This is a genomic window from Corynebacterium pilbarense, assembly GCF_026930265.1.
GTDB classification, from domain to species: domain Bacteria; phylum Actinomycetota; class Actinomycetes; order Mycobacteriales; family Mycobacteriaceae; genus Corynebacterium; species Corynebacterium pilbarense.
The window spans coordinates 1-55,058 of sequence record NZ_JANRML010000013.1 but is presented as its reverse complement, the minus strand read 5'-3'; the positions used below and the strand labels follow the sequence as shown (position 1 = coordinate 55,058).

The window sequence follows — 55,058 nt, the reverse complement described above, 5'->3', positions numbered from 1 at the left end:
GAGGGCACTGCGTACCTGGTGCGCAGTGTGGCACCGAACTTTGCGGCTCGCTTCTCGACGTCCACGCTTCGATGGGCGGTCAACGTCTTCGTCTTTGTCACCGCGATGATCGTCGCCGTGTTGAACCCGTCGATTCTGGACATGATCTCCGTGGTCGGCGGCGTGTTCGTGGCGTTCTTGGTCTACATCATGCCGGTGCTGCTGTTTCACAAGGCCACGGCGTTCAAGCACTACGCTCGCCGCCCGGACACCATCTTCGTGCTGGTGGTGGGCCTGGTGATCATGGGCGTGGCGGTGCGCAACATCGTTGCGGGGTAAGGGTTTTCGCGCCCAAAAAGATATAGAAAGATATCGGAACAATTTGCTGAACAGGTGAAATGGCGAACTCCGGCCCGCATTCGCCCCGCTATATCTTTCCTATATCTTTCGGAGACGAAAAATGGGTCCTAAAATAATTCCCTGGGGAAACGTGGGTAAGGGCGACGCGTGGGCGTCGACAGGCATAAGTTTCACCTGAATTTCACCTCAGCGAAACCTGAGGGCGCTACGTTTCCAACTGCCTACCAACCCTGCGAAACGAAGGACTGCCATGCGCAAGCACATCGCCGCGATTACTGCCCTCGCCCTGCTCACCCCAGTTCCCGTCGCCAACGCGGAGGATCTCGCCTCCCGCTTCACCCTCGGCGTCATGCCGGACACCCAGTTCTACGCTCGTTACGGCACCGAGGCCGCCGGCGACATCTTCGGCGACCGCTACGGCACCAACCCATTTGATGTGCAGACCGAGTTCCTGGCTGAAAACCACAAGAAGCTGGGCACGCAGTTTGTCACCCACCTGGGCGACGTGGTGGACCAGCCGGAAGACCGCGCCAGCTGGGACATCGCGGACCGCGCGATGAAAACGCTCGAGGACGCCGGGGTGAACTACTCCGTGCTGCCGGGCAACCACGACCTGACCATGTTCGACGGGAAATCCGCCTTCACCGAGTACTTCCCGGAGGAGCGCGCGAAGAAGAACTCCACCTACATGGGCCGCACCGCCTCCACGGAGATCCACGCGGGCGGCGACGGCTACGCCTTCCCGGGCCAGAGCGTCGACTCGGAGTACCACATCTTCGAAGCCGAGGGGCAGAAGTACCTGGTGCTCGCGCTCGGTTTCCGCGCCAACGACGAAACGCTGGAGTGGGCGCAGCAGGTCATCGATAAGCACCCGGAGCTGCCCGTGATCCTCACCGCGCACGAGATCTCCGGCATCAACGGCGACGGGTCCACCTACTTCACCAAGGAGTACGGCGAGCACCTCTGGGACAAGCTGATCCGTAAAAACGACCAGATCTTCCTCACCATCGCCGGCCACCACCACGGTGCGGGCTACCACGTGGAGAAGAACGACGCTGGTCACGACGTGATCAACATCCTGCAGGATTACCAGATGGCCTACCTGGGCGGCAACGGCCTGATGGGCCAGCTGCAGTTCGACCTGACCAACAACCAGCTCGAGATGCTCGCGTACTCGCCGTGGGTGAAGTCCAAGAAGTACGAGCAGCTCAACTCCTTCGACCACCTGATCATGGAAGGCGAGGGCGACTCCTACACCATCGATTTCGACTTCGCGGAGCGCTTCAAGGCGTTCGCCCCTTCGTTTACGGCCGGCGACGCGAACGACCCGGACTACAACGAGGCGCTGAAGCAGACCATCACCGACGGCTACAAGGCCTACGAGGTCACCGAGAAGGACAAGCCGAAGAACGAGCAAGACTACGCCTACGTGGACGGCACCGTGGTGCACTGGCGCCCCGGCCAGACGAAGGTCGAGGGCACATTGCTTAACGACGGCGAAGCCGCCCCCGCCGGCGCCGTCATCCCCGATGTCGCCGGCGGGGACGACATGACCCGCGCACGCCACCGCATCGCGGCAGGCGCCGACGCGGTGTCCTTCTCCGACGACAAGCACCCGCTGTCTTCGGACCGCGGCTCCCTGCGCTGGAAGGACCCGAAGTTCAAGCACTCCACCGCTTGGTTCGAAACCGCCACCGGCGCCGACATCAACTCCGAGGAATTCAAGGACGGCTACACCGTGGAGGCCTTCCTCAAACTCGACGAGGACTGGAACGCCGACAACAACAAGTGGTCCAACGCCCTGGTCCGCGACGCCTCCGGCACCATCACCCACCCGGAAAACGAGGACGGCGACCCGATCCAGATGCTCGGCGTGTCCAGCCTGCGTGAGCTGCGCTGGTACTCCTACGGTGAAAATGGCGAGGGCTTTTCCAACTGGACCCACGAGGTGCCGAAGGGCAAGTGGATGCACATCGCCGTGGTCAACGACCCGGCAGACAAGTCCGTGACCATGTACGTGGACGGCTCCCCGATCCTGCGCGACGGCTACGGCCCGCTGGGCATGGGCGGCAACGGCGACAAGTGGCTTCTGGGCACCTCCGCCTGGGACAACGACAAGGTCGACGGCTGGTTCGGCAACATCGGCGAGATCCGCATGGTGGACCACCCGATCGGCCCGGACCAGTGGCTGACCGCCCGCGGCAAGGCCCCTGCGCCGACGACCGCGCCGACCACTGCGCCGACCACCACGGCCGCTCCCGCTGCTCCGGTGACGACGACCGTTTCGGTGCCGACCACCGTCACCGCCGAGCCGAAGCCGGCGGAGGACCAGGACGGCTCCTCCAACGGCTCCTCCAACGTGGGCAGCAGCATCGGCGCCTTCGCCGGTGGTGTGCTGGTGGGCGTGCTTGGCCTGCTCGCGGCAGTGCTCGCCGGCGCGGGCGGCGCGCTCCAGTGGGTGCTGGATCAGCTGCGCCCGTTCCTGCCTCAGATGTAGGTTCGCGGAAACGCGCAGGTCTATCTGCCGTAGAATAAGGCTATGACCAGTGTCTTCTACGCCACGTTCTACGGCTCCACACGCCAGTACGCCGAGGCACTGGTCGGCCGTCTCGGCACCGTCGCGCGCGAGCTGCCCGCCACCCTCGACGCCGCCGGCGGCCCCGTCGTCGTCCTCTCTCCAGTCCACGGCCCCTCGCATCCGGGCGTGCGCTTCATCAAATCACTGCCGGCGATTGACCGTCCGTTGGCTTTAGTCACTGTGGGCATGACGCCTGTCGACGCCGCAAGGCACGACGACGCTTCCGGCCCCCTCCTCGGTGACCGCGCCGGGCAAGTGACCCGCTTTTACCTGCCTGGCAGGCTGAACTACTCGGAGCTGACCACCGCCCACCGTTGGATGATGAAAGCGCTGGTGGGCGCGCTGCGGCTCAAGGGCCAGCGCACCGAAAACGAACAGGCGATGGTGGACAGCTACGGCCGGGACACGGACCGTGTGGACCTGACACTCCTCGACCCGGTTGTGGAGTGGGCGCAACGCGCCTAGCTCCCCGGTTATCGCTGCGCGTCGTGTTGCCTTATCATTCGTGTGGCGTATACCACTCATGTGTTAAGGAGTACCTTTGACCACTGCGGGCAAAGAGTTCAATTTGGAACACCTCACCGTCGCCGACAAGCGGCAGGTAGAGGAAAACCGGTCTGGCGCCGTCCCCGATGGCGGGACCCTGTCCTGGGCTATCACCCTGTTTGGCACCGCCGTCGGCGCCGGTATCCTGTTCCTTCCCATCGACGCCGGCAGCTTCGGCTTCGTCCCACTGCTGCTGATCACCCTCTTTATCGGCCCGATGGTGTTTTTCTCCCACCGCACCTACGCCCGCATCGTGGCCGCCTCCCCGGTCAAGGGCCTGGACGTGCTGCAGGTGGTCACCGCCCTTGCCGGCCGCAACCGCGGCCTGATGACGGGCCTGATGTACTGGCTGTCCATCTACCCCATCGTGCTCATCTACGGCGTGAGTATCACCAACACGATGGACAGCTTCGTGGTCAACCAGCTCCACGGCCCCGAAGTGCCGCGCTGGCTCATGGCCCTCCTGTGCGTCGGCGTGCTCACCGGCGCCTACGCCCTGGGCAAGAAGGCCACACTGGCCTTTGCCAACCTGCTGGTCTACCCCCTGATCATCGCGCTGGCCGCAGTGTCGTTCTACCTCATCCCTCAGTGGGACCTGGCCAGCTTCCGCTCCTACGAGTCCGACGTGTCGTTCTGGAAGGCGATGCTGCTGATCCTGCCGGTGTTCGTGTTCTCCTTCAACCACATGCCGGCGATGTCCCAGTTCGCCCTGGACGTGCAGAAGAAGTACCCGAATGACCTGGAGTCCACCAAGAAGGCCGTGGCGAAGACCGAGCTCATCACCACCGCGCTGCTGGTGGTGTTCACCATGTTCTTCGTGTGGTCCTGCACCCTGGCACTCGGCGCCGACGGCATGGACGCCGCCCGCGAGCAGAACATCCCCGTGCTGTCCTACCTGGCAAACGAGACCGACACGCCGTTTTTGGCCGTCCTCTCCCCGATCGTCGCGCTGTGCGCGATCGCCTCGTCCTACTTCGGCCACGTCATGGGCGCCGAGGAAGGCACCACCTACCTGGTGCGCGCCGTCGCGCCGGGTGCTGCAGAGCGACTGGACCCGAAGAAGCTGCGCTGGGGCATCTACGTGTTCATCTTCGTCACCACGGTGATCGCGGGCATTGTTAACCCGTCGATCCTGGACCTTATCTCCGTGGTCGGCGGAGTGTTCATCACATTCTTGGTGTACATCGTGCCGATGCTGTTGTTCCGCTACGCCAAGGACTACCAGCGCTACGCCAACAAGCCCGAAACCTGGTTCGTGTTCGTGCTGGGCACCGTGATCATGTGCGTGGCCATCTGGCAGATGTTCGCGGGCTAGAACCTAGAGGTGCACGACCTCAACGTCGTCCTTCTCCGCGAGGTACTCCGCCGCCACGGAGCGGTGGCAGGTGTCGGGGTCGGGGTCTGAGCAGAGGAGAGCGGAGCCGTCGATAAGCTTGGGCATCTCTCGCTCGGCGAACTCGGCGCGCAACTGCTTCGCAAACTCGTCGAACGGCAGGCCCTCCTTGCGGTAGGCGCGCATGAGGTCCTCGCTGGGCGCCAGCGCGAGCTCGTGGGAGTAGCCGATGCCCGCGATGGTGTCGAGGAACCACGGCAGGTCCGACTGCTTGGTAAATCCGGCGAGCTGGTTCGTGTTGTGCCGCCGGATATCCACGACCTGGGTTACGCCGTTGTCCCGCAGGATGTCGAAGAACTCCTCCGCGGTCTTCTTGCTGTAGCCGATGGTGTAGAGCCGCATGTTTGCGACTGTAGCGGTTGCGGCCGCCTTGCGGCGTTGCTTTCGCCCGGCTCGCAACAGTTAATATGCGAAACCGCGCATAAGTCTGTGGCCTGCAGGTTTAAAGCTGGACGTTTGTCCGGGATGTCAGATCTTACGAAACCGGTGCCCAAAAGATCTGCTAGTTCGGCGCCGAAGCCTATCGACGCCCAAGGGGTGGGCGCGGGGAGGGCCGGAGGTGCGTCGATAGGCAAGGGCCCTTAACTACACTGTCTAACCATGACTGAGGCGACCCCGCACCGCTATACGGCCGAACTGGCCAACACCATCGAGCAGAAGTGGCAAGCGCACTGGCGCGAGCACGGCACGTTTAACGCGCCCAACCCGGTCGGCGACCTTGCCACCGGCGAGGAGCTGCCGAAGGACAAGCTCAACGTCCAGGACATGTTCCCGTACCCGTCGGGCGCTGGCCTGCACGTGGGCCACCCGCTTGGCTACATCGCCACGGACGTCTACGCCCGCTACAACCGCATGCTGGGCAAGAATGTGCTGCACACTCTGGGCTACGACGCGTTCGGGCTGCCGGCGGAGCAGTACGCGATTCAGACGGGCACGCACCCGCGCACGACTACTGAGGCGAACATCAAGAACATGACCCGCCAGCTGGACCAGCTGGGCCTGGGGCATGACCGTCGCCGCGCCGTCGCCACGACGGATCCGGAGTTTTACAAGTGGACGCAGTGGATCTTCCTGCAGATTTACAACGCGTGGTTCGACGAGGAGCAGCAGAAGGCCCGCCCGATCGAGGACCTGGTGCGCGATCTCATGTCCGGCGCGCGCACCACGAAGGACGGCCGCAACTTCCGCGACCTGACCACGGAGGAGAAGCACAAGGCTATCGACGAGTTCCGCCTCGTCTACCTCTCCGACTCCATGGTCAACTGGTGTCCGGGGCTCGGCACCGTGCTGGCCAACGAGGAGGTCACCGCCGAGGGCCGCTCCGAGCGCGGCAACTACCCGGTCTTCCGCAAGCGTCTGCGCCAGTGGATGATGCGCATCACCGATTACTCGGACCGCCTGCTCGACGACCTTGACCTGCTGGATTGGCCGGAGAAGGTCAAGAGCATGCAGCGCAACTGGATCGGCCGTTCCCGCGGCGCGGACGTCGTCTTTGAGTCCCCCGCCGGCGACATCACCGTCTTCACCACCCGCCCGGACACCCTGTTCGGCGCGTCCTACGTGGTGCTTGCGCCGGAGCATGAGCTTGTCGACGAGCTGGTCACCGCCTCCTACCCCGCCGACGTAGACAGCCGCTGGACCGGCGGGGCAGATACCCCGCGCGAAGCGGTGGATAACTACCTGCGCTCCATCGCCGCGAAGTCCGACGTGGAACGCCAGGAGAACAAGGAAAAGACCGGCGTGTTCCTCGGCTCCTACGCTGTGAACCCGGTCAGCGGCGAAGAGGTGCCGATCTTCATCGCGGACTACGTGCTCACCGGCTACGGCACCGGCGCGATTATGGCGGTGCCGGCCCACGACGAGCGCGACTACGAGTTCGCCTCCGTCTTCGGCCTGCCGATTACCCCGGTGCTCGACGGCGACGTCTCCGAGGAGGCGTTCACCGGCGACGCCGCCCACATCAACTCCGCCAATGAAGACGGCCTGGATTTGAATGGTCTGGGCAAGGGCGAGGCGATTGAGAAGGCGGTCCTTTGGCTCGTCGATAGGCAAAAGGGCTCCGAGAAGATCCAGTACAAGCTGCGCGACTGGCTGTTCGCCCGCCAGCGCTACTGGGGCGAGCCGTTCCCGATCGTCTACGACGAAAACGGCCAGGCGCACGGGCTGCCCGAGGACATGCTGCCGGTCGAATTGCCGCAGGTAGAGGACTACAACCCGGTCGCCTTCGACCCGGAGGACGCCGACTCCGAGCCCGCCCCGCCGCTGGCGAAGGCCACCGACTGGGTCGAGGTGGAGCTGGACCTGGGCCACGGGACGCAGAAGTACTGGCGCGACACGAACGTCATGCCGCAGTGGGCAGGTTCCTCCTGGTACCAGCTGCGCTACATCGACCCGACCAATGCCGACGCCTTTGTGGACATTGAGAACGAGCGCTACTGGACCGGCCCGCACCCCGACGAGCACGGCGCGAACGACCCGGGCGGCGTGGACCTCTACGTCGGCGGCGTCGAGCACGCCGTGCTGCACCTGCTGTACGCGCGGTTCTGGCACAAGGTGCTGTTTGACCTCGGCTTTGTCACCTCCCAGGAGCCCTACCGCCGCCTGTACAACCAGGGCTACATCCAGGCGTACGCCTACACGGACTCCCGCGGCGTGTACGTCCCGGCCGCGGAGGTGGAGGAAAAGGACGGCAAGTTCTTCTACAACGGCGCCGAAGTCAACCGCGAGTACGGCAAGATGGGCAAGTCGCTGAAGAACGCCGTCGCGCCGGATGATGTGGTGCGTGACTTCGGCGCCGACACCCTGCGCGTCTACGAGATGTCCATGGGGCCGCTCGACACCTCCCGCCCGTGGGCGACGAAGGACGTCGTCGGCGCGCACCGCTTCCTGCAGCGCCTGTGGCGTTTGGTGGTCTCTGAGGCGTCCGGCGAGGTCTCCGTGGTGGACGCTTCGCTGACGGAAGACGACCTCAAGGCGCTGCACCGCACCATCGTCGGCGTGCGCGACGACTACGAGCACCTGCGCGATAACACCGTCGCCGCCAAGCTCATCGAGTACGTCAACTACCTGACCAAGACCTACCCGAACGGCGCACCGCGCGATGCCGTTGAGCCGCTGGTGCAAATGGTCTCCCCGCTCGCCCCGCACATCGCCGAGGAACTCTGGTCGGTGCTGGGCCACTCGGAGACCATCACCTTCGAGCCCTTCCCGGAGTTCGACGAGCAGTGGCTGGTTGACGACACCGTCGAGGTCCCCGTCCAAATCAACGGCAAGGTCAAGGCGCGCATCGACGTCGCCGCCGACGCCACCAAGGACGACCTCGAAGCCGCCGCACTTGCCGACGAGCGCGTGGCCGACCTGGTCGCCGGCAAGAACGTGGTCAAGGTGATCGCCATCCCGGGCCGCATGGTCAACCTGGTGGTGAAGTAGGGGTCTCGGGCCCCGTCGCCGGCGGGGTTGGGCCCCTCCCCTGCAAAATTGTTCACCCGCCGGGGCCTCCCCGGTGAACAAATCCCCCTTGAGCGGTAGATTTGTTCACTTTCCCCAGGTCGCTGAACTTCCGCTGCGGAATTGTTCACGGCGGGGTGAACAATTTCGCATTGAGAGCCGTGCCGACGGCCCGCCCGCCACCGAGGTCTGTGACTGGTGTGACTGATAAAATCCCAAGTGAACGCGACCAACGATCACGAAGGATGAGTGCATGTCCACCCCATACAATGGCGGCGGGTACGAGCCGTACCCGGAGCACCCGGAAGGCAGCCACCCCGAAAACGGGCCCGGCTACTCCGCCTACAACTCCCCCAGCTCCCCCAGCTCCGCCAACTCCTACGACGCCTTCGAGGTGAACACCGCGGCGTCGATGGCCGGCGCCTCGGCGCTGCGTTTCCACGGCCAGCAGCTCACGGACAACGTCCCCGGCGACGGCACCTCGCCGCACCCGATCAACGACCCGGCGTCGAATGGCTGGTTCCACGTGAAGGGCACCGGCAAGCTCGAGGTCATCGAGGCGCTGACCTGGGGCGTGAAGGCCGTGTTCTCCAACGCGAAGCTGTGGATCCCGCTGGGCGTGGTGTACACGGTGCTAGTGTTGCTGGGCCAGTTTTTGCCGGGCGCGGGCTCGCTGATCAGCCCGATCGGCATGTTGGCGTTTACCCCGTGGATGTATGGCGTGGCCTTGCAGCAGACGCTGGTGAAGCAGCTGACTTACAGCGACGCGAAGGCGCCGGCGTACGGCAAGACGCTGGGTGTGACGGCGCTGATCGGCGTCGTGGCCGGGATTGTTTCCATGATTCTCCTCATGGTGCTCGCGTTCGGCGCGCTGGCTTCCATCGATCCGGCAACGCTGCCGGATAACCCGGAAAATGTCTCCGCGGAGGAGATGTGGAACCTGGCGCGTCCGATTCTGGGCGCGCTGGCTGTCACGGGCCTGATTGGCCTTTTGGTCACGCCGTTTTTCATGTTCCAGATGTGGTACGCGGCGGATAATAACGGCTCGTTCGGTAACGCTTTTTCCGGCGGGTTCAAGGCTGGAGCGTCGAACTACCTGAAGATTTTGGGCTTCGTGGTGCTGGCCTTCTTGGTGAACATCGTTGGTGCGGCGCTGTTGTTCATCGGCCTTATTGTCACCGCGCCGGCAACGACGCTGGCTGCGGCGCACGCGTACCGCCAGATCTCCGGCGGTCCGGTGCCGAAAGAAGCTACAGCTTAACGACGGCGCGTCCGCTCCACCCACCATCGAGCAGCGAACGCCCAACTTCCGCTACGCCATCCAAACCGACTTCTTCGGTGCGGATGGCGTTGGTGTCTACGGACTCGTCGAGAAGCGCCCAGGCTTCGTCGCGGATGTCGTTTGGAGCGTCGACGGAGTTGATGCCCACCAGCTGCACCCCGCGCAGGATGAACGGCAGGACGCTGGCGGGCAGGTCGTTGCCGGCGGCCATGCCGCAGGCGGTGGCCACCCCGCCCCAGCGAAGCTGCGTCAGCGCGTTGGCCAGCACGGTCGAGCCGACGGTGTCCACCACACCCGCCAGGCGCGCCTTCTGCAGCGGCTTGCCCGGCTCGGAGAATTCGGCGCGGTCGAGCACCTCGGCGGCACCGAGTTCCTTCAGCCAGGCGCTATGCTTATCGACGCGCCCGGTCAACGCCCACACCTCATATCCGCGCGCGGCGAGAAGCTGCACGGCAATGGAGCCGACGCCGCCGGTGGCACCGGTGACGAGCACGGGGCCGTCGATAGGCGCAAGTGCGGCCCGCTCCAGACCTGCGACCGAAAGGGCGGCGGTGTAACCGGCGGTGCCGATCGCGGCGGCATCCTCCGCGGTGAAGCGGGAGGGCACGCGGGTGATGTCTTTAGCGTCGATACGCATCTGCGGGGTGTAGCCGCCGTGGCGGCGCTCGCCGATGCCGCGGCCGTTGACGGTGACAAGCGTGCCGTCCTCGAGGGTGCCCACCGCGTCGATGCCCGGCACCGTCGGCAGCTCGCGCAGGATGCCGCGGTTGCCGGATAGCGCCATCGCGTCCTTGTAGTTCACCGAGGAGTGGCTCACGTTGATCAGGGTGTCGCCCTCGCCCGCGAATGCCGCCTGCGTTTCTACGATCTCCGGTCCATTCTCAGTGACAATCAAGCTGCGGTTCATGGTCGCCAGCATAGGCGCACAGTACGGTGGGCCGGGTGAAATCAGCGAGCAGAACCAACAACGCCGCCGCCCACGTCGCGGCGGTGGTCGTGACTGCCTTGGTCGTGCTCGCGTTCACGGTGGGCAAGGCGTTCGTGTCCATTCCGGGGCTGTGGTCGGCGGAGGCGCACCAGCTCAGCCAGGTCCGCCTGAACCCGCTGGAGACCTTCGAGCACGCGCGCGTGTGGTGGGGGCCGTGGCTAAACCTGTTCGGCAACATCGCGCTGTTCGCCCCGGTCGGCTTCATCGCCCACCGCGGCTCGGTAGCACGCGCGGTGCTGGTGGGGCTTGTGTGCAGCCTCGGCATCGAGGTCACGCAGTACCTGTTCGCGTGGGGCTACAGCGATACTGACGACGTGCTCTGCAACACCGCCGGGGCGGCGCTGGGGGCCGGGGTGGCCGGAGGGACGTCGAAAAGCAATCGCGCAACGGTGCTGTGGAGCATCGCCGCGGCCGGCGCGGTAGTGCTCACCGTGTGGGCGGCGCTAGGGTTGAGCGCATGAGCGAGCGCGGATGGTTTACCAGGCGGGTCTTCCCCGACGGCGGGGAGCCCGACCCGCGCTTCACGCTGGCCAACGAACGCACCTTCCTCGCCTGGACCCGCACCGCGCTGGCGTTTCTCGCGGGCGGGATCGCGCTGGAGGCGTTCGAGCTGCCTGGCATCGAACCCGGCGTGCGCCGCGTTGCAGCCGCCGCAGTCATCATGATCGCCATGGCCATTTCCGCAGGTGCCGCGGTGCGCTGGGTGCGCATCGAGCGGGCCTTGCGTCACGACGAGCCCCTGCCCGCCCCCGCCATCATCCCCGTTTTGTGCGTGGTGGTGTTTGTCGCGGCGGTGGTTGTGGCGGTGAGCCTGCTCGCATGATCGCCGTCGCCGATCCCGGCCTGCAGGCCGAACGCACCGCCATGAGCTGGACGCGCACCGCGCTGGCCATGCTCGTCTGCGCGGCGACGCTTTTGCGGTGGGCCGGTGCTTACCCCGCGCTGATCGTGGTGGCGTCGGTGGCGTTGGCGGCAGGTGCGCTGGTGATCGTGGCGCTGAACCGGCGGGCGTACCGCTTCGAGGCATCCGCGCTTGCCGACGAGCGCAGCGAACCCAACGCCGCAGCCGTGTTCCTGTTGAGCGCGATGACGCTCGGGACCGGCGGGCTGGGTCTGTACCTGGTGGTGTCAGCGGGCGGGCTCTCGTAACGGTTGACAATCCGGCGATTGTGGCGCTCTATTTCCCCAGGTCGCGAAAACGAGCCGTTAACTTTTACGAGCGCCGACCGCTGGTGTAGTGGTCGTAGTGCATCTCCAGCAGCTGCAGGCCCTGCTCGGTGCAGAAAATCTGGGCAGGGGCGGTTTCGCGAAGGATGCCGAAAGCCTCCAGCCAGAACAGCCAACTCTCCGCCTCTGGGTTAAGCGGTTCGTCGTCGACGACCCACTCCACGATGGAACGCCAAATTTCCTCGCCCATCAGTTTTTCAAAGCCGAGGCGGATGTTGTCGGCGGCCTTGGGAATAGGGTTGTCGTGGTTGAGAAAAGCCAGGCCTGCTTTGGTGGGGGTCAGCTCGCCGCCGCGCTTTTTCAGCAGGCGGGCGTCGAGGAGCAGGTCAGCGACAGTGTTGGGAAACGGCAGCTCCGTCAGGTCGCGCACTTCCACGGCGAACGAGGCAGGCATCCCCCCGTGCTCGTACGGCACCCCGGGGGAGAAAATGCGCATGAGCTCGGCGAAAACATCGGTGAGATCGGGTAGATCGTCGAAGGAGTCTGGCCCGAAGCCGGGGAAGCCAGGCACGCCCGGCACGCTCTGTACCGCCGGCGGACCAGGCATGCTCGGCACGTCGGGAACCTCCACCCCGTCCGGCCCGCCGAGCATTTCGCCGAAGAACTCGGTCACGGCATTGATCATGGTGGGGTTGCGCTCCGGGTGCGGGTCCATGTCGATGATCTGGAGCAGGTCCGGGCGGGACTGGAGGAAGTCGTCGAAGTGCTGGGCCAGGCCGGGGCCATCGGTGCCTTCATCGGCGGCGGCGACTTCGTCGAAGAACATCTCCTCGGCGACGTTGCCGATGCGGGTGGCCACGGAGACCGGGTCGGCCTGTGTCATGCGGTCGAGCATGCGCTCCGGCGGCATGACGGGCAGGTAGGAAAACATCAGGGTGATGGTCTCCAAGTCCGGCTCGATGCCGGCGGCCAAAAGGCGGGCCTGGTGGCGGAAGGTGGTCATCAGCTCTGGCCCCGAGCAGGCTTCGACGACGTCGGGCCCGGCTGCGTCGATAAGCATGGGCGTAGGGCCCTCGATGTTGGAGGGACCCAGAACCTCGACATGGATGTTCCAATTGGCCGCCGGGTCGTAGACGTAGGTCATGGGCCGCATCTCGGCGACGGTGAGCTCGTCTTCCTGGTGCTCGCCGGGGCCGGGCGCGGCGGTGTAGACGGAACGCTGCGCGCCTTCTTGGCTGACGTAGAGGTGGGTGGCGGCGCCGGTGAAACCGAGGGAGGCGTCGATGATCTGGGAGAGTTCGCCCAGCGTCATGGTCTCTTCGACGTTGACGCAGCGGGAAATTTCGGGCGAGGTGCCCTCCACGAACATGAGCACTGAAACGGTCATACCGGCAACCTTACGGCCTAAACTACGAATAGGAAGGCGCACACCACGGCGGTCACCGCGCCCGCGGTCAGCGGCACGGCGGTGCGGCGGACCACGTCAATCGGGTTGACCTGGAGCGCACCCGCGACGATGAGCACCGCGGCGTTGACCGGGGAGGCCTGGCGCATGGTGTTGGAGGCGGCCCAGATGGAGGTGAGCATCTGCGGGGCGGACACGGCGGAGTCCGCCGCGATGCCCGGCACCATCTCGGAGAAGGCGAAGTAGGGCGCCACGCCGGAGCCGGTGAGCAGCGCCATGGTGGCGGTGGCCAGCACAAACACCAGCACCATCAGCACGGCGGCGCCGGAGGATGCCTGCGCCAGGTTGGTCAGACCCTCGATCACGCCCATCTGGGTGATGCCCTCCACCAGGATGGCGGCGGCGACGATCAAGGAAACCACACCGGCTGCACCCTCGCCGAGGCCCTTGAAGAACTCCTGCAACGAGTCGGCGGCGTAGTTGACGTCGCGCAGCCGGATCGCCTCGATGATCATGGTGATCATCAGCGACACCACGGTCACTGGCAGGATGCCGGCCTCAAACGAGATGACGCCGAGGCGGTTGAGCGCCGCGGAGACGATGATCAGCAGCAGCGGCAGCAGCGGCAGGATGGCGTAGAAGCCGGGCAGGCCCTCGGCGCGTTCCACGGCTTCGCGGATGCGGCGGTCGGACTCGTCGTCCCTGGCTGCCTCAAGCTCGGTGTCCGACGCGCCAGCGCCGGACTTGACCAGGTCTTTCTTATCGCAGTGGTGCTGCCACCACATGTGGGTAAACGCGATGACGATCAGCGCGGGGATGGTGGCTTTGGCCACGTTGCCGAAGGTGAACTCGGTCACCGACATGCCGGTCAGGTCCGCGGCCTGGATCAGGCCGGCCTCCAGCGGCGACGGGGCGATGGTGGAGGCGGTGGCCACGATCGCGCCGACGGTCAGCGGCGTCAGCCCCGCGGCGATCAACGCGGGCATCAGCGTGGCCACGAGCAGCAGCGACAACGCACTGGCGGAAGGCACGACGAAGGACAGAAGCGTCGCGACGGCAAACCCGATGGGCACGAGCCAGTAGGAGCCGTGGAAGCGGCGCAGCGGGCTGGACAGCGCCACCACGGTCTTGGCATCGGCGCCGATGTGGCGCATGTAGCCGACGAAGCCGAACAGCACCATGATCGCCATGCCGGTGCCGGCGAAGCGCGACTTGAACAGGGACTCGATGATCAGCAGCTCGTCGTAAAACGCGTTGCCGGAGGATTCGATGTCCGCGGTGGAGTGGTCGATACGCCCGGTAGCTGCGGCGATCATGAGCAGCAGCACGCCGACGGCGAAGATGGAGGAGGCCGCGTGGACCTTCCTGGCAATGAAATAGCCGACGGCGATGACGGCGAGAATGGCGAAGAAAATATAAAGCACGCTGCGATTATGCAGCGTGAAACCGCACCCCGCAGGGTGAATGCGCAGGGTGTGGCAAATGTCTCCGCAAAGCCGGGTAAATTACGCCGGCTGGCCGCCCAGGATGAGCACGTGGGCGATGTTCTCGGAGCGGTTCTTCAGCCCCAGGGTGCGGTGGCCGGCGTCCAGCATGCCGGCGGAGTGCGGCGGCACCGGGGTGTTGTTGACGGTGATGTCGCCGTCGGGGGCGACTACGGCGTACTGGAACTCCTCGTACACGGTGACCGCCAGTTCGGTTTCAGGCGCGATGGTCAGCTGGGCTGCCACGCAGGGCTCGCTGGTTTCCACGGTGCCGGCGCGGCCGAACATGCGTCCGGCGAAGACAAAGGCCTCACCCGCGGATTCGGTGGTCACGCTACGCAGGCCAAACGCGTCCGGTTGGGCGCGCTGGATTTTGTCGGGGACCGCTTCATCGCTGATCAGCACTTGCACCTGTGCGCGCTCGAGCACACCGCCGAGGCGTGCGGAGCCGTCGTGCCGCCAGGCAAAGGATTTGCAGCCCGCGGGAGTGTCGTCGGGTCCGCCGAGGCCCCTGAGGAATGCGACCCCGCGCCAGGGGCCAGCGTTCAGCTCAATGAATGACATGGCGGCCAGCTTATATGATCCGGCGCTGCCGGGCTTCCTCCACGGCCGCGGTGCGGTTGTCCACCCCGAGTTTGGAGTAGATGTGGATCAGGTGCGTCTTCACTGTCGCCTGCGAGATGAACAGCTGCTGGGCGATTTCCTTGTTGGAGGCGCCGGTTTGCAGCGCGCGCAGCAGCTCAATCTCGCGCGCGGACAGCGTCTCGGCCGGGTTGACCAGCCGGTCCGCCAGCACGTTGGCCACCTGCGGCGAGAGCACTCTTTTGCCTTGCGACGCGCTCCGCACCGCCTCATACAGCTCTTCCTCCGGCGCGTCCTTGAGCAGGTAGCCCATCGCCCCGGCCTCCACCGCGGCGACCACGTCGGCCTGGGTGTCGTAGGTGGTCAGGATCAACACCGGCGGCCCGCCGGCGGCGACCAGGCGGCGCGTCAGCGCGATGCCGTCCGCGCCGGGCATCTGGATGTCGGAGACCACCACGTCCACCCCCTCGGGCACCTCGGCGCCGCCGTCGGCGGCCTCGGCGATGACTTCCACGCCGTCGAAGGAATTCAGCACGGCGCGCAGGCCAGCGCGGACGACCGGATGGTCGTCAATAAGCATGACGTTCAGTGTCATCCGTTCTCCTCCACAGGCAGGGTTGCGGCGAGGACGTTGCCTTCCACCGTGAGCTCGCCACCGACCTCCTCCACGCGGGCGCGCAGGCCCTTCAGGCCGTAGCCCTCGGGCCCGGTGATGCCGCGGCCGTTGTCGAAGACGTCGATGGTTGCGGTCGCACCAAGCCTATCCACGGTCACCACCGCCGACGAGGCACCGGCGTGGCGCACGATGTTGCTCAAGCCCTCGCGCACGACGCGCTCCGCCACCGATGCGCAGGGTTCTGGCAGGTCAACGGCCTGGACGCGGACCTCGAGCTGCTCGCCGAGCGCTCGCTGGCGGTCCTGCGCGTGGCGGGCCAGGCGCTCCAGGCGCACCGGCAGCGTCTCGCGTGCAGGGGTTTGCGCTTGCGTGCCGGCGGAGTTCTCGGCGACGAAGCGGCGCGCCTCCGCCAGGTTGTCGGAGGCGGTGGAGCGGATCACGTCCAGCGTCTCCCGCGCCGGGTCGCCCTGCGTGAGCTGTTTGTCCATCGCGCGGCCCAGCAACACGATGGAGCTCAAACCCTGCGCCATGGTGTCGTGCACCTCGCGCGCCAGGCGGGCCCGCTCCTCCGCCACGCCCGCGGCGTGCTCGGCCTTTGCCGCCTCGCGCTGGGCGGCCTTGAGGTCCTCTGCCATCTGCCGGTAGTGGTCCGCCTCAGCGCGCAGCGCCTGGTAGGCGTGCACGATGATCACCGCCAGCACGGTGCCGATGGTGGGGCCGATGACCGCGCCGGGCCCGCCGCCCGGCGCGGTGGCGGATAGCGCGACGGCCAAAAACGCCGCGGTGGCCGCGAGCTCCCACCACGTGGTCAAAGGCACGCACGCCAGCATGACCAGCGGGAACTCCAGCCACACGAACTCCTCGGACATCTGCACCAGCCCCACCCACAGCGCCGCGACCACCGCGAGCCAGGCGTACGGCGCCCATGCCGGGTAGTCCTTGCCGTGGAAGTGCCAGACGGTGCCGGCCATGTACACGCAGGCGAAGGTCAACGGCAGGGCTAGAGCTGCCAGCGGGGCGTCGCCACGCAGCTGCCCCACAAGCCCCACCGCAAGCAGCACGGCGACGAGCACGTGCAGGCTCACGCGCAGAAAATCGAGCAGACGGGTGGTGGACAACATGCGTCTGAGCGTAGATCAACCGATCGGTTGACCGGGATTTCAACCGCCCGCGCGATGTGGAGCAGTGCAGGTCAACGGCAGGATTGAAGCCATGTTCGTAGGAATCAGAGAAATCACGTCAGCCAAGGGGCGCTTCGGGCTGATCGCAGGCACCGTGGCGCTGATTACGCTGCTGGTGGTCGTGCTCACGGGCCTGACCGCCGGCCTGGGCAAGCAAAACACGTCCGCGCTTGAGGCGTTGGACCCGAAGTCCGTGGTCTTCCAGGACCCGGACGACATCTCGTTCACCACCTCCCGCGTCGAGGCGCGCGACGGGCTCACCCCGCTCGGCGCCAGCCAGATGCTCATGACCAAGGACAACGGCGAGGACGCGGCCGTGGCCATCCTGTCGCTGCCGAAGGGCACCGAGCTTCCCGGAGGGCAGCAGCTTTCCGACGAAGCCGTGGCCGCACCCTCCCTCGAAGTGGGCGAGGGCGAGACCGTGACCGTCGCGGGCAACGACATCACCGTCGGCGCCATCGGCGAGGACCTCGCGTTCTCCCACTCCCCCGTCCTGTGGGTGCCCACCGGTTTCTGGCAGGCCGCAATGCACACCGGCGCCGACGGCTCTGTGCTGTTGGCAGACCACGAGGTCGACGGCGGAGTGGGCCTGAAGGAGGCCTTCGCCGGCCTGCCGGCGTACTCCTCGGAGCAGGGCTCGTTGAAGCTCATCCAGGGCTTCCTCTACGCCATCGCCGCGCTGGTGATCATCGCCTTCCTCACCGTGTGGACGATGCAGCGCACCCGCGACCTGGCCATCCTGAAGGCCATCGGCGCATCCAATAAGTACCTGCTCAAGGACGCTCTCGGCCAGGCAGCGGTAATCCTGGGCATCGGCGCGCTCATCGGTGGCGTTGCGGCCTTCGGCCTGGGCCTGCTCATGCAGGGCGGCGCACCGTTCTCCCTCAGCGCGCTCACCGCGATCGCTCCCCCGGTTGCCATCTGGGCGCTGGGCATGGTCGGCGCCCTGATCGCTACCCGTTCCATCTCGAAAGTTAACCCTCAAGCGGCTCTTGGAGGTGTCGCATAATGCTCGAACTCAACGATGTCACCGTCGCATTCAAGGACGGCCAGGAAATGCGCACCGTCCTGGACCACCTGGAGTTCACCGCCAAGCCCGGCGAGATGACCTTCATCGTCGGCGAGTCCGGCTCCGGCAAGTCCACCCTGCTGTCCGTGGCAGCCGGCCTGATCACGCCGGACTCCGGCACCGCGAAGCTCAACGGCGAGGTGGTGGACAACGATGTGCGCCGCGACAAGATCGGCATGATTTTCCAGCAGGCCAACCTCATCGCCGCGCTGAACGTGCGCGACCAGCTTCTGGTCACCGACCACATTCGAGGACTGCGTCCTCGAAGGGAGAGGGCGGAGGAACTGCTGGCCACCGTCGGCCTGGAGGGTCTGGGCGACCGCCGCATCGGCGAGATGTCCGGCGGCCAGCGCCAGCGCGTCGGCATTGCACGTGCGCTCATGGGCGAGCCGGCACTTTTGCTTGCGGACGAACCCACCGCCGCCCTCGACGCCGACCGCTCCCAGGAGATCGTGCAGCTGCTGCGCCAGCTCACCACGGAGCGTGGCATCGCCTGCGGCTTTGTCACCCACGACCGCTCCCTGATCGAGAGCACCGACGAAGTCTTCGAACTCGGTGTCAACGCCCCGGCCTACGCCTAAACTGGCGCGAGTGTTCTACTGCGCCCCCGGCCCCGCCCCGCTGGATCCCACCCTGCTTGCCAGGGAGATCGAGCGCAGGGCGGGGCTTTCGTCGTGCGAGCCCCAGGTGCGCACCCTTCCGCAACTGCCTGACGACGCCCTGACGGCCGGCGACGGATACTGGCTGGCGGGGCGCAGTGTCGTGGATAATCTGCGTGCTTTGGATAGCAACGTCGTGGCGTACGCAGTCGGCGAGGCGTTCATCGTGACCTCGCTGCAGGAGATGGGCTCGACGATGCTGCGCGGCCGCGACCTTGTGCGCGTGCCGCACGGCATCTTCCGTGTGCCAGAGTGGGGCCAGCGCACGTATGTTGCCGGCGAGACCGCCGAGTTCCTGCGCCGCTACCTCGAATTGGAGGCGGCCGGGCGGTTCATAGAACCCGCGCGCTACCGCAGAAGGGACCGGGAGCGCGTGGCCATGACGGTAAACGCCAACGCGCCGAGCACCGCCGTGGACAGCAACGTGCCGCCCAAGTAGCCCAGGTCCACCGTGGCGGCGCCCAGCGCCGAGCCGGACGCGATGCCCACCTGGAAGGTCACCACGTACACCGAACTGACCAAATCCTGGTTGCGCTGGCCCGCGAACAGGAAGATCGTGGTGGCCACCGTGGGCAGCGCGCCCGCGGCGATGCCGAAGACGACGATCACCGCGAACATGCCGATCCCCGTGCCATAGTGCAGCGCGAGCAGCCCCGCGATGCCGGAGGCCACCAGCGTGGCCGTGGCAATGCCGTTGAGGCGGATCATGCGCGCATCCACCAGGCGACCCGACAAGGTCACACCGACCAGCCCCGCGATGCCGTAGACAGCCACACCGTAGGGCACGAACCGGTGGCCGGCGGTGGCCTCGATGAGCAGGGCCAGGTAGGTGAAGGTGACAAAGATGGCCATCACTGCCAGCACCAGGTAGATGACCAGGGACGGGATGGCCGACTGCGTCGCCTTCGCGCCGGTCTGCTGCGCCGGTGGCCTAGCGGGCAGGCTGGGCAGGGAGATCACCAGCATGACCAATGCGCCGACCACCGCGGCGCCGAGCACCCAGGTGGAGGCGCGCCAGCCAATCGCGGAACCCATTGCCGTGGTCAGTGGCGAGCCAACCACCATCGACAGCGTCGAACCGAACGACACCGCAGCGACCGCCTTGCCCATCTGCCCCGGCGGCGCAATGCGGGCAGCGACCGGGTTGACCAGCGACCAGAACAGACCGTGGGTCAACGCCGCGGTCACACGGCCCGCCACCAGCGTGGCGTAGCTTGTTGCCGTGGCCTGCAGGACAATGCCGCCGAGGAGAAAGACCAGTGTCGCAATGAGCAGGTAGCGCCTGTCCACCTTCCGCGTGACGTGCATCAGCGGAATAGTCACCACCGCCACCAGCCCGGCGTACACGCTCATGAGCAGGCCGATCTGGCCTTCGGAAACGTTTAGGTCCCGCGCCATCGGCGAGATCAGGCCGATGGCGAACATTTCGAACGTGACGTACACGAACGCGGCGAAACTCATCGCCGCCAGCGGGACAACAGGAAACTTGGCGGTCTGGTCGGTGTTGGGCACCCGGTTAAGTTACGACTGCTGGTCAGCCAGCGCAAACGCTGCGCCCGCAGCGCCAAGGGCCACCAAGATCGCCACGATCACACCGATGATCGCACCCGTGCTCGCGGAGGAGCCGCCGGACGTGGTGTCCGCGGTCTGCTCCGTCCTGTGGGTGGTCTGAGACACCGTCAGGCTGGTCATCTTGTCGGTGGTCACCGTCGTGGTGACGTTACCGTTGACGAGAGTGTGGGTCACAGTGTCCTTGCTCTTGCCGGCCTGTCCACTCGGCACCTCGTAGGTGCTCGTCGTCGGCGTGGTGGTCGGGGCATCCGGGTTCGTGCCGTCGGTAGGCAGCAGTGCGTTGCCGCCACCTTCGGCGCAAGTCTTACGGGCCTCTTCGAACGCCACCATCAACCGAGCCACACGACGCGCCTGTTTCACATCCGGCAGCTGCTCGTAGGCATCAACCCATGCCTCAACCTGGTCCTTGGGCATCGCCGGGTAGTCACGCGACTGCTGCTCAATCAACTCATCGCGGTCTGGAATCAGCGCGAACTCTGCGAAGCCGTCCCGGGCTGGCACCGTGATCTCGCCGCTTTGCACAGCGTTATCGACGATGTCCCAGTACTTGGTCATGTCGAACGCCTGGTGGTCACTGACCGCAGCCGAATTCCACACCTGCGTGAAGTACGCGCGGGAAGAATCGATGTCTGCGCCGGTGCTTTCGGCGACACGCTGCGCCCACATCTCGATGTTGGCTTCGAGGTTGCTGTTGAAGTAGGTCACGTAGGATCCGGTGTACAGCTCCAAAAACGGCGCGACGGAATCCGAAGCGGCCGGGTACAACTGCTCGAACGCGGAAGCCCAGCGGGCCCGCTCATCTACCGCACCGATGCCGACATTGCGGTCGAGCGAGTCAATGAACTTACGTTCAGGGTCATTTACCTTCAACGAGCACACGCCTTCGCTGGGCTCGCCCACGGTAGCGGCACCGGCGGAAGGCACGACAAGCGCCGCCGCCGCCGTTGCGGCTGCGCAGGTGAGCGCTACTATCCTCCGATTTTTTAACACACCGTTAGCGTAGCGCAGGGGGATGACTGCTCAGCATTCGGAAGATGGGTGACATGGCTCTCTTGTACGGCCTGAGCCGTTTAAATTCGGGGAAAGTGCAGGTTGCCGGAACGTTAACTCAACCTTCTAAGCAAAATAAAAGGTTAATTTTCACCATTCGTACGCCCTTTAAGGGGCATTTTCGCTTGTCGAGTGGTAAATTACGCGCTTGTAATTCAAAGGTATTTACGTTTTTTATGCGAGTGGGTCGTGGGGCGTTCTCTTTTGCGGTTTCTGCTGTTTTCTGGGGGTTCTTGCGGGGTTTCGGCGGTTTGCGGTATTCGGCATTAAGCGGCGATTATCGAGATCCTGAAAGCTGGATCCGCGGTTATGGGGCGGTCGGTACAGCATCCAGGCGGTATCTTCCCTGAGCTTGCGGACTCCGCAACTCCGCATTGCGGACAATCAAGCGGGGACCAACTATTGGTCTGCACCCGCCAAATTCGCGCCGGGATGTCTGGGTCGGTGGGCTGTTTCCAGCTACAAGGGCCCAGCTATTCGACGTAAAACGGCGATTGTTGAGGACCTGATAGCTGGATCCGCGGTTATGTGCTAGCCCTTGCCCGCGATGCGCGAGGCGATGTCGCGGGCGAAGGGGCTCACACCGCCGATGGTGCCTGCGCCCGGGCCGTTCAACGAGTCGAACCCAAGGACGAACAGGCCCGGCGTGTCCAGGCCGTGCTCCAGACCGCGGACGGGCGACAGTGCGGGGCGAAAGCCGGTGGCCCAGATCAGCACGTCGAAATCCGACAGCTCGTCCAACGACCCGACCATGGGCTCGGCGTCCAGCAGGTCGAGTGATCGGGCGCGGCGGACTTCGGGGACGAGGACGATGTCGCCGCCGAAGTCGGCGCCTCCGGGATCGTCCTCGCCGCGTGAGATGGCGACGAAGCGCTCGCGGTTGCGGCGGAAAAGCTGCTCGCCGTCGACATCCTCGGGCATGAACGCGGGCGGTCGACGGGTAAACCACTGCACGTCGACCCCGGCTAGGCCAAGGTCGGCGACGATCTGTGCGCCGGAGTTTCCGCCCCCGACGACAGCGACGCGCTGCCCGGCGAAATCCTCCGGCCGCCGGTAGTGAGCCGAGTGCACCTGCTGCCCCGCGAACGAGCCGGGGATGAAGGGCACAAACGGTGCGGACCAAATGCCGGTGGCCATCACCACGTTGCGGGCGGAGTGGCCGTTGAGGTGGAAGGCGGAGCCGTCGTGACGCACGTGTTTGACGCGCTCACCTCGGCGGATGGGCAGGTCGTAGCGCTTTTCGTAGGCGGTCAAATACTCAACGACGTGATCGCGCGGCGGGTACCCGTCGTAGTGGGGCATGGGCCAGCCGGGAAGGTTGGAAAACTCCGCGCGGGAGAACAGGGTCAGTGCGTCCCAGTAGTGCGGCCACGCCCCGCCGGGGGTGTCGGAGGCGTCCAGCACCACAAAATCCGCGCCGTATTTGCGCAGGTAATACGACACGGCCAGCCCGGATTGGCCGGCGCCGACAACGACAGCGTCAAGCATTGGTCATCACCGCCGTGGCGCTACGGATGTGCTCGGCGATGCGGCTGGCGGGGGCGGTGGCCTCGCCGAACGGGGTGTCGGCCGCGAGCGCGGCTGCCAGGGCGTGGATATTGGCGGAGTGGTTCAGGGACTCGTCGACCTCCGTGGCCAAAAAGCCCGGATCGCCCAGTTGCGCGGCCGCGTGCGCCATCCGCGCCCCTGCGAGGCCGGAGAGCACGTCTCCGGAGCCCGGGGTGGCCGCCCAGGAGTGGCCGGCATCGATGGCGTAGGCGGTGTCGTGCCCCGGGGTGGCGACCAGGGTGGCCCGGCCCTTTCGCACAACGGTGCAGCCCAACTCCCTGGCCAGGTGCAGGGACTCCACGAAGCGGTTCGAGGCGGGCAGCCGTGTCGCCGCGAGCAGGCGCGCGAACTCGCCGTCGTGGGGTGTAAGCACCGTCGGATGCTCGCGGGCGGTGGCCTGGGCGAGAAGGTCGGGGTGCTCGGCGAGGAGGGTGAGGCCGTCGGCGTCGATAAGCACGGGCACTTCCTGGCGCAGAATCCAGGCGAGCTCGTCCGCCGCGACCTTGTCGGTGCCGGCACCGGGGCCGAACACCCACGCCTGCACCCTTCCCGCTTCTTCGAGCTTTTGCGTGACCACGACCTCCGGGTGTGCCCGCACCACCTCAGCGGCCTGCGGCCCCACGTAGCGCACCATGGACGGCGTGGCGTACAGCGCCCCGGCCACCGCCAGCAGCGCCGCTCCCGGATACTGCTCGCTGCCAGCGCGGACGCCCACTACTCCCCCGCTGTACTTGTCGTCCGCGGGCTGGGGCGCCACGGTGTAGACACGCGCTGGCTGCATGGGTTCGAGCGGCGCGCTGAACTTCATGCGTGGCGGCACGGCGCGGCTGGCGTAAAGGAGCAGGGTATCGCCCAGTTCACCTTCGTCGCTGAGCTGCTCCAGCGTTTCGGAGAGCGTCTCCTCGCCGATGCCGATGTCCGCGAGCAGCTGCGTGCCGCACGCGGGATTCAGCACGTGGGCGCGGCGCCACCCGCCGAAGGTGACGGTAGCGTCCGCGTGAACGTGCAGGTCCGCCCCGTCGCCGGTGTCCGCGTCGATGCCGGAGGGCACGTCCACGGACAACACCTTGGTCAGCGGGAAGTCGATGAACTCCACCACCTCAGCGAGATCCCCGCGCAGGCCGGCGGTGCCGCCGATGCCGGTGATGGCGTCGATGGCCAGTACGTAGTCCCACGGGCTCTCCGGCATCGCGTCTAACACGGTGCCGCCAGCGCGCCGGAACGCCTCAAGCGCAGGCTCGTGCGCGCTACCGGTGGTGAGGTAGGCGTCCACGTCCTCCCCCTGCTCGGCAAGTTCCGCGCCGGCGTAGAGTCCGTCGCCGCCGTTGCCGCCCGGGCCCGCCAGCACCAGGATTGCACCGTCGCGGTCTGCCGTGTCCAGCATGTCTCGCGCCGCCTGCGCCACAGCCGCGGCGGCACAGCGCATCAGCTGGTCGGGCTCCGTCTGGCTCTCCAGCAGCGGTTGTTCTGCCTGGCGGATGTGCTCCGCGGTCCAGGTGAAGTCGTGCATGCGTAACAGGGTACGCGCGGTTCACAGTGCCTGGCAGGACGGGCAAAAGAACAGGTTGCGGCCCTCAAACTGCTGCTTTTCCACCGGGTGCCCGCACACGTAGCAGGGCTCGCCGGCGCGGCGGTACACGTAAACCTCTCCCCCGTGGTCATCCTCGCGCGGGGCGCGCTCCATCGCCTCCGGCGCGTGCTCGGGCCGCACTGTGTCTATGCGCCCGGTAGCCACGCCCGCGGCCATCAGCGAAACCAGGTCGGACCAGATGGCGTCGAAACGCTCGCGCCCAAGCTCCCGGCCCGGAGTAAACGGGGAAATGCCCTGGCGAAACAGCGGTTCGGCGCGGTAGATGTTGCCCACGCCGGCGAAGTAAGCCTGGTCCATCATGAGCGAGCCGATGGGGCGCCGGGAGCGCCGCACCCGCTCGAACAGCGCGTCCGGGTCCGCCGCAGGAGAGAGCGGGTCCTCGCCCGCGGCGTCGAGGATCGCTTGCTGCTCCGCCGGGGTGACGTAGGCGCATTTCTGCGGGCCGCGCAGGTGCGCTGCGGTATCGCCCGCTCCCCCGTCCGGCACCAGCCGCAGCCGGATCTGGCCGCGCAGCGTGTCCGCCGGTTCGAAGGAAAACTTCCCTATCAGGCCCAGATGCACGTGCACTGTCGCGTCCGTGAACTGCAAAAACAGGTGTTTGCCGTGGGCTGACGCGTGGGTGAGCGGAGTGCCGTCGATAAGCGAAGGCTCGAAGCGCCCCTGCGGCGAGCTCGCGGAAATTGGCGCGGGGCGGAAGTCCGCGTTGAACCGGCGCGCAAGCCGGTGAATCACATGACCCTCAGGCACGGGGGCTGACTGTACTATTGCTCCCATGCCGTATGAGATCGGGTTCGACCGCGAAAAATACATTCAGATGCAATCCGAGCACATTCAGAAACGGCGCGCCGAGGTGGGCGGCAAGCTCTACCTGGAAATGGGCGGAAAGCTTTTCGACGACAACCACGCCTCCCGCGTCCTGCCCGGGTTCACCCCCGACAACAAGATCGCCATGCTGGACCGGATCAAGGACGAAGTGGAGATTGTCATCTGCTTCAACGCCGGCGACGTCGTGCGCCAGAAAATGCGCGCTGATCTGGGCATCACCTACGAAGACGACGTGCTGCGACTTGTGGACGTGTTCCGCGACCGCGGCTTCTTGGTGGAAAACGTGGTGGTCACGCAGCTGGAGGGCCACAACCAGAACGTCGAAGCGTTTGTGGAGCGCCTGGCGCGCCTGGGCCTGAAGGTCTCGCGCCACTACATGATTGCGGGCTACCCCAACGACACCGAGAAGGTGGTCAGCGAGGAAGGCTTTGGCCGAAACGACTACGTGGAAACCTCCCGCGACCTGGTGGTGATGACGGCGCCGGGGCCGGGCTCCGGCAAGCTGGCCACCTGCCTGTCGCAGGTGTATCACGAGCACAAGCGCGGCATCGACGCAGGTTACGCCAAGTTTGAGACGTTCCCGATCTGGAACCTGCCGCTTTCGCACCCGGTGAACCTGGCGTACGAGGCGGCGACGGCGGACCTGGACGACATCAACGTCATCGACCAGTACCACCTCGAGGCCTACGGCGAAAAGGTGTCCTCTTACAACCGCGACATCGACGTCTTTCCGCTGCTGAAGACGCTGCTGCGGGAGGTCACCGGCTCAGATCCCTACCAGTCGCCTACAGACATGGGCGTGAACATGGCGGGCTACTGCATCTCCGACGACGCCGCGTGCCGCCACGCCGCCGAGCAGGAGATCATCCGCCGCTACTACGCCGCGCTTGTGGACGAGCGCCGCGCCGACGCCGACTCCACCGTCTCCGACCGCAACTTCAACGTGATGCGCAAGGCGGACCTTTCCGTGGAAGACCGCGTCGTGGTCTCTCCTGCGTTGGAGGTGGCGGAGCGCACCGGCAAGCCGGGTGCGGCGCTGGAGCTGCCGGACGGACGCATTGTCACCGGCAAGACCTCCGACCTGCTCGGCCCGTCAGCTGCGGTGCTGCTCAACGCGCTTAAGCTGCTGGCCGGAATCGACGACGACGTGCACCTGCTCTCCCCCGATTCCATCGAGCCGATCCAGACGCTGAAGACCCGCCACCTGGGCTCGGTGAACCCGCGTCTGCACACGGACGAGGTGCTCATCGCCCTGTCCGTGTCTGCATCCAGCAACCCGGACGCGGCGTTGGCGTTGGAGCATTTGCGCAGCTTGCGTGGATGCGACGCGCACATCACCACCATCCTGGGGTCCGTGGACGAGGGTATTTTCCGCAACCTGGGCGTGTTGGCGACCTCGGAGCCGAAGTACTGGAAGAAGGCGCTGTATCACAAGCGCTAAGTTTTTCCACACAACCATTGCGCTGGTTTCGGTTGTGGTTTATCGTCGGGGCCATGCGGGTACAGCAATCTCCGGTGGAAGACGCGCTAGCCGAGCTCAACAATAACCTGGCTGTCGCACGCACGCAGGAAAAAGACCACGTCACGCTGCCGAAACAGACCGCGGTATGGGTCCGCGACCTGCTCGAGGACCTCGCCGAGGGCCGCCTGGTGCGCCCACCAGAGCCGGACGAGGAGATGACCACCCAGCAGGTGGCCAACCTGCTGGGCGTCTCGCGCCCGTTCGTGGTCAAGCTCATCGATGACGGCAAGCTGCCCGGCCACAAGGTGGGCACCCACCGCCGCGTGTACACGCGTGACGCCCACGCGTTCAAGGAAAAGCGGGGGTAATAGACTGCCAGGCATGACCAGCAAGATCCTGCTCTACTACAAGTTCCAGCCCATCGCCGACCCGCAAGCGGTGCGCCTGTGGCAGCGGGACCTGTGCGAAGGTCTGGGGCTGACAGGCCGCATCATCGTGTCCAAAGACGGAATCAACGGCACTGTCGGCGGCGACATCCGCGCCTGCAAGACCTACGCCAAGAAAACCCGCGAGTACTTCAAGGGCATCGAATTCAAGTGGTCCGAGGGCGGGGCGGAAGACTTTCCCAAGCTCAGCGTCAAAGCCCGCGAGGAAATCGTTTCCTTCGGCGCGCCGGAGGAGCTCAAGGTGGACGAAAACGGCGTGGTCGGCGGAGGAGTGCACCTCAGCCCGGAGCAGGTCAACCAACTTGTGTCCGACAACCCCGACGCTGTGTTCTTCGACGGCCGCAACGCCCGCGAAGCCGAAATCGGCAGGTTCAAAGACGCGGTGGTGCCGGATGTGGAAACCACCCACGACTTCATCAAAGAGCTGGACTCCGGCAAGTACGACTGGATGAAGGACAAACCCGTCATCTCGTACTGCACCGGCGGGATCCGCTGCGAGGTGCTCTCCAGCCTCATGATCAACCGGGGGTTCAAAGAGGTCTACCAGATCGACGGCGGCATCGTCCGCTACGGCGAAAAGTTCGGCAACTCCGGATTATGGGAAGGCTCGCTCTACGTCTTCGACGACCGCATGCACACCGAGTTCGGCGCCCCGGGCGACCCGGACTACGTCCAGCTCGGCCACTGCGTGCACTGCGGGGAAGCCACGAACCAGTTCTACAACTGCGCCAACGAGCCGGAATGCCGCCGCCAGTACCTGAGCTGTAAGGACTGCCGGGAGAAAAACCCCTACTGCGCGGAGTGCACCCAGCGCGCTACTGCGTCGCCAAAATCCCCAGCGTGACAATCAGCCACGCCATGGTGAACGGCACCAGCGGGATCCAGAACACGCCGATCCAGGGGACCCAGCGCTCGTAGCGGTTCAGCTTGCGCACGGTGATCACCGCGCAGCCGAGCAGCCCCACCACCGGCGGGATCGAGGTGGTCACGGCCCACCACGTGCGCCAGGACTCGGTGCAGAGCCAGGCGGAGCTGCCGTCGCAAAGCGGGCCGCCCTGGGCCCTCGAGATCACCGCAAGAATCAGCGCCAGCAGTAGGGTAGTGGCCACCGTGCCCAGCGCAAACGCGATTGCTTGGCGGGTGGAGCGGCGGTTGTTGCGGTCCACCTCGAGCGGATCCGGCTGGTCCGCGAGCTCGTCGAAGGAGCGCGGCTCCGGCCGCACGCGCGAAAAACGGTCGGCGGGGGAGTGAAGGTCGTTCTCCGGGTGCTCCATAGCGCCCAACCTACTGCGCCTTCGCGGCGTGCGGGCACACCACCACCGGCACTGAGGCGTAGCGGATGAACTCGCCTTCAAGCGTGCCCACAAACACGCTGGTGAACTGCGGCGACGGCTGGGTGCCCAAGAACATGATGTCGCCCTTTTTCCACTTCACCGAGTCGATGGAGCGCTTCCAGCTCTTTGCCGCAGAGACGGAACTGGTCACGTCGAAGGTGTCGCACGCCTCCGGCGCGAACTCGGCCGCGAGCTCCCACGCGCGGTCGCGGGCGTGGTCCAGCATGCCCAGCGTCTGCTCGTTCCAGGCGGAGGTGTGCTTCTCGTAGGCGGTGGGGGAAAACGCGATGATGCGCAGCGGCAGGCCCAGCTTGCAGGCTGTCGCGGTGGCGTAGTCCAGGCCGGAAAAATCCGGCTCCATCGGATCGTCGCCAAGCACAATCGCATAGGTGACGCGGGTGAGCCCCTTCTTGGACAGCTTCACCCCGCGCGGCGCCAAGCCCAGCGGGACGGGGCAGGAGCGCATCATCTCGTCCGCCACGCTGGAGGGGCGGAACCGGCCCTTCGGCGTCTTCGCGCGCGAGCCCATCAGGATCAGGTCCGCGCCGAAGTCGTTGGCGGTCTCATGCAGGGAACGCACGATGTCCTTGCTGTCCACCAGGCGGGACACGTCCTCCGACCACTGCGAGCGCGGAATGTGCTCCTTCAGCGCCTTTTCCACGCGGGTGTCGAAGGTGGCTTGCGCTTCCTTCATGCGCTTCTTGCGGCCCTTGGAGGCCTTGGGCAGGGACTTCGACCACTTGGACTGGGTGCTGGACATGACCTGCACAGTCACCGGCAGCGAGCGGCCGAGCCAGGCGGCGAACTCCACCGCTTCGGTGTTTGACACGTCCCAACCCACGAGCACACGCACGGGCAACGCGACGTTGGGGAAATTGGCGCCGTCAGCGCCGGGGGAGCTGCTCAGGGCCTTCCTCCTTGGCACGTGTCCGCGTATGCGAGTTTTCGGGTAGTAAACACATCATAAACATGTGCCCCTGCCACGGGAAAAGGGGCTAGTCCGCGGACCCCGTGGCGTATGCGCGGGCTAGGTCGTTGAGGACCCCGGTCAGCGAGTCCAGCTTCTCCAGTGCCTCCGCATCGAGCGCGTTGAGCATCTGCGCGAGCGAACGGGTGCGCTCGGCGCCGACCCGCTCCAGCTCCTCGCGGCCGAAATCGGTGAGCTCAACAGACACCCCGCGGCGGTCGTCCACTGAGCGCACGCGGCGCACCAGGTCGCGCTTTTCCAGCTGGTTGACGGTGTTGGAGGCGGTGGGCAGGCGCACGCCCTCTTCCGCGGCCAGCTTGCTTATGCGGGTGGGGCCGCGAAAACCAAGCCGGTGCAGCACGGACAGCTGCGGGCCGGTGAGATCGGAGTTTTCCGCGTTGCGGAAGTACGCCACGTACAGGCTGGTCAGTGCGGGGCGGATGTCCGCCGCGATCCGCATGGCCTCCGCGGAGGGTTCGTCGTGCGCCACCTCTATGCACCTCTTTCTTCCAAGTCTTTACCAAAATCTAGCAGCTAGGACAGGGGTTATGATTGCCAGGATGTTCACGTACGAGCACGAGGTGTCCCACGAGTGGCAGCGCCGCCAGAGGCTGCGCGAGTTCAAACGGGGGCATTTGCCTATCGACGACGTATGCGACGCCGATTTCCTCCTCCGCGCCGCAGCGCAGCACCACGGCGAGGATTCCGCCCGGCCCTGCCCCGTGTGCGGGGAAGGGATGCGCGACGTGCGCTGGGTCTACTCCGAAAAGTTGGGCAGGCGCACAGGCACCGCGCGCAACGAGGAGGAGATAGACAGGCTTGTGGCTGAGGTGGGGCCGCTGACCGTGCACGTGGTGGAGGTCTGCCCGGCGTGCAAGTGGAACCATCTGTTACAAGAAGTCACAGCAGTACCAGTAGTGTGAATCCGAACTGGGCAGGTAGGGTGTCCGGTAGGAATTTGGTAGGTAGCTCGCCCGTTTGCCCTCCCCGCGGGCGCGGCGGGTGCAATTGTGCAGGAAAAGCGTGTGACTGAAAAGAGCGTTGACAAGAGCGCTGACAAGAGTGCAGCCAAGGCGAAGGCGTCCGGCGGCACTACAGCAGTGAAGAAAAAGAAGAAGTCCCGCGCGTGGCAGTGGGTGCTTGCTTTCTTGCTGTTCCTTCTCCTCCTCGCGTTGATCCCGGTCGGCTGGTTCATGTGGAAGTACTCCAAGGCTGAAATCCCGGGCCCCGGTGAGATTGAGACGGCGCAGATCTCCTCGATCTACTTCAACGACGGCGAAAACGAACTCGCCCGCCTCGTGCCGCCGGAGGGCAACCGCGAGCAGGTCGCCCTCGAGTCCGTGCCGGTGGAAGTCCAGGACGCCGTCTTGGCCGCGGAAGACCGCGACTTCTGGACGAACTCCGGCTTCTCGCCCACTGGTTTCGCTCGCGCGGCACTAGGCCAGATCACCGGCAACACGTCGGCAGGCGGCGGCTCCACCATCACCCAGCAGTACGTGAAGAACGCGCTGGTGGGCAACGAGCACTCCTACGAGCGCAAAGCTAACGAGCTGGTCTATTCGGTGAAGATGACCAACCAGTGGTCCAAGGAGGACATCCTCCGCGCCTACCTGAACACCGTGTACTTCGGCCGCAACGCTTACGGCGTTGAGGCCGCAGCGCACGCCTTCTTCGACAAGCCGGCGTCCCAGCTCACCGTCGAGGAGGGCGGCGTGCTGGCCGCCTCGATCCAGCTGCCTAGCGAGCTTGACCCGTGGACGAACCGCCAGGCCGCTGAACAGCGTTGGAACTACGTCATGGACGGCCTCGTCGAGATGGGCAAGGTCACCCCGGAGCAGCGTGCCGGGATGGTGTACCCGGAGACCCGCGACCCGGCCTCCTACTCCGCATACACCGAAGCCACCGGCCCGAACGGCCTGATCAAGAACCAGGTGATCAAGGAGCTTGAGGCCCTCGGCATCACCGAGAGCGATCTGACCAACCGCGGTCTGCAGATCACCACGACTATCGACGCCGGTTCCCAGGCCAACATGGAGCGCATCGCTCGCGACCGCCTGGCCAACCTGCAAGAGGATGCGCGCACTGGTGCGGTGGCCGTGGATCCGTCGACAGGCGCAGTGCGCGCGTACTACGGCGGCGACGACGCGTCTGGCTGGGATTACGCCAACGCGGGCCTGCAAACGGGTTCGACGTTCAAAATCTTCGCGCTCGCGGCCGCCCTGCAGCAGGGCATCCCGCTGACGTCCATGTTCGATTCTTCCCCGGTGACCCTGCCGGGCAACCACGTCGTGACCAACTGGGACGGCGGCGGAGGCGGAATGCTGTCCATGACTGAGGCCACCCGCGTATCCTCCAACACCGCCTACATGCGCATTCAAGACGAACTGGACAACACCACGCAGGACACCGCCGACATGGCGCACGCCCTGGGCGTGGCCAAGTCCATCCCCGGCATCCCGCTGACCTTGCGCGAAAACGGCGGCCAGCCGTACGAGGGCATCGTGCTGGGCCAGTACCAGTCGCGCGTGCTGGACATGGCCACCGCCATGGCAACCCTGACCAACCGCGGCCTGATGCACCCGACCCACTTCGTGGAAAAGATTGAGGACGCCACCGGCGAGGTCCTCTACCAGGTGGACAAGGACTACACCGAGCGCCGCGTGGCCGAGCAGGTCGCCGACAACACACTGCAGGCCATGCAGGGTGTGGCCGGCTACTCCAACGCCGTCCTCGCAGGCGGCCGCCAGTCCGCGTCCAAGACCGGCACCGCCCAAATGGGCGACACCGGCAACAACAAGGACGCCTGGATGGTCGGCTCCACCCCGCAGCTCGCCGTGGCCGTGTGGGTGGGCACCGCCGACAACACCTCGCCAATCTTTAACGAGTGGGGCGGCATCATGTACGGCTCCAACACCCCGTCCCAAATCTGGAAGCAGTTCCTGGACACCGAGTTGGAGGGCCAGGAGTTCATGAGCTTCCCCAACGCCAACCCCGTCTACTGGGGCGTGAACCCGTACTCCGGCGGTGTCGGCCTGGGCGGCTACTACTCCAACCCGGCGCCGAGCTACACCGGCGGCACCGGTCAGGCGCCGTCCGCGGCGAGCTCCGAGTCCCCGGCGGACCCGGCCTCGCCTGAGGCACCTGGGCCCGAGCCCGCCCCGGCCCCCGAGCAGGCACCCGCACCGGCACCGGCCCCCGCGCCCGCACCGGCACCCGCACCGGCCCCGGCGCCGAACCTCAACGACACAATCAACGACGTCCTCGACCAATTCCAGGGGGCGTTCCAGTAAATGTCCGAGTCGACGCAAACCCAGCAGATCACCTGGCCGGACCCGGCGGACCGCGTCCAGCCGGGCCGCACTGAGCCGCTCGCTCGCGGCTGGGTGGACTTCCTCGGCGGGCCGATGGGCCGCTTCGCCCAGATCGGCCGCGCCCGCTTCTGGACGCCGCTGCGCTCCATCCTCGCCGTCGCCTACGTCTTTTTGTCCTTCGGCCTGCTGCAGAAGTCGCACTGCGCCGGCGGCAAAGCCGACGACAACGGCATCATCCAGCTCAACTGGGACGGCAACCGCCAGTACACCGCCGCCTGCTACAACGACATCATCCCGCTCTACGGCGCCCGTGGCCTGGACAAGGGCGGCTTCGTCTACGACTACTCGTGGGTGGAAGACGGTCTGACCCGCTACATGGAGTACCCGGTGCTCGCCGGCCTGTTCCAGCAGCTGTCCGCCTGGCTGTCGCGCAGCACCTACTTCCTGGTGGACAACTTCGTGCCGGACTCCGGCTGGTACTTCTACGTCACCGCGCTGTTGATGTCCATCATCTGGGTGATCACCATCCGCATGGTCGCCGAGCTCGCGGGCAACCGCATCTGGGACACCCTGCTCGTCGCAGGTTCGCCGCTACTGATCGTCCACGCCTTCACCAACTGGGACATCCCGTCGATCTTCTTCGCTGTGGCCGCGATGCTGGCGGCGCGCAACCGGAAGTTCTGGCTCGCCGGCATGCTCATCGGCCTGGGCACCGCGTTCAAGCTGTGGCCGATCTTCCTGCTCGGTGCGTACCTGACGGTGGCGCTGCGCAAGCGCGACCTCGCCCCATTCGGCAAGATGCTCGCCGCCATGGTGGTGTCCTGGCTCGTGGTCAACGTGCCGGTTTACCTGCGCAACCCGGACGCCTGGAGCGAGTTCAACCGCCTCAACACGGACCGCGGCTGGGAGTGGACCACCATCTACGCGGTGTTCTCGCGCATGACCGGCTGGACCGGTTTCGACTCCGGCGAGGGCGCCCCGGTGATCCTCAACGCCGTGACCCTGATCCTGTTCCTGCTGGGCTGCCTGGGTGTGCTCATCCTGGGCCTGAAGGCGCCGCAGACCCCGCGCATCGCGGAGCTGGTCGCGCTGATCGTCGGCCTGTTCCTGATCTTCAACAAGGTGTGGAGCCCGCAGTACTCCCTGTGGTTCGTCGTCCCAGCCGTGCTGGCGCTGCCGTACTGGCGCCTCCTTTTGACCTGGATGGTCGTGGACATGGCCGTGTGGCCGGTGCTGATGTGGCACATGATGGGCGCGGACAACCTGGGCGTGCCGGGCTGGTTCCTCAACATCGTGATCATCTCCCGCGACGCCTTCATCATCGCCATCATGGTGCTGGTGGTGCAGCAGATCCTGGGCAAGCGCCGCGACAAGGTCCGCGACGCCCACAACGGCCACGACCCCCTCATGTCCCTGCCGTACCAGTGGAAGGAGCCCTTGCCTATCGACGCCCCTCCGGCCCCCGCCGCAGCCGACCCTGCCGACGCCGAGCCGGCCGAGTCCGCTGGCTCCACGGCAGTGAAGGCCTAGCCGATGAACGTCACCACAATCCTGGGGATCGCCTCCATCGTGGTGGCGTTTTTCCTGTTCAGTGCCTCGTTCTACTTTGCGGTGAAGGGGCGGAAGCGAACGTCGATAAGCTTTGGCCTGATCGCCTTCCTCTTCATGACCGTCATCCCCGTCTCCCTCGCCCTCTTCTCGGCGGTCCCCAACCCGCACTAGGCGGATGTTGTAGAACTCGGCATCTCTGGCTGTCCAGGCCCACAAATCCCCAGGTCGGATTTTGGCGCCGCCGACTTTTGCACAACGTGGGTCCGCACCAATAGTTGGTGGTGGCGGGATTGTCCGCAATGCGGAGTCCGCGCACTGTCCGCGCGAGCGCACCGGAAACCCGGGGTTTTGAGCTGGTCAAACCGTGGGGTAGTCTGTTCGGGTTGCTTGACGCAACGACCCTCCTGCCATGACCACAAGGGTGATGGCCGAAACAACCAAGACCATAGGAGGTGATGAGGTCCGTGCGTCACTACGAAGTAATGATCATCCTCGATCCGCAGCAGGATGAGCGCACCGTTGCCCCGTCCCTGGATAAGTTCCTGGAGACCGTCCGCAAGGACAACGGCAAGGTGGAGAACGTTGATGTGTGGGGCAAGAAGCGTCTTGCTTACCCGATCAACAAGAAGGAAGAGGGCATCTACGCCGTTATCACCCTCGAGTGCGAGGCTGACACGGTCAAGGAGCTCGACCGCGTGCTGAACCTGAACGAAAACGTTGTTCGTACCAAGGTTCTGCGTACCGATAAGTAAGAACCGGTAGGCTCAGAAACCACACGATCAGCAGGTAGGAAGGTTTAGGATATGGCTCAAGGCGACACCCCCATTACCGTTGTCGGCAACTTGGTTGCGGACCCGGAGCTGCGCTTCATCCCGAGCGGCGCCGCAGTTGCGAATTTCCGCATCGCGTCAACGCCCCGCACTTTCAACCGGGAGACGAACCAGTGGGAAGACGGCGAAGCCCTGTTCCTGACCTGCAACTGCTGGCGCCAGATGGCGGAAAACGTCGCAGAGTCCCTGACGAAGGGCATGCGCGTTGTTGTCACCGGCAAGCTGCGTCAGCGCTCCTACCAGACCAAAGAGGGCGAGAACCGCACCGTGTTCGAGATCGAGGTCGACGAGGTCGGCCCGTCCCTGAAGTACGCCAGCGCGTCTGTCACCCGCAACCCGCGTGAGGGCGGTGCGGGCGGCTACGGCGGCGGCAACCAGGGAGGCCAGCGCGGCGGTTTCGGTGGAAACCAGGGCGGTTTCAACCAGGGCGGCCAGGGCCAGAACCAGGGCCAGGGTGGCTACAACCCGGCAAACGGCGGCTTCGGCGGCCAGAGCCAGGGCCAGGGCAACCCGAACCAGTCCCAGCCTCAGAATGATCCGTGGGGTTCCGCCCCTGAGGCCGGCGGTTTTTCCGGCGGCGCGGGCGATGAGCCACCGTTCTAAACGACAACCACACATCAAGCATTTTTCACCATAAGGAAGGTTAGGATTATGAAGCTGATCCTCACCGCTGCCGTCGAGAAGCTTGGCGAGCCTGGAGAGGTCGTCGAGGTCAAGGACGGTTACGGACGCAACTTCCTGCTCCCGCGCGGCCTGGCTATCCCGGCTACCCGCGGCGCAGAGAAGCAGATTGAAGACATTAAGCGTGCCCAGGCTGAGCGCGAGGTCCGCGACCTGGATCACGCGAAGGAGCTGCGTGACCAGCTCGACCAGCTCAAGGGCGTCAAGGTTGCTGTGCGCACCGCTAACAACGGCAAGCTGTTCGGCTCTGTGAAGCCGGCTGACATTGCTGAGGCCGTGAAGGCTGCTGGCGGCCCGAACTTGGATAAGCGCCGCATCAACGTGCCGAAGGGCCTTGTTACCAAGACCGGTGGCTACCAGGTCAAGGTCAATCTCCACGATTCCGTGGAGGGCAAGGTGAACTTCGAGGTCGTAAGCGCATAAAGCATTCGCTTATCGACGACTGCTCCGCCTGAGAACGGATAACGCAGTCCAACGACAACAGCATTTGAGGCGCGGGTCCCACTTGTGAGGAGTGGGGCCCGCGCCTTTTTGTGTGCCGATACAATACCGCCCATGACGTTTTCCGTGGCGCGCCGTGCGCGCACTTTGGCCGTGTCCCTCCTGCTCGCGGCGGCTACCGCGGTTGGGCTTGCAGCCCCGGCGCAAGCGGTGGCGGTGTTCGCCGGCGATAGCATCCGCGTCGCCTATAGCGACGGTTCCCGCTACGGCTGTTCCCTCAACACGGTGGCGCACCGCGACGGGCGAGCTTATGGCGTGACGGCGGGCCACTGTTTAGCGCCGATCGGTGGTGCGGTGCCGGTGGGGGTGTACGCGGCGGATAACCGCACGAAGATCTCAGGCGACCTGCGCGATTCGGGTTATGAGATGCGCGGCGATAACACGCTGGGAAGCCCGCTTCGCGACGTCGCCTGGTTCCCGCTGGACGGCGGCGTCACCAACGCTGCGGCTGCCCGTGGCGGGGCGGTGGATATCCCGGTCATCGGCGCGGTAAACCCGCTGTCGGATGCTGTTCAGCGGATCAACCCCACCCGCCGCGTGGCGGGCTACCACCCGGTGACTGCGGTGAAGCCGGGCCAGATTGTGTGCAAGGACGGCGCGCGCACCTCGCGCACCTGCGGTCCGGTGCTGAAGGTGAACCCGGACACCGGTGAGCTGGCGGTACTGATCCTGGCGCTGCACGGCGATTCCGGCGGGCCGGTCTATACCGTGAACCCAGATGGCAGCGCCAACATCATCGGCGTGGTCTCCGGCACGGCGTTCGGTGTTCTGCTCGCGGTAGACGGTCTTCTGCCGCTGCCGGCCGGCTTGAGGTAGTTGTGTTTCTTACCGCGATCCGCATCGACGCGCCGGTGGGCGGCTATGCCCGTGATCTGCCGGTGGTGCGTCGGTTGGCCGATAGGCCGCTTGAACTCGCGCAGACCACGATCCTCACCGGAGACAACGGTTCCGGAAAGTCCACGCTTGTAGAGGCCATTGCGGTGGCCGCCGGTGCCAACGCCGCGGGCGGGTCGCGCCACGCCCGCTTCGAGGCCGCGGACCACTCCCAGTTGCACGCCTCGCTCACGCTGACCCGCCGCGAGAACCCGCGCGACGTGTTTTTCCTTCGCGGCGAGACCTACCTCGACCTGGCCGAGTATCACGAGAGTCTCGGCCCGGAGGACTCCTTGCAAGACCTCACCCGACGCAGCCACGGACAGGGCATCATGCGCATGGCCCGCGAACGCTTCAGCCCGGGCTCGCTGGTCATTCTGGACGAGCCCGAAGACGGATTGTCGGTGTTTTCGCAGCTCGAGCTGCTCGGCCTGCTGGCGGTGTTGACCCGCCGGGGCGCGCAGGTGCTCATGGCCACGCACTCGCCTGTGCTGCTCGCCGTCCCCGACGCCCGCCTCGTGTCCGTCCCCACGCTGGAGCCTGTGTTTTTCCGCGACTGCGAGCCCGTCACCGCCACCCAGGAGTTCGTCCGCGACCCAGCCGGCACAGCACGGTTTTTGGTGGAGCCATGATGTTCATCGAACACGTCTCGGTTGACCCGGCGGCGGCCCCGGCATGGGCGCTCGACGCGCCGGCAGTAGGTTTCGTCGCGGAGTTCGGCCTCCCGTTTACCCGCCCGATCACGCTGCTCACCGGCGGAAACGGGGTAGGAAAGTCCACCCTGCTTGAGGGGATTGCGCGGGCGTGGGGGTTTGCGGTGGAAGGCGGAACGTGGGGCGTCGGTAAGTCTGGCCCCCGCGACCCGATGTTTGGCGCGCTTAAGCTGCGGACCGGGCCGCGCGCGAAGGCTGGGTACTTCTTGCGCGGCGAGACGCACACGCGCGTGACGGAGTTCGGCGGACGCTCGCACGGAGAGTCCGTGATGGAGCTGACGTCGCGGCTTATCCCGGACGCGCTGTACCTGCTGGACGAGCCCGAATCAGGGCTGTCCCCAGTGGCGCAGATGGCACTGGTGGCGCAGTTGCACGCACTAGGGGAGGCGGGTGCGCAGGTGATTGCGGTGACGCACTCGCCGATCGTGCTAGGTGTACCGGGTGCGGAGATCGTGGAAGTCGGTGAGCATGGCATGGATCGCGGACTCGCGGTGGAAGACACCCTCGCGTTTCGGGCGATGCGCGACTTCCTGGCAGATCCGGAGGGCATCGCCGAATACATGGCGGACTGGGCGGAAGACGAGCTGGGTTAGCTGGCTAGCTCCAGTAAGCGGGCAGCGATATCGGATACTTCAGGGTGGGTGCAATTGCCGATGCCAAAAGGCCCATATCTTTGATATGGAATCCCCGGAGTTCGATCCATTCAGCGATGATTTCGACCCGGAAGAGTGAGCGAGGATCCGTCATGCGTCCTTCAACCGGTCCATGAGTCTCGATCGGCTCTGGAAAATGCGATCCAGTTCAGCATGGGCGTGCCTACGAGCTTCTTCCTTCTCCCATTCCTGGTGAACCAAGCGAAGCAAGGTCTGTTGCTTGGATGTTCCCGAGCTTTTGGCCAGGTCGGAGAGCTTCCTGTCGTCGTCATCTGTCAGTCTCAAATTCAGCGCCATGGTTACAATAGTACTGTTTCGGTACCATTGTTCGAACACCCGTGTCGGAGTCGTCGTATATGGTGTGCGCCATGACTGCGACACGCGAACAAGCGGACGAACTTCTCAAGGGCATCGCGGGGCCCCACGCCGCGCTGCGCGACGACCAGTGGACGGCCATCAATTCCCTTGTCAACCAGCGCAAACGCATGCTTGTGGTGCAACGCACGGGCTGGGGGAAATCAGCGGTGTACTTCATCGCCGCGAAGCTGTTGCGCGAGGCGGGCGAAGGCCCGTCCATCATCGTCTCGCCCCTGCTCGCGCTCATGCGCAACCAGGTCGAAGCGGCCGCACGCGCCGGCATCCGGGCGGCCACGATCAACTCCGCGAACATGACGCAGTGGGAGGAGATCCAGGCGGACGTCGACAAGCTTGACCTGCTCCTGATCAGCCCAGAGCGCCTCAACGCGCCGGGTTTCCGCGATGAGGTGCTGCCTCAGCTCGCGCAGTCCGTCGGCATGCTGGTCGTTGACGAGGCCCACTGCATCTCCGACTGGGGGCACGATTTCAGGCCGGACTACCGGCGCATTTCTTTGCTTATCGACGACCTCCCGGCCAACACCCCCGTCCTGGCCACCACCGCGACGGCGAACGACCGCGTGGTGGCCGACGTTGTCGCCCAGCTCGGGGACGGCACCGGTGTGCTCCGCGGCGGGCTGGACCGCGAGTCGTTGTCGCTCAACGTCGTGCAGCTGGCAGACCCCACCCAGCGCGCCGCCTGGATCGCGCAGTACTTAGCGCAGGTGGAGGGCTCCGGCATCATTTACTGCCTCACCGTGGCCGCCGCACACGACCTGGCGGAGGCGCTGGAGACCGCTGGTTGGAACGTGGCCGCCTACACCGGCCGTACCGAGGCGGAGGAACGCGAGCGCCTCGAGCAGGTGCTGATTAACAACGAGCTGAAAGCCCTGGTGGCGACCTCGGCGCTTGGCATGGGTTTTGACAAGCCGGACCTCGGTTTCGTGGTGCACCTGGGCGCGCCGAGCTCGCCGGTGAGCTACTACCAGCAGATCGGCCGCGCGGGGCGGGCCACCGACCACGCCGAGGTGGTGCTGTTGCCCGGCCCGGAAGACCAGCGCGTGTGGGAGTACTTCGCGTCCGTGTCCATGCCGGAGGAGCCAGTGGTTAAGCAGCTGCTGGGGGCGATCGGTGACGAGCCGGTGTCCACCCCGAAGCTGGAAAACGCCGTGGATTTGTCGCGCTCGCGCATTGATCAGGCGCTGAAGGTGCTCGACGTCGACGGTGCGGTGCGCCGCGTCAAAGGCGGCTGGGTTGCCACTGGCGAGCCCTGGGCCTACGACCACAAGCGCTACGACGGCCTGGCGGACGCCCGCGGGCGCGAACAGAACCTCATGCTGGCCTACGAGACCACGGACGCCTGCCGCATGGTGTTTTTGCGCAGCGAGCTGGACGATCCGACGATCGGTCAAGGGGAGCGCTGCGGGCGCTGCGACAACTGCACCGGCAACCACCTGCCCACGGATGTGGACCCGGCGCTCGCCGAGCGCATAGACGCCCGCCTGAAAGCCCCCGGTGTGCCGCTCAGCCAGCGCAAGATGTGGCCGACGGGCTCCGCTCGACGCGGCAAAATCAAAGGTGTTCAAGCGGGTAAAGCGCTTGGCCGGCTCAACGACGTCGCCCGCGGCCCCGCCCTGGCCCAGCTTCTGCGCGACAACGCCTACCGTCCCGCCGCAAACTGGCGCGACGACCAGTGGCTCACCCGCTTCGTGGCGGTGCTGGCGGACTGGGACTGGGAAACACGCCCTGCGACGGTGGTCGCGCTCGGGTCGGCGGAACCGGCGAGGACGGAGATGGTCGCCTCCACCGCGGAAGCGCTCGCCCGCGTCGGACAGATGTCCTACGGCGGGGCAGTGCGCGCCGGGGAGACCGAGGTTCAAGCGCGCAACTCCGCCTTCCGCGTCAATGCGCTGGACCGGTACTTCGACTACTCGGGGCTCGACGTGGGCGAGGGCCCGGTGTTGCTGCTTGCCGGCGAGGTGGATTCCGGCTGGTTGGCCACCGTTGCCGCCGCCGATATCGCCGAGCGATTCGGTGTGGAGGTGCTACCGCTGGCGTTCGCCTCGCGCGCGTGACGGCCTCGCCGCCGCTGTCTGCGCAACGGCCGAGCCGAGCAGGATGAGTAGGCCGAGAGGGATGAGCAACAAGAACAGGTTGATGATCGGCAGCGACATGCCCGCCTGATACTCCTCCCAAAAGGCGAGGCCGGTGGAACCCAGGCCCACAAATAGGCAGGCAGTGGCGATCCAGACGGCCACGGTGGTACCGCGCTGCGCGCGGGTTGCGCGGGTGTATGCGGCCGCCCAGCCGACAGAGCCCACGCTTGTCAGAACGACAACGCCGATCCCGATGAGACATGTTGTGGCGTGGGTGAGCCTGTCACCGGCGAGTCCGATCCCCGCGACAAACGCGCCCGGCACGGCTACCACGGAAGCGAGATACGCCCAGAGAATGCTTCGAGGAGACATGGTGAAGAGCGTAGCGAGGTGCTCTGGAGGCGTGCTGACGGAAGACGTAAAGCAATGTGGATAAGTGGTGTGTTATACACCCTGGCTAGGGGCTACATTGTCCACTCGAGTGGACATTTCGTGGTTGTCAAACGCCGTGGTCAACGGAGTTATCCACCTATATCGTCACTATCTGACGGTGTGAAAATATACTTGTCTACCTGGTCGAATATGCTCTTTTCCAGCGGTTCAAGAAGATGAATCCACACAAATTCCACACCGCGAACCCCACCCCTGTGGAAAACTCACCCGCACATTCCCCAATTGTCCACAGCCCCTGTGGATAACTCGGTTCGCGGTTTGCGTTACGGGGTAATCTCATACACACAGCGAAAGGGGAGACCATGGGTGCAGACGACAGCTTCGATGACTACGTGCCGCCGCCAGAGCCAGCCACGGATTTCGGGGACTTCAACGACTCCGACTTTGAGGCGTTCCAGGGCAACAGTGGTAGCTCGAAGGGGCGCGGCGGGCGGGGCGGCAGTTCGTCGAAAAGCAACCGCTACTCCAACTTCAACCGTGGCAACAACGAGCTGCAGGAGTACCGCACCCCGCCGCACGACGAGCTGGCGGAGCGCTCCGTTATCGGCGCGATGCTGCTTAACCCGGACGTCATCTTGGATGTGGCGGAGAGCCTGCGCCCAGACGACTTCTATTTCCCGGCGCACCAGCTGATCTACCAGGCCATCCTGGACTTGTTCGCGCAAGGCAGCAATATCGACGTGCTCATCGTTGCCGGCCGGCTGGACCGCATCAATGAGCTCGAGCGCGTCGGCGGCGCGCCGTACCTGCACACGCTGATCTCTGAGGTGCCCACGGCGGCGAACGCGCGTTACTACGCGGAGATCGTGGAGGAAAAGTCGATCCTGCGCCAGCTGGTCAACGCCGGCACGCAGGTGGTGCAGCTCGGCTACGAAGGCGAAGAGGGCATGGAGGTCGACGCCATCGTCGACCACGCCCAGCAGAAAGTCTTCAACATCACTCGCAACCAGTCGGGCGAGGATTACCGCCCGCTGTCGGACCTGCTCAAGCCGACGATCGACGAGCTGACCATGATCGCCTCGGGTGGCGCGCTCGAGGCGGGCGTGCCCACCGGGTTCATCGACCTGGACAAGCTCACCAACGGCCTGCACGCCGGCCAGATGATCATCATCGCGGCGCGACCCGGTGTGGGTAAGTCCACGCTCGCGCTGGACTTCATGCGCTCGTGCTCGATCCACCAGAACAAGACGTCCGTGATCTTCTCGCTGGAGATGAGCGCCTCCGAGATCATCATGCGCATGCTGTCCGCGGAGACGGAAATCAAGCTCTCGGCGATGCGCTCGGGCCAGATGGAGGAGCGCGACTGGGAGAAGCTCACCCACCGCCTCACCGAGATCCAGGACGCGCCGCTGTTTATCGACGACTCGCCGAACCTCACCATGATGGAGATCCGCTCCAAGGCGCGCCGCCTGAAGCAGCAGCACGGCCTAGACCTGGTGGTGGTGGACTACCTGCAGCTGATGAGCTCCGGCAAGAAGGTCGAGTCCCGCCAGCAGGAGGTCTCGGAGTTCTCCCGCCACCTCAAGCTGCTGGCCAAGGAGCTAGAGGTGCCGGTGATTGCCATCTCCCAGCTCAACCGTGGCCCGGAGGCCCGCACCGACAAGCGCCCTCAGCTCGCCGACCTGCGTGAGTCAGGCTCGCTGGAGCAGGACGCCGACATGGTGTTCCTCCTCTACCGTCCGGACTCGCAGGACCGCGACGACGAGCGTGCGGGCGAGGCGGACATCATCGTGGCGAAGCACCGCGGCGGCCCGATCGACACCATTCCGGTGGCGCACCAGCTGCACTACTCGCGCTTCGTCAACATGGCCCACGGCTAGTAAACCTGCCCTATGAACAGTTAGGCATGGCTTTCCAACGGTGACACGCTGCGAAAACGCGTTTATGATTCAACAGCACAACGCCGAAATAGCAAAGGAGAAAGCCATGACCGTGCGTTCCATCAACGGCCCCGCCGCCTGCGCGAGCACGGTGGCCAAGCTCGACCCGAGCATTACCGTCGCCAAGACGGGGGAGAACACCCTCCTGCTCAACCTGCCGCGAAACATCGAGGAGATCGACAAGGCGACGGAGGACAAGTCGCTGCTGTCCCGCATTTCGCGCTTCTTTGCTTAGCGACGAGCTCCGCTTTCCCTAGCCAATCGCCACCCCACGCTGCTCCGGCAGCGTAAACGCCGCCGCGCAGGCCAGCGCGAAAGCGGCGGCGAACACCCCGAACACTGCCGTCGCGCCGCCGATAGCGAGCACAGGCGGAACCACTAGCGGGGCGAGAATTGAGCCGATGCGTCCGAACGCCGCGCCCGCGCCCGTGCCGGTCGCGCGGATAGCGGTGGGGTAAAGCTCTGGGCCGATCGCATACAGGGCGCCCCACGCCCCGAGGTTGAAGAAGCTGAGCAGGCAGCCCGCGGCGATGATCTGCCACTCGCTGCTGGCCATGCCGTATGCGAACGCCGCAAGCGCCGACCCCGCGAGGAAGCTCGCGAGCGTGACGCGGCGCCCCCACCGCTCGATGAGCCAGGCGGCCGCGGCGTAGCCGGGCAACTGCGCCAGGGTGATGATCAGCGTGAAGGTGAACGAGCGCACCAGCGAGAAACCCTGCTCCACCAGCAGTGACGGGATCCAAATGAACGCGCCGTAGTAGGACAGGGACACGCAGAACCAGATCGTCCAAAACGCGGCGGTGCGCCCGCGTAGCGCCGGGCCCCAGATGCCGCCATCGACGGGGTGCTCCTGGGGCGGCTCGGCGGTGTCGTAGTGTGCGGGGTCAGCCTCGGCCTCGAAGTCGCGGACGATCCGCTCGGCCTCGTCGTGCCTGCCCACCGACTCGAGGAAGCGCACGGATTCCGGCAGCCCCATGCGCACATAGATCGCGTACAGCGCCGGCGCTGCGCCGAGCGCGAAGCCCCAACGCCAGCCGTTGTCGCTTTGCGCCACTACGAAGGTGCCGATGACGGCGGCCATGATCCAGCCCACCGCCCAGAACGCCTCCAGCAGCACGACCATGCGGCCGCGCACCTTGCGCGGGGAAAACTCGCTGACCAGCGTGGACGCCACCGGCAGCTCCGCGCCGAGCCCGAGGCCCACCAGGAAGCGGAACACCATCAGCGACGCCACCGACCACGCCAGCGCCGACGCGCCCGTGGCCAGTCCGTAGAGCAGAAGTGTTGCCGCGAAGACTTGGCGGCGGCCAATCTTGTCGGCGAGCAGCCCGCCCAAGCTCGCGCCAACCGCCATGCCGACGAACCCGATTGAGGCGATCCAGCCGGTGGTGGTGTTGCTCAAATTCCACTGCGCGGCCAGCGCGGCGAGGATGAAGGACACCAGGCCGATATCCATTGCGTCCAGAGCCCAGCCGATGCCGGATCCGACCAGAAGGCGTTTGTGTTTCGGGGTGACCGGCAGACGGTCGAGGCGCTGAGTGCGGGTGAGCTGCGCAGGGGAGGTCATGCGGGGATTGTATGGTCCGACCTGTGTATTTGCGCGTTATTATTCAGCCGCGTTGGCCTGCGCTTCCAGGCCGTCGAGCATGACGTCGATGAGGCGGTTTCTCATCGGCGTGCGGGTGGGCAGGTCGGGGGCATCAACTGGGAGTGGGCGGGTGACTATGCCGAGTGCGAGGTGGAAATCGAGCGGATCCACGTCGGCGGGGCAGAGGCCAGCGCGCTTCGCCGGCGCAAGCAGCTGTTCGTACACCTTCCTGATGTCGGCGATGCGGTTTTCCATGATGCGCTGCCGCTGCGTCGATGCGTCGGGCAGCTGCATCGTGTCGGTGAAGATCGCCTGAGCAAGCGCCGCCAGCTCCAGCTCGGCGATGGCGTGAACGGTCGCGCGCCAGGTACCGCGGCGGTCGAGGTCGGAGTTCGCGAGGTGCTGCTCGACCACCTCGGTGATCTCGTCGACAGCCTGGGCGCTCACAGCGTCGAGCAAATCAATGCGTTCGGGGAAGTGCCGGGCCGCCGTAGCCACTCCGACTGAAGCGGCCTTGGCGATGGCGCGCATGGAAACGCCAGCTCCTTCGCTGACGAACAACTGCCTGGCTGCGGCGATGAGGGCGTTGCGATTGTCGGCTACGTCCTGTCTCATGCTTGACAGCTTAGCAAACGGAACACTATGTTCCATGTTTGTAAGTGAGACACCGTGTTCCGTATAGGAGTTTTCTGATGAGCACCACAACCTCGCCCGGCCAAAAGCCAGCCGCTGCGCGCGTGCTGGGCGCGATCTTCGGCATCCCGATCGTCATCGGCCTCATGCTGTTCGCGTTCCTCGCCCCCAACTTCGCCTCCGGGCCCGCCGGCGTGCCGATTGCTGTCGCGGCACCAGAGCCCGTCGTCCAGCAATTGCAGTCCGCGCTGGGCGACGACGGCCCGGAGGTCACCGTCCACGCCTCTGGCGATGAGGTCCGCGACGCGATTGAGCACCGTGACGCGGTCGGCGGCCTGGTCATGGGCCCGGAGGGGGCGGTTGCCTACACCGCCTCCGGCAACGGCGCCCCGTACGTCCAAATGATTGAGGGGATGGCAAGCCGCCTTGAGGCCCAGGGTGTGGAAGTCGCCCGGGAGGACCTCGCGCCCACGTCTCAGGACGATCCGCAGGCCACCGGTCTGGCGGCCCTCGGACTGCCGCTCGCATTCGGCGGCATTATCTCCGCAGTCATCGCTACCTTCGCGTTCCGCGGGAAAACGTGGTCGAAGCTCGTCGTCCTCACCGGAATCGCGGCGGTGGGCGCCCTCGTGGTGACGTGGATGCTCCACTTCGGCTATGGCACGCTGACCGGTAACTTTGTGCTCGAATGGCTCGGCATCGCGTGCGGTATTTTGGCCACCTCGATGTTGACGGCAGGCCTCGCCGCGGTGATTGGCACCCCAGGTGTCGCAGTGGGTGCAGTGCTGACCATCTTCTTGGCCAACCCCCTCTCCGGCTTGGCCACGGGCCCGTGGTTGCTGCCCGCCGGCTGGTCCGCAGTGGGGCAGTGGATGCCCATTGGCGCGACGGGGCACCTCGTGCGTTCGCTGTCCTTCTTCGACGGGCTCGGCGCCGGTTCCAGCTGGTGGGTGCTCGCGGCCTGGATCGCGGTGGGGTTTGCCCTGCTGATGCTGGGCCGGGTTACTGCGCGGAAGACGCAGCCACAGAGCTAAACGCCCGCAGCCGCAGCGAGTTCGACACCACGAGCACCGAGCTGAACGCCATCGCGATGCCGGCGAGCATCGGGTTGAGGAAGCCCAGCGCCGCCACCGGGATGAGGATGACGTTGTAGGCGAACGCCCAGAACAGGTTGCCCTTGATCGTCTTCAGGGTCTTGCGCGACAACCTGATCGCGTCTGCCGCTGAGGTCAGCGAGTTGCGCATCAGCGCGATGTCCGCGGCCTCGATGGCCACGTCCGTGCCCGCGCCCATGGCCAAGCCAAGGTCCGCCTGGGCCAGCGCCGCGGCATCGTTGACGCCGTCGCCGACCATGGCCACGCGCTTGCCCTCGGCCTGCAGGCGCTTGACCACCTCCACCTTGTCCTCCGGAAGGACCCCGGCGGTGACATTCGCCGGGTCGATGCCCACCTCAGCCGCGACAGCCGCGGCCGCGCCGGCGTTGTCGCCGGTGAGCAGGTGAGGCGTCAGCCCCAGGTCGCGCAGCTGCGTCACGGCGTCCGCGGAATCCTCCTTCACGGTGTCGCGTACCGCAACAAGTCCTGCCAGGGCACCGTCCACTTCGACCGCCACTGGGGTCGCTCCGGCACGCTCCGCGTCCTCGAAGGCGCTGGCCAGCCTGCCGAGCGGCACGGAGGGGCGGCCGACGCGGACCGGGTGGCCGTCGATAAGCGCGGACGCTCCCTTGCCCACCTCATTTTGGAAGTTCTCCGAGGCCGGCACATCGCTGGCGGCCTCCACGATCGCGCGGGCGATCGGGTGCTCGGAGCCGGCCTCCACGCCGGCGGCGAGCCGCAGCACTTCGTCGGTGTCGAAGCCAGACGCTGCGACGACGTCCGCGACCCCCATCTCGCCCGAGGTGATCGTGCCGGTCTTATCCATGACCACCGTGTCCACCTGGCGGGTGGATTCGAGTACCTCAGGGCCCTTGATCAGCAGCCCCAGCTGGGCGCCGCGGCCGGTGCCCACCAGAATCGCGGTCGGGGTGGCAAGGCCGAGCGCGCACGGGCAGGCGATGATCAGCACCGCCACCGCAGCCGTGAACGCGTGGGCAACACTGTGGCCCACCAGCAGGTGCCCGGCCAGCGTCACCAGCGCAACCAGCACCACCACGGGCACGAAGACCTGCGAGATCTTGTCCACCAGCCGCTCCACCGGCGCCTTGCCGGCCTGCGCGTCGCGCACGAGCTTGCCCATCTGCGCGAGCGTGGTCTCGGCGCCGACGCGGGTTGCCTCCACCACCAGGCGCCCGGAGGTGTTCAGCGTCGCGCCGGTGACCGCGGAGCCTTCCGAGACTTCCACGGGCACGGACTCGCCGGTGAGCATCGACTCGTCCACCGCCGAGTGCCCGGACACCACGCGCCCGTCAGTGGCGATCTTCTCGCCCGGCCGCACGATGAACCTGTCGCCCACCGCCACCTGGGCAATTGGCACGCGAACTTCCTTGCCGCCCCGGATCACCGCGGCGGCCTTGGCGCCCATGTCCAACAGCTCGCGCAGCGCCTCGGAGGACTGCCCCTTCGCCCGCGTCTCAAACCACCTGCCTAGCAGCAGGAACGTGATCACCACACACACGGACTCGAGGTAGATCTCGTCCATGCCAGCGTGCGAGGGGAAGATCGACATCTCCATGACCACCCCCGGCTCGCCCGCGTTGCCGAAAAACAGCGCCCACACGGACCACAGGTACGCCGCGGAAGTGCCCAGCGTGATCAGCGTGTCCATCGTCGCCGCGCCGTGCTTCAGGTTCACCCAGGTCGCGCGGTGAAACACACTGCCGGCGGCGAAAAACACCAGCGTCGCCGCCGCAAACGCAGCCCACTGCCAGTTGGTGAACTGCAGCGCCGGCACCATGCTCACCACCATCACCGGCAGCGACACCAGCGCCGCCCAAATCGTGGTGTGTTTCAGGTTCTCGGCTTCGGCCAGGCGCGCGTCTTCGAGCTTCTCGCTTGTCGACGTCCCCTCGGCCGCCGCCTCACCCCCCCCACCGCGCTATCAGTCATTTCAAACGCGTCGTACCCGGCGGAGCGCACTTCGTCGATAAGCAACTGCGACGACGCCTTCGCCGGATCGAAATCGACCGTGGCGGTCTCGGTGGAGTAGTTCACCGAGGCGTCCACACCGTGAAGCTTGTTCAGTTTGCGCTGCACGCGCGAAGAGCACGACGAGCAGGTCATCCCCGTAACGCCCAGCTCGACGTGCTGCAATGCTGTGGGGGTTTCAGTCATAACCCCCACCCTAGGCCCGAGTTAGGCCAGTGTGTAACCGGCCTCTTTCACCGCGGCCGCGATGTCGTCGGTGGAGTAGCCGTCGCCCTCGACCGTGACCTTTCCGGTGGTGTGGTCCGCCTTCACCGCGGTGACGCCTGCGACCTCGGAGATCTCCTCCTGCACGCTCATTTCGCAGTGCCCGCAGGTCATGCCCTCAACGTTGAACTCGCGTCCGGCCATAGTGTGTCCTCCTTAAATCTCGATTACGTAGCCGGCGTTTTTCGCCGCCTGCACAATATCTTCGTCGGCGAAGGTGAAGCCGACAACGGTGAGGTGCCCGGCCTCGAGGTCCACATCCACCTCGTGGGTGCCGTCCACCAGCGACAGTTCATCTTTGAGCGAATCGACCGCGACGTCGTCCTTCGGACCCGAGATCCGGTACGTCTTCGTCATGGCTGCTGCTCGCCTCCTGGTTTCCACTCGTTCCAGCCCGGCTTGGAATAGCTCGGACATTGTTAGGGTTGTACCCGTTGCAATCTCTACAACAATAACCAAACGCTTTAAGGAGTGTACTTTGAGCACGATCGATGTAACCGAGGACACTTTCCAGGAGACCGTTGCCCAAGACGGAATCGTGTTTGTGGACGCATGGGCGGACTGGTGCGGCCCGTGCAAGCAGTTCGCGCCGACGTACGAGAAGGCCTCTGAGGAGCACACCGACGTCACCTTCGCCAAGCTCGACACTGAGGCCAACCAGCAGCTCGCTTCCGCCCTGGAAATCCAGGCGATCCCGACGCTGATGGCGTTCCGCGACGGCATCCTGATTTACCAGAACGCAGGGGCCATGCCGCCGGCCGCGTTCGACGACCTTGTCCAGCAGGTTAAGGACCTCGACATGGACGATGTCCGCCGCCAGATCGCCGAGCAGAACGCCTCCGAGTAGTAGGCCTTTTTATTCAGCGCCCGCAAGACGGGCGCTTTTTTCATGCGTACACTTGCCTAACGACGAATCCCACCACCGGAAGGACACTCCAATGGCGAACCCGTTTAGCAAGGGCTGGAAGTACCTCATGCAGTCGTTCGACACCAAGATCGACCAGAACGCAGACCCGAAGGTGCAGATCCAGCAGGCCGTCGCAGCGGCAAAAGAGCAGCACAAGGCAATCTCCGAGCACGCTGCCAACATCATCGGCAACCGCAACCAGCTGCAGATGAAGATGGAGCGTCTGATCAAGTCCCAGGAGGACCTGCAGACCAAGGCGCGCACTGCCTTGCAGGCCTCCCAGAAGGCGGAGGCAGCCGGCGACGCCGAGAAGTCCCAGCAGTTCAACAACGCCGCCGAGGTCATCGCCACCCAGCTGGTGTCCGTGGAGCAGGAGCTTGAGCAGACTAAGCAGGCCTACGCTTCTGCCGACCACGCCGCAAAGGAAGCCCAGCAGAAACAACAGCAGTCCGAGGCGAACCTGAAGGAGCAGCTCTCCCAGGTGGGCCAGCTCGAGTCTCAGCTCAACCAGGCCCGCATGCAGGAGCAGACGGCCAAGACCATGGACTCGATGAACCAGTTCAACGACGACAACGTGCCCACCCTCGACGGCGTGCGCGACAAGATCGAACGCCGCTACGCCAACGCGCTGGGCCAGCAGGAGCTGATGAAGGACTCGATGACCGACCGCATGGCCGAGATCGAGTCCGGCTCCACCGACGCTGCCGCCGCCAGCCGCCTGGACCAGATCCGCGCGTCCATCTCCGGCGAGCTTGAGGCCGGCTCCGGCACGGATGCCGGTGCTGGCGACGCCGACCGCCAGCTCGAGGCGGGCTCGGGTGAGGACTCGCAGGGCGAGAGCTCTCAGGGCGAAGCCGCCGAGCAGAAGCCGTCCGGCAGCTCCCGCCGCGTCACCGCCGGCAACACCGACGATTCCGCGAACACCGACGACATCCTCGCCGACGCCGAGAAGTACATGCGCGACGAGGACTAACCGCCTCCAACTAGCAGATCACAAACGGCCGCCTGACAGATTACGGCGGCCGTTTGTGCTGAGCTGGGGCCGAAACCCCGGGGCGCCGCGAAATGCCGGAACCGCGTTAGCTCTCCCGGCGGATGTTGATAAGTACGCCGCGGATGCCGGAGTGGAACCCGTCGCGAAGGTTGACGCGCTGGGTCTCGGACAGGGTGTACTCGTGCAGGGTCTCGCAGGCGAACTGCAGCAGCGGCCTGTCGATCTCCGGGGGAAGCCCGCCGCCGGAGAGGAGGTGGGCGTTGTCCCGCTGTTCGCTGGAAGCGGCGTTTTCAAACCACCAGTTGGCGTACTGCTGCCCTACGTCGTAGGGGGTTTGGAAGCCGGCGGAGGTCCACACTTCCTCGGGCAGCGGCACGTAGCGGGAGCGCAGCTTGCGTCGCGGAGCCATCATCGACGGCTTCGGCGCAGGCTTGGGGCCCGGCTTCGGCGCGCTCCCCGGCTTGTCCGAGTTGGTGCCGGCGAGCGACGCAGGCGACGGCTTCGCGCCGCTGGCGGCGTCCGAGGGCGACGGGACCGACGGAGCCGATCCGGCCGACTCGCTAGAGACATTGTGATTGCCGGGTTTGTTCGACTCGTTGTTGGCTTCCACCTGCGCCTCAGACGGCTCATCCACTTCTGGTTCGTCCGGGCGGTGGGTGCGTTGCTGCGACGCCGGGGTGCCCACGATGTCGGACGGCTTCGGCACGCCACCGGGCTTCGGCGCCGGTTTCGGCGCGGCCTGCTCCGGCTGGTCGCCGTCTTGGCTGTCCTCGTCGGCTGCGTCCGAGCCGTCCCCTGAGGTGCCCGCGGCCTCGGAAACCGCGTCCGACCCGAGCGGGTCTGGGCCCAGCCCTGGAACCGCGGTGGGGCCGACGGCCTCTTCAAGCGGAGCAGCGTCGTTAAGCGGGCGCTCCCTGATGCTCGGCGGCAGCGGGCCCTCGAGTACCTGGAGGCGCATGGCGTCGGCGAAGTCTTCGCGCGGGTCCAGGATGGTGGTGCTGTCGCAGGCGTGGCGCAGTGCGGAAGACATGGAGTCCCAGCCAAAGCCGTAGAGGTGCATGCGCGCGCCACGGCTGGTCACTTCCTCGACCCCGGGGATCATGTCCGCGTCGCCGGAGACCAGCACAAAGTCGGTGAAGTTCTCGCTCACGCCGTTGACAACAAGGTCCGCGACAAGGCGGGTGTCCACGCCTTTTTGGGTGCGGCGTTCGCCCCACTCGATCAGCTGACCGGTACGCAGTTGCACGCCGTCGCAGGTGCGAAGGGCGCGCTGGTAGCGGTGCGGGCCGGAGTCGGGGATGCCGTCGTACCAGAACTGGCGGTGGATTGGTTGGTTGAGTTGGTTGGTGATCATTTTGCCGAGGGTTGCCACAACCTCCGGCAGGTCAATTTCTAACTGTGCGCGGGCGCCGATTTCCCACGAGTTGTAAAAGCTCGCGAGCAGGTATGACGTGTCGACGAACACAAGTGTGCGTTCAAGCATGGCTCCTAAATTCCGATTCTTATTCGTTACTAAGTTGCGTTACACGCACCATCTTGCCTGAAAAACCTCAGTCATTCCACGTCGTAATCGTCACGGTTTCCTGCGAAGCTGTTGCGCGCGACAGATCGCCGTGATAGTTGGTTAGTTACTCGAGTAACTAACCAATCAACCGGAGGGCAGGGCATGAACACTGATGCAGAGCCACTCTTCGTGCAGATCGCCAGTTTCGTCGCCGACCTCATCGTCGACGGCACCCTGAAACCCGGCGAGCAAGCACCATCGACGAATCAGCTCGCCCAGTTCCACGAAATCAATCCCGCGACCGCGCGCAAGGGGCTTGCATTGCTTGTCGACGATCACGTGCTGGAAAAGCGCCGCGGCCTCGGCATGTTCGTCACCGACGGGGCCCGCGACCGAATCCTGGAGAAGCGCCGCGAGGATTTCGCCGGCGACTACATCGCCCCGCTCATCGACGAAGCCCTGCACCTGGGCTACACCCGCTCCGACCTCCATGACCTAATCGACCGCGTCGCAGAAAGCAGAGGCATGTACCAATGACCATCCACACCCGCGACCTGACCCGCAGCTTCGGCTCCAAGGACGTGCTCACCGGCGTCGACCTGGATCTCGGCCCCGGCATCCACGGCCTGCTCGGCCGCAACGGCGTGGGAAAATCCACGCTGCTGCGTATCCTGTCCGGTCAGCTCAAACCCACCTCCGGCACCGTCGAGGTGTTCGGCGTGCGCCCCTTCGACAACGCCTTTGTCATGGACAACACCTGCCTGACCGGCGTTGATACCGCTTACCCGGGCACGTGGTCCGGCGCGGATGTAATCAAGGGTGCGCGGTTGCGCTACCGCACCTGGGACCAGCAGCTTGCCGACGCACTGACCGCCGACTTTGCCATGGATCAGGCATTGGAAACCCGCTACGGGAAGCTCTCCCGCGGGCAGCGCGCCATGATCGCCATCGTTATCGGGCTTGCATCCGGCACCGATCTCCTGCTCCTGGACGAGCCCTACGTCGGCCTGGACACCCACAACACCGAGGTGTTCTACCGCCACCTGCTGGACCAGGCGGACACCGGCCGCACCATCATCATGGCCACCCACCACATCGACGACGCCGCGAAGGTGCTGGATACGGCGGTGATTCTGGGGCGTGAGGGGGCCGTCGTCAAGCAATGTGCTCCCGAAGTCGCCGACGCCTTCGCGGTTGTGGGAGGGGAGCTTTTGCCTATCGACGACGCTCCGCGCCATGCCCGCCCCGCCCGCTTCGACGACCTCATCGAGCACTACCTGGAGGTGTACTGATGAACACGACCTTGCTCGGATTCTTCCGTCACCAGTTCACCGCGTCCTCGCTGTACAGGCTGCTGTGGATGGTGCCGCTGGCCGTGATGTTCGCACTCGGCGCGACGATTACGGACCACCCGCTTACTGCGGTGATGACGCCTTCATTTGTGACCCTCTTTGTGATCGGTGCGCTCTCGACGGAAGAGACGGCCTACGCGGCCTACGGTATGCCGCGGGATCGGCGGCTACGACTGGCCGCGATGGCAGTGGTGCCGGCGGTGGTGATTGGCGTGGTTGTTGCGTTGCTGCTGCGGCCCGATTGGATTGGAGTTGTAGGCGCCTTGGGGGCGCTCGCGATGGGCCTGCTCATGGGGCAGCGCTACGTCACCGGCGAGGTGCCTGAGGCGAGTGAGCGTGTGCGGTCGCGCTTAGGCTCGCGCGGCTTCCTTCTGGAGCTGGTGTGGAAACCTCAGCTGCTGTGGGCTTTGGGTATCGCGGCGGCGCATTGCGTGACGCTGTACCTGGCGAGCTTCATTGGTTCCGAGCCGCTCAGGGCGTGGATTGGGGCTTTGCCGCTGTTGGTTTGGTACGGCATGTATTGCATGCACGGCTCGGGAATCGCTGGCCCGGACGTGGGCGCGAGCTACGGGATGCCACGACGACGCTGGCTTGGAGTATCTCTCGCGGCATCAGTTGTCTCGATGGTGCTCTATACGGTCGTTGTGGGCGTTGTCTCGAGTTTGAGCTGGGCCGCGGTGGTGGTCGGGGCGGCAGGAGCGTTTGCCTGCGCTGTGCTGGGAGCGGCCATGAAAGCCAGGCGCAGCGAAGCGGGGCTGTTTCCGGCGATGTTCTTGGCCATCCCTATGTCGCGAGCGACCGAAGTGGAAAGCTTCACGGACGGTGAAGCCGTTTACCTCCTTGTCGTCGCCGGAGTGCTGTTGCTGGTCGGTGTAGCGATACAGGCGGCGTATTTGGGTGGCTATATGAACCCAAAGCAAGCACTTAAGAACACTTAAAAACCGCATGTGCGCTGCGGGTTTGTGTTGTGTGTGGGGTGTGTGTAACTTATATCGAGTCAGCGAGACCGACAACGCCCCGCTGGAGAGCAGATGAGGTTCTCTGGTTTGTGTGGCGGGCAGGAAAACAATCGCTGGTGGATTCCAAAGTCACTTTGATGCTGGCTCACTGTGTGTGGGTTGGTGTTGGGTGTGCTGGTGTTGTTTGAGAACTCGATAGTGTGCCAATGTACTTTTGTTGCGTGGGTGTGTTTGCCTGCCCTTTTTGTGCACTGTGTGGTGTGCGCTCTGTTTGGGTGTGTGCCGGTGGTGGCGTGGTTGAATTCCAATGATGGATCGCGTCATCTTTTGGTTCATGGTGTGCGTGG

The 55,058-nt window shown here is 65.5% G+C and carries 57 protein-coding genes and 1 pseudogene (1 of these 58 running past the window's edge); 35 read left to right on the top strand and 23 right to left on the bottom strand.

What is annotated here, in order from left to right; translation table 11 throughout:
- From NUW87_RS09495 to NUW87_RS09480, 4 genes are all read left to right on the top strand, one after another.
- Positions 1–318, top strand: partial view of an amino acid permease gene (locus NUW87_RS09495; RefSeq protein ID WP_269028244.1) — the 3' portion only. Its footprint begins 1,044 nt before the window's first position; 318 of the gene's 1,362 nt are visible here — the last part of the coding sequence; its start codon lies off the left edge, out of view; it ends in the stop codon at positions 316–318.
- A 271-nt stretch (positions 319–589) separates the two neighbouring features.
- The gene (locus NUW87_RS09490; protein ID WP_269028243.1) at positions 590–2,836 is read left to right on the top strand and encodes a LamG-like jellyroll fold domain-containing protein; all 2,247 of its coding nucleotides are present in this window, start codon (positions 590–592) and stop codon (positions 2,834–2,836) included.
- Positions 2,837–2,878: 42 nt separating this feature from the next.
- Positions 2,879–3,382 carry a flavodoxin domain-containing protein gene (locus NUW87_RS09485; protein WP_269028241.1) on the top strand — a complete coding sequence of 168 codons (504 nt, stop codon included), beginning with the start codon at positions 2,879–2,881 and terminating at the stop codon, positions 3,380–3,382.
- A gap of 76 nt (positions 3,383–3,458) precedes the next feature.
- Entirely contained in the window at positions 3,459–4,778 is a 1,320-nt protein-coding gene (locus tag NUW87_RS09480; protein WP_269028240.1) for an amino acid permease, read from the top strand.
- Between the two features lie 3 nt (positions 4,779–4,781).
- Here NUW87_RS09480 and NUW87_RS09475 read toward each other — a convergent pair whose 3' ends face one another.
- The gene (locus NUW87_RS09475) at positions 4,782–5,198 is read right to left on the bottom strand and encodes a DUF488 domain-containing protein (protein WP_269028239.1); all 417 of its coding nucleotides are present in this window, start codon (positions 5,196–5,198) and stop codon (positions 4,782–4,784) included.
- A 258-nt stretch (positions 5,199–5,456) separates the two neighbouring features.
- On the opposite strand from NUW87_RS09475, the gene leuS reads away from it, so the two are divergent.
- Entirely contained in the window at positions 5,457–8,285 is a 2,829-nt protein-coding gene (gene leuS / locus NUW87_RS09470) for a leucine--tRNA ligase (protein ID WP_269028238.1), read from the top strand.
- A 271-nt stretch (positions 8,286–8,556) separates the two neighbouring features.
- A complete protein-coding gene (locus NUW87_RS09465; protein WP_269028237.1) occupies positions 8,557–9,564 on the top strand; it encodes a hypothetical protein in 1,008 nt (335 codons plus the stop codon).
- Here the strand turns inward: NUW87_RS09465 and NUW87_RS09460 are convergent.
- The gene (locus NUW87_RS09460; protein ID WP_269028235.1) at positions 9,554–10,492 is read right to left on the bottom strand and encodes an acrylyl-CoA reductase family protein; all 939 of its coding nucleotides are present in this window, start codon (positions 10,490–10,492) and stop codon (positions 9,554–9,556) included. The genes NUW87_RS09465 and NUW87_RS09460 overlap by 11 nt on opposite strands.
- 35 nt (positions 10,493–10,527) lie before the next feature.
- Here NUW87_RS09460 and NUW87_RS09455 point away from each other — a divergent pair, with 35 nt between their 5' ends.
- From NUW87_RS09455 to NUW87_RS09445, 3 genes are read left to right on the top strand one after another with little or no spacing between them, the layout of a single operon-like run.
- Complete coding sequence (locus NUW87_RS09455; protein ID WP_269028234.1) at positions 10,528–11,034, top strand: VanZ family protein; 507 nt, start codon at positions 10,528–10,530, stop codon at positions 11,032–11,034.
- Positions 11,031–11,396, top strand: a complete 366-nt coding sequence (locus NUW87_RS09450; RefSeq protein ID WP_034996572.1) for a YidH family protein — start codon at positions 11,031–11,033, stop codon at positions 11,394–11,396. Before NUW87_RS09455 ends, NUW87_RS09450 begins: the two co-directional genes overlap by 4 nt.
- 41 nt (positions 11,397–11,437) lie before the next feature.
- Positions 11,438–11,722 (top strand): DUF202 domain-containing protein, encoded by a 285-nt coding sequence (locus NUW87_RS09445; protein ID WP_439099504.1) that lies wholly within the window; start codon positions 11,438–11,440, stop codon positions 11,720–11,722.
- Between the two features lie 64 nt (positions 11,723–11,786).
- Here NUW87_RS09445 and NUW87_RS09440 read toward each other — a convergent pair whose 3' ends face one another.
- From NUW87_RS09440 to NUW87_RS09420, 5 genes are all read right to left on the bottom strand, one after another.
- A complete protein-coding gene (locus NUW87_RS09440; RefSeq protein ID WP_051106182.1) occupies positions 11,787–13,127 on the bottom strand; it encodes an IS1096 element passenger TnpR family protein in 1,341 nt (446 codons plus the stop codon).
- A gap of 17 nt (positions 13,128–13,144) precedes the next feature.
- The gene (dcuC, locus tag NUW87_RS09435; RefSeq protein WP_034996569.1) at positions 13,145–14,569 is read right to left on the bottom strand and encodes a C4-dicarboxylate transporter DcuC; all 1,425 of its coding nucleotides are present in this window, start codon (positions 14,567–14,569) and stop codon (positions 13,145–13,147) included.
- A gap of 81 nt (positions 14,570–14,650) precedes the next feature.
- Positions 14,651–15,193 (bottom strand): pirin-like C-terminal cupin domain-containing protein, encoded by a 543-nt coding sequence (locus NUW87_RS09430; protein WP_269028233.1) that lies wholly within the window; start codon positions 15,191–15,193, stop codon positions 14,651–14,653.
- Positions 15,194–15,203: 10 nt separating this feature from the next.
- Positions 15,204–15,806 carry a response regulator gene (locus tag NUW87_RS09425; protein ID WP_239218739.1) on the bottom strand — a complete coding sequence of 201 codons (603 nt, stop codon included), beginning with the start codon at positions 15,804–15,806 and terminating at the stop codon, positions 15,204–15,206.
- Complete coding sequence (locus NUW87_RS09420; RefSeq protein ID WP_269028232.1) at positions 15,803–16,948, bottom strand: sensor histidine kinase; 1,146 nt, start codon at positions 16,946–16,948, stop codon at positions 15,803–15,805. The genes NUW87_RS09425 and NUW87_RS09420 overlap by 4 nt, the downstream gene beginning before the upstream one ends.
- 91 nt (positions 16,949–17,039) lie before the next feature.
- Here NUW87_RS09420 and NUW87_RS09415 point away from each other — a divergent pair, with 91 nt between their 5' ends.
- Genes NUW87_RS09415 through NUW87_RS09405 form a run of 3 tightly spaced genes read left to right on the top strand, consistent with a single transcriptional unit; the run spans position 17,040 to position 19,175 of the window.
- Positions 17,040–18,017, top strand: a complete 978-nt coding sequence (locus NUW87_RS09415; protein ID WP_269028231.1) for an ABC transporter permease — start codon at positions 17,040–17,042, stop codon at positions 18,015–18,017.
- Positions 18,017–18,658: an ABC transporter ATP-binding protein gene (locus tag NUW87_RS09410; RefSeq protein WP_239218733.1), complete on the top strand. Its 642-nt coding sequence runs from the start codon at positions 18,017–18,019 to the stop codon at positions 18,656–18,658. Before NUW87_RS09415 ends, NUW87_RS09410 begins: the two co-directional genes overlap by 1 nt.
- Before the next feature lie 10 nt (positions 18,659–18,668).
- Positions 18,669–19,175, top strand: a complete 507-nt coding sequence (locus tag NUW87_RS09405) for a hypothetical protein (RefSeq protein WP_269028230.1) — start codon at positions 18,669–18,671, stop codon at positions 19,173–19,175.
- Here the strand turns inward: NUW87_RS09405 and NUW87_RS09400 are convergent.
- Together NUW87_RS09400 and NUW87_RS09395 are read right to left on the bottom strand one after the other, a co-directional pair.
- The gene (locus NUW87_RS09400; RefSeq protein WP_272508813.1) at positions 19,085–20,197 is read right to left on the bottom strand and encodes an MFS transporter; all 1,113 of its coding nucleotides are present in this window, start codon (positions 20,195–20,197) and stop codon (positions 19,085–19,087) included. The genes NUW87_RS09405 and NUW87_RS09400 overlap by 91 nt on opposite strands.
- A gap of 60 nt (positions 20,198–20,257) precedes the next feature.
- On the bottom strand, positions 20,258–21,232 hold the full coding sequence (locus NUW87_RS09395; protein WP_269028228.1) for a hypothetical protein: 975 nt from the start codon (positions 21,230–21,232) through the stop codon (positions 20,258–20,260).
- A 119-nt stretch (positions 21,233–21,351) separates the two neighbouring features.
- Here NUW87_RS09395 and NUW87_RS09390 point away from each other — a divergent pair, with 119 nt between their 5' ends.
- Positions 21,352–21,708 (top strand): hypothetical protein, encoded by a 357-nt coding sequence (locus NUW87_RS09390; protein ID WP_269028227.1) that lies wholly within the window; start codon positions 21,352–21,354, stop codon positions 21,706–21,708.
- Between the two features lie 181 nt (positions 21,709–21,889).
- On the opposite strand, the gene NUW87_RS09385 is transcribed toward NUW87_RS09390, so the two are convergent.
- From NUW87_RS09385 to NUW87_RS09375, 3 genes are read right to left on the bottom strand one after another with little or no spacing between them, the layout of a single operon-like run.
- A complete protein-coding gene (locus NUW87_RS09385) occupies positions 21,890–22,846 on the bottom strand; it encodes an NAD(P)-binding domain-containing protein (protein ID WP_269028226.1) in 957 nt (318 codons plus the stop codon).
- Positions 22,839–24,416 (bottom strand): bifunctional ADP-dependent NAD(P)H-hydrate dehydratase/NAD(P)H-hydrate epimerase, encoded by a 1,578-nt coding sequence (locus NUW87_RS09380; RefSeq protein WP_269028224.1) that lies wholly within the window; start codon positions 24,414–24,416, stop codon positions 22,839–22,841. Before NUW87_RS09380 ends, NUW87_RS09385 begins: the two co-directional genes overlap by 8 nt.
- A gap of 21 nt (positions 24,417–24,437) precedes the next feature.
- On the bottom strand, positions 24,438–25,244 hold the full coding sequence (locus NUW87_RS09375; RefSeq protein ID WP_269028223.1) for an Fpg/Nei family DNA glycosylase: 807 nt from the start codon (positions 25,242–25,244) through the stop codon (positions 24,438–24,440).
- A gap of 25 nt (positions 25,245–25,269) precedes the next feature.
- Between NUW87_RS09375 and NUW87_RS09370 the strand changes: the two genes are divergently transcribed.
- Genes NUW87_RS09370 through trhO form a run of 3 tightly spaced genes read left to right on the top strand, consistent with a single transcriptional unit; the run spans position 25,270 to position 28,074 of the window.
- Positions 25,270–26,763, top strand: coding sequence for a DUF1846 domain-containing protein (locus NUW87_RS09370; RefSeq protein ID WP_269028222.1), 1,494 nt, complete (start codon positions 25,270–25,272; stop codon positions 26,761–26,763).
- 53 nt (positions 26,764–26,816) lie between these two features.
- The gene (locus NUW87_RS09365; protein ID WP_269028221.1) at positions 26,817–27,152 is read left to right on the top strand and encodes a helix-turn-helix domain-containing protein; all 336 of its coding nucleotides are present in this window, start codon (positions 26,817–26,819) and stop codon (positions 27,150–27,152) included.
- A 13-nt stretch (positions 27,153–27,165) separates the two neighbouring features.
- Positions 27,166–28,074, top strand: a complete 909-nt coding sequence (gene trhO / locus NUW87_RS09360) for an oxygen-dependent tRNA uridine(34) hydroxylase TrhO (protein WP_269028220.1) — start codon at positions 27,166–27,168, stop codon at positions 28,072–28,074.
- Here the strand turns inward: trhO and NUW87_RS09355 are convergent.
- From NUW87_RS09355 to NUW87_RS09345, 3 genes are all read right to left on the bottom strand, one after another.
- Positions 28,046–28,504 (bottom strand): hypothetical protein, encoded by a 459-nt coding sequence (locus NUW87_RS09355; RefSeq protein ID WP_269028219.1) that lies wholly within the window; start codon positions 28,502–28,504, stop codon positions 28,046–28,048. The genes trhO and NUW87_RS09355 overlap by 29 nt on opposite strands.
- A 10-nt stretch (positions 28,505–28,514) precedes the next feature.
- Positions 28,515–29,489, bottom strand: coding sequence for a universal stress protein (locus NUW87_RS09350; protein ID WP_269028217.1), 975 nt, complete (start codon positions 29,487–29,489; stop codon positions 28,515–28,517).
- Between the two features lie 70 nt (positions 29,490–29,559).
- The gene (locus tag NUW87_RS09345) at positions 29,560–30,021 is read right to left on the bottom strand and encodes a MarR family winged helix-turn-helix transcriptional regulator (RefSeq protein ID WP_336296920.1); all 462 of its coding nucleotides are present in this window, start codon (positions 30,019–30,021) and stop codon (positions 29,560–29,562) included.
- A gap of 58 nt (positions 30,022–30,079) precedes the next feature.
- Between NUW87_RS09345 and NUW87_RS09340 the strand changes: the two genes are divergently transcribed.
- The 10 genes from NUW87_RS09340 (at position 30,080) to NUW87_RS09295 (ending at position 38,584) form a co-directional block, all read left to right on the top strand.
- Positions 30,080–30,454 (top strand): DUF5318 family protein, encoded by a 375-nt coding sequence (locus NUW87_RS09340; protein ID WP_269028215.1) that lies wholly within the window; start codon positions 30,080–30,082, stop codon positions 30,452–30,454.
- A 102-nt stretch (positions 30,455–30,556) separates the two neighbouring features.
- Complete coding sequence (locus NUW87_RS09335; RefSeq protein WP_377734757.1) at positions 30,557–32,821, top strand: transglycosylase domain-containing protein; 2,265 nt, start codon at positions 30,557–30,559, stop codon at positions 32,819–32,821.
- Positions 32,822–34,372, top strand: a complete 1,551-nt coding sequence (locus NUW87_RS09330) for a glycosyltransferase family 87 protein (RefSeq protein WP_269028214.1) — start codon at positions 32,822–32,824, stop codon at positions 34,370–34,372.
- 3 nt (positions 34,373–34,375) lie between these two features.
- A complete protein-coding gene (locus NUW87_RS09325) occupies positions 34,376–34,564 on the top strand; it encodes a hypothetical protein (protein ID WP_269028213.1) in 189 nt (62 codons plus the stop codon).
- A gap of 284 nt (positions 34,565–34,848) precedes the next feature.
- Positions 34,849–35,145, top strand: coding sequence for a 30S ribosomal protein S6 (rpsF, locus tag NUW87_RS09320; RefSeq protein WP_239220062.1), 297 nt, complete (start codon positions 34,849–34,851; stop codon positions 35,143–35,145).
- 51 nt (positions 35,146–35,196) lie between these two features.
- Positions 35,197–35,826, top strand: a complete 630-nt coding sequence (locus NUW87_RS09315; protein ID WP_269028212.1) for a single-stranded DNA-binding protein — start codon at positions 35,197–35,199, stop codon at positions 35,824–35,826.
- 48 nt (positions 35,827–35,874) lie between these two features.
- Positions 35,875–36,327, top strand: coding sequence for a 50S ribosomal protein L9 (gene rplI / locus NUW87_RS09310; protein ID WP_034996538.1), 453 nt, complete (start codon positions 35,875–35,877; stop codon positions 36,325–36,327).
- A 132-nt stretch (positions 36,328–36,459) separates the two neighbouring features.
- The gene (locus NUW87_RS09305) at positions 36,460–37,221 is read left to right on the top strand and encodes a chymotrypsin family serine protease (RefSeq protein WP_239220058.1); all 762 of its coding nucleotides are present in this window, start codon (positions 36,460–36,462) and stop codon (positions 37,219–37,221) included.
- A gap of 2 nt (positions 37,222–37,223) precedes the next feature.
- A complete protein-coding gene (locus NUW87_RS09300; protein WP_239220056.1) occupies positions 37,224–37,910 on the top strand; it encodes an AAA family ATPase in 687 nt (228 codons plus the stop codon).
- Positions 37,907–38,584, top strand: coding sequence for an AAA family ATPase (locus NUW87_RS09295; protein WP_269028210.1), 678 nt, complete (start codon positions 37,907–37,909; stop codon positions 38,582–38,584). The genes NUW87_RS09300 and NUW87_RS09295 overlap by 4 nt, the downstream gene beginning before the upstream one ends.
- 150 nt (positions 38,585–38,734) lie before the next feature.
- Here the strand turns inward: NUW87_RS09295 and NUW87_RS09290 are convergent, their stop codons facing one another.
- Positions 38,735–38,941, bottom strand: coding sequence for a CopG family transcriptional regulator (locus NUW87_RS09290; protein ID WP_239220050.1), 207 nt, complete (start codon positions 38,939–38,941; stop codon positions 38,735–38,737).
- 71 nt (positions 38,942–39,012) lie between these two features.
- On the opposite strand from NUW87_RS09290, the gene NUW87_RS09285 reads away from it, so the two are divergent.
- The gene (locus tag NUW87_RS09285) at positions 39,013–41,073 is read left to right on the top strand and encodes a RecQ family ATP-dependent DNA helicase (RefSeq protein ID WP_269028209.1); all 2,061 of its coding nucleotides are present in this window, start codon (positions 39,013–39,015) and stop codon (positions 41,071–41,073) included.
- On the opposite strand, the gene NUW87_RS09280 is transcribed toward NUW87_RS09285, so the two are convergent.
- Complete coding sequence (locus NUW87_RS09280) at positions 41,044–41,466, bottom strand: hypothetical protein (protein ID WP_239220048.1); 423 nt, start codon at positions 41,464–41,466, stop codon at positions 41,044–41,046. The genes NUW87_RS09285 and NUW87_RS09280 overlap by 30 nt on opposite strands.
- A gap of 383 nt (positions 41,467–41,849) precedes the next feature.
- Between NUW87_RS09280 and dnaB the strand changes: the two genes are divergently transcribed.
- A complete protein-coding gene (gene dnaB, locus NUW87_RS09275; protein WP_269028207.1) occupies positions 41,850–43,367 on the top strand; it encodes a replicative DNA helicase in 1,518 nt (505 codons plus the stop codon).
- Between the two features lie 106 nt (positions 43,368–43,473).
- Positions 43,474–43,662 carry a hypothetical protein gene (locus tag NUW87_RS09270; protein ID WP_034996521.1) on the top strand — a complete coding sequence of 63 codons (189 nt, stop codon included), beginning with the start codon at positions 43,474–43,476 and terminating at the stop codon, positions 43,660–43,662.
- Between the two features lie 18 nt (positions 43,663–43,680).
- On the opposite strand, the gene NUW87_RS09265 is transcribed toward NUW87_RS09270, so the two are convergent.
- Positions 43,681–44,994 (bottom strand): MFS transporter, encoded by a 1,314-nt coding sequence (locus NUW87_RS09265; protein WP_269028205.1) that lies wholly within the window; start codon positions 44,992–44,994, stop codon positions 43,681–43,683.
- Positions 44,995–45,033: 39 nt separating this feature from the next.
- Positions 45,034–45,630 carry a TetR/AcrR family transcriptional regulator gene (locus NUW87_RS09260; protein ID WP_269028204.1) on the bottom strand — a complete coding sequence of 199 codons (597 nt, stop codon included), beginning with the start codon at positions 45,628–45,630 and terminating at the stop codon, positions 45,034–45,036.
- A 77-nt stretch (positions 45,631–45,707) separates the two neighbouring features.
- On the opposite strand from NUW87_RS09260, the gene NUW87_RS09255 reads away from it, so the two are divergent.
- Positions 45,708–46,682, top strand: coding sequence for an ABC transporter permease (locus tag NUW87_RS09255; protein ID WP_269028202.1), 975 nt, complete (start codon positions 45,708–45,710; stop codon positions 46,680–46,682).
- Here NUW87_RS09255 and NUW87_RS09250 read toward each other — a convergent pair.
- From NUW87_RS09250 to NUW87_RS09240, 3 genes and pseudogenes are all read right to left on the bottom strand, one after another.
- Positions 46,651–48,917 (bottom strand): annotated as a pseudogene (locus NUW87_RS09250) (heavy metal translocating P-type ATPase). The gene NUW87_RS09255 and the pseudogene NUW87_RS09250 overlap by 32 nt on opposite strands.
- A gap of 21 nt (positions 48,918–48,938) precedes the next feature.
- Positions 48,939–49,139, bottom strand: coding sequence for a heavy-metal-associated domain-containing protein (locus NUW87_RS09245; protein ID WP_194561127.1), 201 nt, complete (start codon positions 49,137–49,139; stop codon positions 48,939–48,941).
- A 12-nt stretch (positions 49,140–49,151) separates the two neighbouring features.
- Complete coding sequence (locus NUW87_RS09240; RefSeq protein WP_034996509.1) at positions 49,152–49,352, bottom strand: heavy-metal-associated domain-containing protein; 201 nt, start codon at positions 49,350–49,352, stop codon at positions 49,152–49,154.
- 121 nt (positions 49,353–49,473) lie between these two features.
- On the opposite strand from NUW87_RS09240, the gene trxA reads away from it, so the two are divergent.
- Positions 49,474–49,842 (top strand): thioredoxin, encoded by a 369-nt coding sequence (gene trxA / locus NUW87_RS09235; RefSeq protein WP_269028201.1) that lies wholly within the window; start codon positions 49,474–49,476, stop codon positions 49,840–49,842.
- Positions 49,843–49,933: 91 nt separating this feature from the next.
- Positions 49,934–50,875 (top strand): PspA/IM30 family protein, encoded by a 942-nt coding sequence (locus NUW87_RS09230; protein ID WP_269028200.1) that lies wholly within the window; start codon positions 49,934–49,936, stop codon positions 50,873–50,875.
- A 106-nt stretch (positions 50,876–50,981) separates the two neighbouring features.
- Here the strand turns inward: NUW87_RS09230 and NUW87_RS09225 are convergent, their stop codons facing one another.
- Positions 50,982–52,379 carry an NYN domain-containing protein gene (locus NUW87_RS09225; RefSeq protein WP_269028198.1) on the bottom strand — a complete coding sequence of 466 codons (1,398 nt, stop codon included), beginning with the start codon at positions 52,377–52,379 and terminating at the stop codon, positions 50,982–50,984.
- Positions 52,380–52,562: 183 nt separating this feature from the next.
- Between NUW87_RS09225 and NUW87_RS09220 the strand changes: the two genes are divergently transcribed.
- Genes NUW87_RS09220 through NUW87_RS09210 form a run of 3 tightly spaced genes read left to right on the top strand, consistent with a single transcriptional unit; the run spans position 52,563 to position 54,690 of the window.
- Positions 52,563–52,937: a GntR family transcriptional regulator gene (locus NUW87_RS09220; protein ID WP_269028197.1), complete on the top strand. Its 375-nt coding sequence runs from the start codon at positions 52,563–52,565 to the stop codon at positions 52,935–52,937.
- Positions 52,934–53,692 (top strand): ATP-binding cassette domain-containing protein, encoded by a 759-nt coding sequence (locus tag NUW87_RS09215; protein WP_269028196.1) that lies wholly within the window; start codon positions 52,934–52,936, stop codon positions 53,690–53,692. The genes NUW87_RS09220 and NUW87_RS09215 overlap by 4 nt, the downstream gene beginning before the upstream one ends.
- Positions 53,692–54,690, top strand: a complete 999-nt coding sequence (locus NUW87_RS09210) for a hypothetical protein (protein ID WP_269028195.1) — start codon at positions 53,692–53,694, stop codon at positions 54,688–54,690. The genes NUW87_RS09215 and NUW87_RS09210 overlap by 1 nt, the downstream gene beginning before the upstream one ends.
- Positions 54,691–55,058: the final 368 nt, after the last annotated feature.

Coding starts and splice junctions, on each gene's coding strand:
- NUW87_RS09385 (WP_269028226.1), bottom strand. CDS start 22,846: ATGCTTGACGCTGTCGTTGTCGGCGCCGGCCAATCCGGGCTGGCCGTG.
- NUW87_RS09465 (WP_269028237.1), top strand. CDS start 8,557: ATGTCCACCCCATACAATGGCGGCGGGTACGAGCCGTACCCGGAGCAC.
- NUW87_RS09260 (WP_269028204.1), bottom strand. CDS start 45,630: ATGAGACAGGACGTAGCCGACAATCGCAACGCCCTCATCGCCGCAGCC.
- NUW87_RS09245 (WP_194561127.1), bottom strand. CDS start 49,139: ATGGCCGGACGCGAGTTCAACGTTGAGGGCATGACCTGCGGGCACTGC.
- NUW87_RS09490 (WP_269028243.1), top strand. CDS start 590: ATGCGCAAGCACATCGCCGCGATTACTGCCCTCGCCCTGCTCACCCCA.
- NUW87_RS09420 (WP_269028232.1), bottom strand. CDS start 16,948: ATGTTGTCCACCACCCGTCTGCTCGATTTTCTGCGCGTGAGCCTGCAC.
- NUW87_RS09270 (WP_034996521.1), top strand. CDS start 43,474: ATGACCGTGCGTTCCATCAACGGCCCCGCCGCCTGCGCGAGCACGGTG.
- rplI (WP_034996538.1), top strand. CDS start 35,875: ATGAAGCTGATCCTCACCGCTGCCGTCGAGAAGCTTGGCGAGCCTGGA.
- NUW87_RS09410 (WP_239218733.1), top strand. CDS start 18,017: ATGCTCGAACTCAACGATGTCACCGTCGCATTCAAGGACGGCCAGGAA.
- NUW87_RS09255 (WP_269028202.1), top strand. CDS start 45,708: ATGAGCACCACAACCTCGCCCGGCCAAAAGCCAGCCGCTGCGCGCGTG.
- dnaB (WP_269028207.1), top strand. CDS start 41,850: ATGGGTGCAGACGACAGCTTCGATGACTACGTGCCGCCGCCAGAGCCA.
- NUW87_RS09370 (WP_269028222.1), top strand. CDS start 25,270: ATGCCGTATGAGATCGGGTTCGACCGCGAAAAATACATTCAGATGCAA.
- NUW87_RS09445 (WP_439099504.1), top strand. CDS start 11,438: ATGAGCTGGACGCGCACCGCGCTGGCCATGCTCGTCTGCGCGGCGACG.
- NUW87_RS09415 (WP_269028231.1), top strand. CDS start 17,040: ATGTTCGTAGGAATCAGAGAAATCACGTCAGCCAAGGGGCGCTTCGGG.
- NUW87_RS09215 (WP_269028196.1), top strand. CDS start 52,934: ATGACCATCCACACCCGCGACCTGACCCGCAGCTTCGGCTCCAAGGAC.
- NUW87_RS09285 (WP_269028209.1), top strand. CDS start 39,013: ATGACTGCGACACGCGAACAAGCGGACGAACTTCTCAAGGGCATCGCG.
- rpsF (WP_239220062.1), top strand. CDS start 34,849: ATGAGGTCCGTGCGTCACTACGAAGTAATGATCATCCTCGATCCGCAG.
- NUW87_RS09290 (WP_239220050.1), bottom strand. CDS start 38,941: ATGGCGCTGAATTTGAGACTGACAGATGACGACGACAGGAAGCTCTCC.
- NUW87_RS09390 (WP_269028227.1), top strand. CDS start 21,352: ATGGCTCTCTTGTACGGCCTGAGCCGTTTAAATTCGGGGAAAGTGCAG.
- NUW87_RS09475 (WP_269028239.1), bottom strand. CDS start 5,198: ATGCGGCTCTACACCATCGGCTACAGCAAGAAGACCGCGGAGGAGTTC.
- NUW87_RS09425 (WP_239218739.1), bottom strand. CDS start 15,806: ATGACACTGAACGTCATGCTTATTGACGACCATCCGGTCGTCCGCGCT.
- NUW87_RS09305 (WP_239220058.1), top strand. CDS start 36,460: ATGACGTTTTCCGTGGCGCGCCGTGCGCGCACTTTGGCCGTGTCCCTC.
- NUW87_RS09265 (WP_269028205.1), bottom strand. CDS start 44,994: ATGACCTCCCCTGCGCAGCTCACCCGCACTCAGCGCCTCGACCGTCTG.
- NUW87_RS09355 (WP_269028219.1), bottom strand. CDS start 28,504: ATGGAGCACCCGGAGAACGACCTTCACTCCCCCGCCGACCGTTTTTCG.
- trhO (WP_269028220.1), top strand. CDS start 27,166: ATGACCAGCAAGATCCTGCTCTACTACAAGTTCCAGCCCATCGCCGAC.
- NUW87_RS09230 (WP_269028200.1), top strand. CDS start 49,934: ATGGCGAACCCGTTTAGCAAGGGCTGGAAGTACCTCATGCAGTCGTTC.
- NUW87_RS09400 (WP_272508813.1), bottom strand. CDS start 20,197: ATGAGTTTCGCCGCGTTCGTGTACGTCACGTTCGAAATGTTCGCCATC.
- NUW87_RS09295 (WP_269028210.1), top strand. CDS start 37,907: ATGATGTTCATCGAACACGTCTCGGTTGACCCGGCGGCGGCCCCGGCA.
- NUW87_RS09280 (WP_239220048.1), bottom strand. CDS start 41,466: ATGTCTCCTCGAAGCATTCTCTGGGCGTATCTCGCTTCCGTGGTAGCC.
- NUW87_RS09330 (WP_269028214.1), top strand. CDS start 32,822: ATGTCCGAGTCGACGCAAACCCAGCAGATCACCTGGCCGGACCCGGCG.
- NUW87_RS09430 (WP_269028233.1), bottom strand. CDS start 15,193: ATGTCATTCATTGAGCTGAACGCTGGCCCCTGGCGCGGGGTCGCATTC.
- NUW87_RS09325 (WP_269028213.1), top strand. CDS start 34,376: ATGAACGTCACCACAATCCTGGGGATCGCCTCCATCGTGGTGGCGTTT.
- NUW87_RS09225 (WP_269028198.1), bottom strand. CDS start 52,379: ATGCTTGAACGCACACTTGTGTTCGTCGACACGTCATACCTGCTCGCG.
- NUW87_RS09485 (WP_269028241.1), top strand. CDS start 2,879: ATGACCAGTGTCTTCTACGCCACGTTCTACGGCTCCACACGCCAGTAC.
- NUW87_RS09380 (WP_269028224.1), bottom strand. CDS start 24,416: ATGCACGACTTCACCTGGACCGCGGAGCACATCCGCCAGGCAGAACAA.
- leuS (WP_269028238.1), top strand. CDS start 5,457: ATGACTGAGGCGACCCCGCACCGCTATACGGCCGAACTGGCCAACACC.
- NUW87_RS09315 (WP_269028212.1), top strand. CDS start 35,197: ATGGCTCAAGGCGACACCCCCATTACCGTTGTCGGCAACTTGGTTGCG.
- NUW87_RS09240 (WP_034996509.1), bottom strand. CDS start 49,352: ATGACGAAGACGTACCGGATCTCGGGTCCGAAGGACGACGTCGCGGTC.
- NUW87_RS09460 (WP_269028235.1), bottom strand. CDS start 10,492: ATGAACCGCAGCTTGATTGTCACTGAGAATGGACCGGAGATCGTAGAA.
- NUW87_RS09440 (WP_051106182.1), bottom strand. CDS start 13,127: ATGACCGTTTCAGTGCTCATGTTCGTGGAGGGCACCTCGCCCGAAATT.
- NUW87_RS09210 (WP_269028195.1), top strand. CDS start 53,692: ATGAACACGACCTTGCTCGGATTCTTCCGTCACCAGTTCACCGCGTCC.
- NUW87_RS09450 (WP_034996572.1), top strand. CDS start 11,031: ATGAGCGAGCGCGGATGGTTTACCAGGCGGGTCTTCCCCGACGGCGGG.
- NUW87_RS09340 (WP_269028215.1), top strand. CDS start 30,080: ATGATTGCCAGGATGTTCACGTACGAGCACGAGGTGTCCCACGAGTGG.
- NUW87_RS09220 (WP_269028197.1), top strand. CDS start 52,563: ATGAACACTGATGCAGAGCCACTCTTCGTGCAGATCGCCAGTTTCGTC.
- NUW87_RS09365 (WP_269028221.1), top strand. CDS start 26,817: ATGCGGGTACAGCAATCTCCGGTGGAAGACGCGCTAGCCGAGCTCAAC.